We start from the raw sequence: 57,671 nt of genomic DNA on the forward strand, positions 1-57,671 counted from the left end.
ATCCTGCGACCCACGCCACGCCATGTGCAGTTCAAACGTGCGCGTCGGCAACGGTGGATCTTCCGCCCGAACGCCACCCGCAGACGTCAGCGCATCAGCCGTGTAATCCGGTACAGTCGCGACGATATCGGTCCCGGCCAGCAACGTGCTCAAGCCGTTGAACTGCGGCACGGCCAACACAACGTGGCGTTTGCGGCCGAGTTTTTCCAGTTCTTCATCGATAAAGCCACTGAGGTCGCCGGCGAACGACACCAGCGCATGGGGGCGGGCGCAGTAGTCGTCCAGGCTCAGCGGCCCCGGCACGGTGTCGGCGCGCAGCAGTTTTGGCTGGCTGCGGCGCAAGACCTTGCGCTTGGCGTTGGCCGGCAGGTCGGTGGTGTAGCTGACGCCAATGGAGATTTCGCCGGAGGCGAGCAGGCCGGGCATCAGGATGTAGTTGACGCGGCGCACCACCAGCACGATCCCCGGCGCCTCGGCACGCAGGCGCTTGAGCAGCATGGGCAGCAACGCGAATTCGACGTCGTCCGACAAGCCGATCCGGAATACCGAGGTGCTGGTGGCCGGGTCGAATTCGGCAGCACGGCTGACCGCTGTCGAAATCGAGTCCAGGGCAGGCGAGAGCAGGGCGAAGATTTCCACCGCCCGGGCGGACGGTTCCATGCTGCGCCCGGTGCGTACAAACAGCGGATCGTCGAACAGACCGCGCAGGCGCGAAAGCGCCGCGCTGATCGCCGGCTGGCCGAGAAACAGCTTTTCCGCCGCGCGGGTTACGCTGCGTTCGTGCATCAGGGTTTCGAATACGATCAACAGGTTCAGGTCGACACGACGCAGGTCATTACGATTCATCTGGAGTCCTGGCAGAGTCATCAAGCTTGACGAGAGCGACCATATGAGAACAATGGCCGGCATGAATCTTACGGGGAAAGGCTGGTACTCTGCACCGGGTAATTCAGCTTTACTGAGAAGGATGCAGCAGTTTTTTCATGGATTTGCTCAATGCTGGCCATACTGCGGAATCAATGACAGGCATGTCGACTATTAATAGCCACTGATAGTCTTGGCTGGAAAGCCCAGATAGAGTTCAGGGCATTAGAGGTTACTTTGACGAGGTTTGCGATGTCCCGCACGATCCGTTTTCACAAGTTTGGTCCGGCCGAGGTGCTCAAATGCGAAGAGCATGCGGCCGCTCAGCCAGGTCCTGGCGAAGTGCAGGTGCGTGTCGAGGCGATCGGCATCAGCTGGTATGACACGCTCTGGCGTCAGAACCTGGCGTCGTCACAGGCCCGCCTGCCTTCGGGCCTGGGCCATGAAATGGCGGGTGTGGTCACGGCCATTGGCGACGGTGTCGAAGACCTGATCGTCGGTGACAAGGTGGCCAGCTTCCCGGCCGAGAGCCCCAATGACTATCCGGTCTATGGCGAACTGATCGTTCTGCCACGTACCGCGCTCACCCGTTATCCGGACGTGCTGACCCCGATCGAGGCCAGCGTGCATTACACGCCGCTGTTGATCGCCTATTTCGGTTACGTCGATCTGGCGCGAGTCAAACCCGGGCAGTTTGCCCTGGTCACCGACGCCAGCCATTGCGCCGGTCCGTCGTTTGTCCAGTTGGGCAAGGCGCTGGGTGTGCGCGTGATTGCCGCCACGAAAACCGCTGAAGAGCGCGAATACCTGCTTTCCCTCGGTGCCGAGAAAGTGATCGTCACCGAAGAAGAAGACCTGTTGATGCGGATCAACAAGATCACCGACAACCGCGGCGTCAACGTCGTGTTCGACGGTCTCGGCGGCCCGCAGATGTCGCTGCTGGGTGATGTACTGGCACCTCGCGGCAGTCTGGTGCTGTATGGCCTGCAAGGTGGCAACCAGACGCCATTCCCGGCCTGCGCAGCGTTCCAGAAGAACATTCAGTTCTTCGTGCACTGCATCGGCAACTTCACCGGCAAGCCGGAACTGGGCATCGTCCAGGATCACGTCGCGCTGCAACGTGCCCTGCGTGACATCAACCAGTTGACGGCCGACCGCGTGCTGCTTCCGCTCAAGACCCGGGTTTTCCCGTTCAACGAGTTTGTCGAAGCACACCGCTACATGGACGAATGCCCTTGCCGTGAGCGGGTCGCCCTGCAAGTCGAACCTGCCTGACCCTTGTGATCAGAGTCCGTGGCCCCACGGACTCTTGTGCGTTCCACCCTTCAGACCATGAGAAACCCTGGGCGCGATGTCTGGGGACGTTCAGCAACTGAACTGGTTTTTACTCTTGATCTGTATCTTCTAATCGCCATCCAGACCCTGATAATTGAATGACTACTTTCATCTCAAGGAATGAGCTATGTCTGTGCATTCTGTTTACTTTGCGCAATACCGGACAATAGTGGCTGGCCGATATTTCAGATTCTGTTTAATTGCTGTAGGGCGACCTAGTAATCCCTTCTTTTTTTCTTGTGCTCATCATGTGCAAGCCATTGTAAGAATTTTCCTAGGAAAACTTCTGTGTCGAGAAAAGCCTGTAAAGACGCGGGCTTGCGGCGCGCGGTTGGTGAGTTTCAATTGTTGCGAGCTTAACTGTTTCAAATAACTACAAAAACTTAAGTGTTAGCATTTCAGCGTCTATTAATTAATGAAGAGTGATTGCGTATCCGGCGTTCGTGGCTGCGCAATATAAAACCTTTGATATCGGGTGAAGTACTGATGAGCACGATCCATGACCAGGCAATGAACTATGTCTACCAGCAAGTATTGCAACGATTGCTGAGTTTCTTTTCCCGTGCCGAACGCACGGCATTGCAGCTGTTGATTCAGCGATTGGCGGTAGCCGCCGGGGGCATGGATCGTATCGGTGAATTCAAGGTGCTGGTCACGCAATCGGGCACTCGTGATTGCTGTTACAGCCTGGCCCTGTTGCGTGCTGCGCAACTGAGTATCGCCGGACGGGCTCCGGGGACCTTTCAGTTACGGGTGGCGACCCTGCGTGGTTGCGCGACACCGGCGTCGGCATTGCACAACATGCATCGCAGCTACAGCGCCCTGTTTCTGTATGACGACCCAAGGATCGAACTGCTGATGATCGACAACCGGGAGATCCTGCCTTTCAATCATCACGAACCCCTTTCCGACGACGGGCGCGAGGCGAACCGCATCAATTTGCTGATGGTTGGCCATCGCCGCTGCTGGAGTGAGAGCCTGGAGCTTTGGGACGATGCGTACCTGGCCACGGCCGAGTTCTACGGACAGGTCGCCCGGTGGAACAATGGTGTCGATGCACTGGTCAGCAGCGACTCCGCACGCCGTCAGGCGCACTTCCTGCAAGGACTGGATCGTGCAGCGCAGAAGGCCGGCATCGGCGCGTTGCCGAAGCGGACCGGCGGGTTCGATGAGTTGTTCGATGTGCTGGACGGTATGGGAGGCGACTGTTACCGGGAACTCCGTGCACCCGACGATCTGCCGCCGTGGCGGCCGCTCGGCCAGTTCGAAGCCTGCCGGCGCACCAGTTATATCGGTATCGATGACATCGTGGTGGGCAAGATGGAGGAGCGGTGGCCCTTGCTCAGCGATTTTCTCGGGTTTCAGACTGACGAGCTGCTGTTCGAACCGGGTTCCGGTGAGTCGGCAGATCCCTTGATCGCTGCCTACCTGAGCGGTCTCCAGGCTTGCTGCATCGAGGGTCGCAATTACGAAAGCGGCGTATCCGAATACCTGCAACGCTGCCTCGCATCGATGCGCCGCCAGGACGTTCCGGAGCAAACCTGCGAGCGCTTCATGGCGACGTTCGGCACTCTGACAGATCCGGGCGAGCATCGATCGCTGGCCGCAACCGCCTTGCAAAAGAATTTCGGGCTCAATGAAGCGCAACTGGTCTGTCTGATGTTTGCGCCATTCATCGAGGGTGGCGCAGGACTCGAACGTTTTCTGCGAACCTGTCATCCAGGCATGCTGGTGGCCATGCCGGATATCCATCGTGCGATGCAGGGGTTGCACGCCCCTGAGCAGGTTTTGCAATGGATGACCGATGTCAGCGGCTTGCCCTTGCAACTGATCAGCCGGTTGTATGCCATGGCACCTGTCCGAGTGGCTGAGCAGGCGATGCACGCCCCGGACCCTGCCGACAGTGAGGTTGCCGCAGGCGACCGCTCGGCGGAAGGTTGAGTGTGAGTCTCGCGCCCGATCGCCAAAGAATGCCGGACGCCCGTTCATGAATGCCTCGCGTGAAACCGATTTCGCCTATCAGGCGGTCTATCGCTATCTCACTCAACTGATCGATGGGCCAGGCGGCGAAGGTGCGATGCGGCTGCCATCCTTGAGGCAACTGGCCGAACGGTTGAACGTGTCGATTTCGACCATCCAGTACGCCTACGCGCTGCTCGAGAAAGAAGGCCGGGTCTATTCCGTGGCCAAGTCCGGGTATTTCGCACAGCCGGCCTCCGCGGTCATGCCGCCGGGTCGAGGCAATGACTTGCTGGAAACCGTCTACGTCAACGCCAGGTGTTTCGGCATGCGCGTATTGAGCTCAGACGATCCGGCCTCGATCCAGCCGCTGGACAGCCCGCTGCTGATGCTCGAACGGGAGCTGATGCGGCAATACCCACGGCAAGCTCAGGTCCCGGCCCAGCCTTGTGGCGAGCTCGAGTTGCGCATGCTGCTGGCGGCTCGATACACCTCGTCGCCGACCCACTGCTGGCACGCCGAGGACGTCTATATCGGCGCCGATGTGAGAGGGGTGCTGGAGATCCTGATCGCTGTCCTTGAGCTGCGTAACGCAACCGTGGTGGTGGAATCGCCCTGTGACTGGATGGTGTTGCGCCTGCTCCAGTCTGCCGATGTGAGGGTCATCGAGCTGCCGGTACAACCTGGCGGGGAGCTTGATCCACGGCAATTGAAAATGTTGCTGGAAACCGAACCGGTTCGACTGATCCTGCTGTCTTCTGTGTTGAATATGCCCCGTGGCAGTCTGACACCTGAGGAAAATCGCGAAGCCATCGCGCAGTTGCTGAGGGATCATGGAACCTGGGTGCTGGAAAACGACAGCTACAGCGAGCTGGGTGACGACTGTGAACGTCGGCCTCTGCGGGATTTACTGGACCCGGATCGTCTTCTGGTGTTTTCCACCTTCGAAAAGGTGATCGGCGTTGAAGCGCCTTACGGCTTCGTGCTTGCTCGCCAGTGGCGCACCGACTTGCAACGGCACTTCCTGCTGCGCTCGTTTCGACTTTCGCCGATTCGCCAGAAGGCCATTGCCCGACTGTATGCCAGTGGTCGGGTCGATCAGCATCTCCCGGTGTTGAAGCGCCTGCTCAAGGAGCGTCGTACCCGGTTGATCGAGTTGCTGCGCGAAGGGCTGGGCGATGCGCTGCACATCGATGAGCCGCAGGGCGGCGCGACGGTCTGGGTGCGCTCGTCGCGCCGAGTGGTGATGGGGGCCGTGTTCCAGCGCCTGCTCAAACAACACGTGTTGATCGCACCGGGCGAACTCTTCAGCGCGCAAGGCATGCATGGGCAACACATGCGCCTCAGCGCGACAGCAAGCAACGGGCCTGAACTGGAAGGCGTCGTCGGTTTGATCGGCGATGCGTTGCGACTGGCGCCCGATGGCTGAGCTGTTAAAAAACATCGGGGACGCACTGGATAGATCCCATCGCACTACGGTCAAACTGCCAGTAAACTCCGCTGTAATTTCCTGAACCACTCTATTTCAGAGGTTTTGCATGACACTCAGTCCTTTTGCGGGCAAACCGGCACCGGCAGAGTTGTTGGTCGACATCCCGCGACTGGTAACGGCGTATTACACCGGTCAACCCGACGCTTCGATTTCCACCCAGCGTGTGGCGTTCGGTACTTCCGGGCATCGTGGCAGCTCCTTCGACTTGAGTTTCAACGAGTGGCACGTTCTGGCCATCAGCCAGGCAATCTGCCTGTACCGCGAAGCCCAGGGCATCACCGGCCCGCTGTTTGTCGGCATCGATACTCATGCGCTGTCCACGCCGGCCGGGGCCAGTGCCCTGGAGGTGCTGGCAGCCAACGGCGTGACCGTGATGATCGCCGAAGGCGATGAATACACCCCGACGCCGGCCGTGTCTCACGCCATTCTTTGCTACAACCGTGGCCGCACCACCGGCCTGGCTGACGGCATCGTCATCACACCGTCGCACAACCCGCCACAAAGCGGTGGCTACAAATACAACCCAACCAACGGTGGCCCGGCCGACACCCACATCACCAAGTGGATCGAAGCCAAGGCCAACGAACTACTGGCCAACAAACTGGCTGGCGTTAAACGCATCGGTTACGAACAGGCGCTCAAAGCCCCGACCACGCACCGCCACGATTACGTCAACACCTACGTTGCCGACCTGATCAACGTCATCGACTTCGATGCCATCCGTGGCGCCAAACTGCGCCTGGGTGTCGATCCATTGGGCGGAGCAGGGGTGCGCTACTGGTCGGCCATCGCCGAGCACTACCGTCTGGACCTCGATGTAGTGAACAAGGAAGTCGATTCGACGTTCCGCTTCATGACCGTCGACTGGGATGGCCAGATCCGCATGGACCCATCGTCCAGCCATGCCATGCAAGGCCTGATCGGCCTCAAGGAACGCTTCGACGTCGCGTTCGCCTGCGATCCGGATCATGACCGTCACGGCATCGTGACTCCGTCCGGCGGCCTGTTGGCGCCGAACAACTACCTGGCCGTGTCGATCGACTATCTGTTCCAGAACCGTCCGCAATGGCGCGCCGATGCGGCCGTGGGTAAAACCGTGGTCAGCAGCGGTCTGATCGATCGTGTGGCCAAGCGTCTGGGCCGTCGTCTGTACGAAGTGCCGGTCGGCTTCAAGTGGTTTGCCGACGGTCTGTTCGACGGCTCCCTCGGTTTTGGCGGTGAGGAAAGTGCTGGTGCATCGTTCCTGCGCAAGGACGGTGGTGTGTGGAGTACCGACAAGGACGGTCTGATCCCGGCCCTGCTGGCTGCTGAAATGACTGCCCGTACCGGTCGCGACCCAAGCCAGGCTTACCGTGCACTGACCGATGAGCTGGGCGAGCCGTTCTCGGTGCGCGTCGATGCCAAGGCCAACCCTGAGCAGAAAGCGCTGCTGAGCAAGTTGTCGCCGGAGCAAGTCACCTCGACCGAACTGGCGGGCGAGAAGATCCAGAGCATTCTCAGCAAGGCACCGGGCAACGATCAGGCCATCGGTGGTCTGAAAGTGATGACCGAGAACGGCTGGTTCGCCGCGCGTCCTTCGGGCACCGAGGATATCTACAAGATCTACGCCGAGAGCTTCATCGGCGACGACCACCTCAAGAAACTGGTGGCCGAAGCGCAAACCCTGGTCGATGGTGCAATTTCCACCAAGTGATCACGGCCGAATAGAAAAGGGCGACCAAGAGGTCGCCCTTTTTTTGCCCGTAATCCAGCCGATCAGGCCAGATCCACCAACACGATTTCACTGTCTTCAATGGCCGTGACGGTCAGCACCGGTTCCTGGCTCACCGCGACACCGTCTCGAGCTTGCGCACGCAAGCCGTTGACTTCAATCACACCGGTGGCCGGTACGAGATAAGCGCGACGTCCGGCATCGAGTCGGTACTCGGCGGTTTCCCCGGCCTTGATGGTGGCCGCGACCAAGCGTGCGTTGGCGCGAATTCGCAGGCTTTCATCGTCACCGTCCTTGCCGCTGGCCAGCGTCACGAAGCCTTCGCGCTCACCTTTGGGGAACGGTTTTGCGCCCCAGGATGGCGGTGCACCGGTTTCGGTCGGCAGAATCCAGATCTGGAAAATCTTGGTCGGGGTCGCTTCCAGATTGTATTCACTGTGAGCGATCCCGGTGCCGGCGCTCATCACCTGAACGTCGCCGGCTTCGGTGCGACCCTTGTTGCCCAGGTTGTCCTGGTGGGTAATCGCACCTTCACGCACGTAAGTGATGATCTCCATGTCCCGGTGCGGGTGAGTGGGGAAACCGGTGCCCGGAGCGATGATGTCATCGTTCCACACCCGCAGGTTGCCCCAGCTCATGCGCTGTGGATCGTAGTACTCGGCGAACGAAAAGTGGTGATGGGCATCCAGCCAGCCGTGATGGGCGCCGCCCAGCGAGCTGAAGGGTCTGAGTTCAAGCATGATCTTCTCCTCAAAAGGTTCGTCATGGGGCGTTTCGGCCGCAGCCACGAAGCGAGACCGGTGATTGATGGCGAGCATCATCTATCAACCAATAATCGAGAAAAAGCGTAAAAAGTGCTGCATTCCCATCGAATTGACTGATGTTATAAATCTCGAAACGCTCCCATGCAGCCTTCAGTTCATCGCCTAACTCAATGACCTGTAAGCATTTCGCTAGAACTCAACGGCAAATGCAGACACCATAGCCCTCAACAGCCTCAGCCTCTGGAGTCCGTCAGCGTGGCGCAACACACCCCCGATCTTCCTCCCGAACTTCGTCCCCTGGCCGAGATGCCATGGTTCAAACGCCTGGCGGCGCGTTTCCTCGGGCATGGTCTGACGCAATTGCGCGCCCAGCATCGGGCCTCGTGGCTGCACGGTCAGGCCGATGGCTTTCGCAGCGGGCACACCGCCGGGTTCGACTACGGCTACAAGGAAGGCAAGGCCGAGGGGCTGGAAGAGGGCCGTCAGGTCCTGTTGATCCGCGACAGCCGCAGCACCGAGCATCGCGCGCCGGGGATCGACAATCACCTGTTCGATGACTGGCGTCTGCCACTGACTGCCGAACTGAAGAAACGCATCAAGGCGGACGTTGCCCGCTTGCTGCCGGCCCACGCCCAGCCGAGCGTGGCGCAATGGAAGATGATCTTCAGTGATACGCCGTCAACGTCGGTGGTCGCCGGGGCTGGCGCCGGCAAATCGACCACGCTGGTGTTGCGCATCCTGCTGCTGACGCACTACCTGGGCTTCGAGCTGGATTCGATGACCGTGGTGACGTTCACCCGGGAGTCGCGCAAAGACTTCATCAGCAAACTGATCGAGCTGTTTGCCCTCTGGGGGCATTCCCTGAGCCAGAAGACCGCCCGGGATCTGGTGCGCACCTTCCATTCGCGGATTCTGCCGATGGTCCGCAGCCTGCCGGGGTTCGAGCGTTTGCAGGCGTTTGAAAACCTCAGTCTGCGGCCACAGGGCGGGGACGATGACGTCGACAGTAATCCGTTCGATCTGCGGATCAACGACGCCCAGCGCCAGCAGCTCAACGCCTGCTATCACCGGCTCTACACCGAGGACGAGCGTTTCCGGCAATTGATCCAGCCACTGTCCCGGCATGCCTTGCAGCTCAAGGAGCTGGAGCGCGATCACCCGGACCTGCAAAAACGCATGGCGGTGACCGAACTGGCGGCCAAGCGTGACGAAGAACTGTGCGATGTGATCGAGGATTTATGGTTTCGCGCCGGTGCCTGGCCGATCAAGGGGGTCGAGCCGAACCGTCAGACCTTCGAGATCAACGGCGCAACCTTTCACTGTCATGGCTACATCCCGAGTCTCGATGCCTGGGTCGTTTTGGGCTTCGATCCGAGAGAAAACCCTCAAGTCTGCCGTCCCAATGCCAAGCTGACGGTCCGCGCAGAATGGGCCGTGAAGCGCACGCTGTTTCAAGCTTTCTGTCGTAAGCCATTGATCTGGATAGAAAGTTACGAGTCATCAAGACGCGTTTTGGCTACGTTGGCCGGTGATGCCAGTGCGGGTCCCGGTTTCGATTACAAGGTCAAGGGAGAGCTCGCATCCGCGCCGTTGCTGGACTGCTTTGTCGCTGCCGCCGGGTTTATCGAGAACCTGGGCCTGGATGTACCGGACGCCGTTGGCCGCATGAGTTTCGCCAAGGATGATCCTGACCGGTTTTTCTTCGAGGCGCTGAGCCTGTTCTGGCGCGCACTGGAAGATCACTTGCTCGATCAGAAGCCGCCGGTCATGACCTACAACCGCATGTTCGCGCTGTTCAGCGAGCACTCGCCGGAAAACCTCAAGCTACTGAGCGATGAACTGCTGCGCCCCATGTCGCACCTGATGATCGACGAATTTCAGGACGTTTCGCCGCAGATCGTCTCGTGGATTCGCGCGAGCCTTGCAGAGATCCGCAGCCGTGGTCCGGCCATGCACGTCGGACGCGGTGCGCAACGCTCATCCTTGCTGTGCGTGGGCGATGACTGGCAGTCGATCTACGGCTGGCGCGGCAGTTCGCCGAGCTACTTCATGGAGTTCAACAAGGAGTTTTCCTCGCCGAGCACCACGCGGGTGATGCTCAGCGACAACTACCGCAGTCATCAGCACATCATTGACGCGGCCGAGCACATCGTCCGTGCCGCACCGGCAATTCCCGGCAAGAAAGCCAAGGCCAGCGGCGAGGAGAAGCCGTTGCAACCGGTCAACGTGCTAGAGCGCGATGACCAGGCACTGGGCCAACGCCTGGCAGAGCACTACAGAAACGGCGATTCGATCCTGATGCTTTATCGAAAAAGTAGCGATAAGTTATTGATAGAACAGCATATTCAGTCAGTAGTTAATGTTGATTCGAGCTTGCCGTACGAGTCACGGCGCTTGAAGCAGCTGACCTATCACAGCGCCAAAGGCTTGCAGGCCGATGCGGTGTTTCTGTTGGGCGACTGCCAGCACCTCACCAGTTCTCCCTACAAGAATCAGGTCTACCGCATGGCCGGGCTGGGCAAGGCCGGTGACAACGAGCCTTACGACACGGCGCAGAAGGACGAAATCCTGCGTCTGGCCTATGTCGGCATTACCCGGGCAGTGAGTCATTGCTATTGGTACGTCGAGCCGCAGGATGCCCAGGCGGTGAACATGCCGCGTGCGTCGGACCGGGTCGCCAAGGGCAAGCCGTTCTTCGTCGATCACCGGCCGGAAAAGAAAACCGCCTGAACCGATCGCCCATAAAAAAGCCCGCGCGCAGCGGGCTTTTTATTTTAAATCAATAACTTAGGCGTAACTCCTAAGAGACTCCGGAGGAACAAAGGCTTCCAGTTCGTCTTCGACGGCTTCGATTATTCGTTCGACATCCGCTGCGTTCATCACCGTGGCACAGGGAATGCCGGCAATGGCGATCATGGTTTCGCCGCTGGCCCGATCGAACAGGCGGGCGATCATGCTGCCCGGCGCGTCCATCGTGGCTTCGAAACCCATGGGATGAAAATGCCAGCGCATCAGCTGGCAGGCATTGGGGAACGTGACCTTGCTTGACCCTTTGTTCATGTGTTGCCCGCCTTCTTCATCGAGCGCTTCCGTTTGCTCATGGTAGGTGGGAAGAGCCTTCATTGGCTCAACCGGTGACTGTCCTTAAAAGTAGCATCTGGATGTGAAAAACCTGTGAGAATTTTCAGGCCGTTTGGCGATTGCAGGGATTTTTTTGATGTAAGTCACGGCTGATGAAATTGTCGCCAATGTGCCACTATGCGCCGCTTGGTTGATGATGAGCCCGAAGTTGGGCAAGCTCGGTTCTTTTGCCAAGAGTCCCTTATGCACGCCGATGATGACGGCCCGCAGCAGACCCCGGCCACGGCCGAAACGGTCATGCGCTATCACCTGTGCTGGAAACACCGGGACCTGGATGGCGTCATGGCGCTTTACCATCCGGACATTCAGTACAACGATTTTTTCCAGAACCGCGTGCTCGGCCTCGACGAACTGCGCGAGTACGTCCGCGTCAGCATGCCCCGTGAATCCGACGAAGCGCTGGAACATTGCGACCGGATCCGTATCGACGGCAACACGGCGTTCATTCAATACGAAGTGACCCTGCGTGGCGGCAACGGCCTGGTGTCGTTCCGTTCCAGCGAAGCGATCACCGTCAAGGACGCCAAAATCTGGCGGGTCAACGAATACGCCTCACTGGTGCGCGAGCAGGGCTCCAGTACTTCGACGCCGAGTCAGCGCCCGGCGGCGAGCCGGCTGGGCCTGTCGCCACGCCAGTTGAGTTTCATGGCCGAAGACCTGCAGCAGTATTTCCAGCGTCAACAGCCGTATCTCGATCCCGAACTGGATCTGCAACGTGTGGCGAAAGAGTGCGGTTACAGCCGCAATCAGATTTCCTACCTGCTGAACCAGGTGCTGGGGCAGAGCTTCTATCGCTACGTCAATCAGGCGCGGCTCCAGCATTTGCTGCAATCGCTGGATAACGCGACGCCGCCGCTGCGCATTGATGAACTGGCGTTCGCTGCCGGGTTCAACTCGATTTCGGCGTTTTACAGCTGTTTCCGCCAGCACACCGGCCAGTCGCCCAAGGCTTATGCCAAACAAATTTCTTTGCGGACACGCGCGCAAGACAGTCCCTGAGGTCAGCCACTAGGATCGACGCCATCGAAATCTGGATTGGCGGAGTCTTGCATGCCGGCGTGGCGCACTATCAGTTTGTGGATGGACCAACTCGACGAGCCGCTCACCGCGCGCCCGGCGCTGGAGCAGGACCTTGACGTCGACGTGGCAATCATCGGCGCCGGCTACACCGGGTTATGGACCGCGTATTACCTGAAGAAACACGCGCCAGGCCTGGACATTGCCATTGTCGAGGCGCAAACCGCCGGTTTTGGTGCGTCCGGCCGCAACGGTGGCTGGTTGATGGGCAATCTGCTGGGCGAGGATCGCCTGCTGGCGGGCCTGTCGCCACAACAACGCCGCGCCTCATTCGATCTGCTGCACAGCATTCCCGATGAAGTCGAAGTCGTCCTCGAACGCGAAGGCATCGACTGCGATTACCGCAAGGGCGGGGTGCTGTACTGCGCCGCGCGCTATCCCGAGCAGGAAGCCAGCCTGCGCGAGTATCTGAACAAGCTGCACGCCCAGGGCCTGACCGACGACGATTATCGCTGGCTCAATCCTGAGCAACTGGCGCAGCAGATTCGCGTCGCCAAACCCTACGGCGGGATTTTCGCCCCGCACGTGGCAACCATTCAGCCGGCAAAACTGGTGCGTGGCCTGGCCCGGACCGTTCAGGGCATGGGCGTGAAGATCTACGAAAACAGTCCCGTAACCCATTGGCAGTCGGGCAGTCTGCGCACCGACAAGGCCAGCGTGCGCAGTCGCTGGATCGTCCCGGCCATCGAAGGTTATTCGGTGACGCTGCCGCCGCTGGGTCGATATCAATTGCCGGTGCAGAGCCTGATTGTCGCCACCGAACCGTTGTCGGCGGCGACCTGGGACGAAATCGGCCTCAACCGTGGCCAGGCTTTCAGTGAGTTCAGCCGTCAAGTCACCTACGGCCAGCGCAGCGCCGACAACCGGCTGATCTTCGGCGCCCGTGGCGGCTATCAGTTCGCCGGCCAGTTGCGCCACAACTTTGATTTGACCCGGGACGAAGTAGAGCTGCGGCGTTATCTGTTCGGCGAGCTGTTTCCACAACTGAAAAACACCACGATCACCCACGCCTGGGGCGGCAATCTCGGCATGTCCCGGCATTTCAAGCCGCACATGCTCTGCGACCGGGCCAACGGCATCGCGCTGTCCGGCGGTTATGGCGGGGAGGGCGTCGGTGCTTCCAACCTCGGTGGTCGCACGCTGGCCGATCTGATTCTCGAGCGCGATACCGAACTGGTGCATCAGCCCTGGGTGCTGCCGGACGGCGGGATCCATGCGTTGCGCGCCTGGGAGCCGGAACCGTGCCGCTGGCTCGGCTACAACGCGATCATCAAAAGTTTCGTCCACGAAGACCAGACCCTGGCCAACCCGGCGACTGCGCCCTGGCGGCGCAAACTTGCCAGTCGGGTGGCCGGGTTCATGGAAGGTTTCATGCACTAAACGTTGTTCAATTCCAAATAGGTAACGCAATGAGCATCACCCAATTCAAGAACACCGCCACGCTGCAACTGGACGAATCCAGCCCGGTGGCCGTGCCGCTCGGCACGCCGGTCGCCATTGCCTCGACCACCAGCGTCGAGCGCGACGACGGCGTCGAAACCGGCGTCTGGGAATGCACCCCGGGGCGCTGGCGGCGGCAGATCACCGCCCAGGAGTTCTGCCACTTCATTTCCGGCCGCTGCACGTTCACCCCGGACGATGGCGGCGAAACCCTGCACATACAAGGTGGCGACGCACTGATGTTGCCGGCCAACACGCTCGGGATCTGGGACATCCAGGAGACCGTGCGCAAGACCTACGTCCTGATTTTCTGATTGCTTGATCCTTTTGATTGCCTGCCAACAACAATAGCCAATACAGGAATCGATCCATGATCCGAAAGACCCTCGCTCTCGCCCCCTTGATGCTCGCTGCTTCCCTTGCTCAGGCAGCGGAAACGGTCAAGGTCTACAACTGGTCCGACTACATTGCGCCGGACACCGCGAAAAACTTCGAAAAGGCCACCGGTCTCGGCGTCACTTACGACGTCTACGACAGCAACGAAACCCTCGACGGCAAGTTGATGACCGGCAAATCCGGTTACGACGTGGTGTTTCCGTCCAACCATTTCATGGCACGGCAGATTCAGGGCGGGGCGCTGATGAAGCTCGACAAGAGCCAGTTGCCGAACTGGAAGAACCTCAATCCGGTATTGCTCAAGGCCTTGCAGACCAATGATCCGGGCAACGAGCACGGTTTTCCTTACCTGTGGGGCAGCACCGGCATCGGTTACAACGTCGCCAAGGTCAAGGCCGTACTGGGCGATAACGCACCGGTGGATTCCTGGGATCTGATCTTCAAGCCCGAATACATGGAAAAGCTGCAGAAGTGCGGCGTGGCGATCCTCGACAACGGCCCGGAACTGCTGCCGGCAGCGCTGAACTACCTGGGTCTGCCGCATCACAGCAAGAACCCCGAGGACTACAAGAAGGCCGAAGCGCTGCTGATGAAAGTGCGGCCATATGTCAGCTACTTCCATTCCTCGAAGTACACCAGCGACCTGGCCAACGGCGACATCTGCGTCGCGGTTGGTTTCTCCGGCGACATCCTGCAGGCGGAAAACCGCGCCAAAGAGGCGAAGAATGGTGTCGATATCGGCTATGCGATTCCCAAGGAAGGCGCCGCGATCTGGTTCGACATGGTCGCCATGCCCGCCGATGCGCCTGACGCCAAGGCCGGTTACGCCTTCATGAACTACCTGCTGCAACCCGACGTCATGGCCGGCATCAGCAACTACGTGCATTACGCCAATGGCAATGAACAGGCCGACAGCCTGATCGACCCGGCCATCAAGAACGACACCAAGGTGTATCCGAGCCCGGAAATGATGGGCAAATTGTTCGCACTGGAGGCCATGCCGCTGAACATCGACCGGATCCGCACGCGGGTCTGGAACAAGATTCGTACCGGTAGCTGAAAAGATGACGGAGCGGGTTTTTCCCCGCTCCGTCAGAGGCATATGACGCTCGCTGCATATGTTTATTTGTTTGATGTCACTTCGCTGGCACCGCACTAATAAAGTGCAGGAAAGTGAGACGCGGCTAACAAAAAGCAACTTACCGATATTTAATATTTAAATAAGAAATCGTCAGACAATTAGGCAAACTCACCACACTTACAACATTCTTTCAGCGGCACGCGCTTTGTTTACGGGACTTTTCCGGAATAGTTCAATTTGATCTCGAAAAATCGCTAGACGACAGATTTCAAATTGTGTCAGGTTTCTTACGCCTTCATTGGGCGAGTGATAGGACAATCTCGCCAGAGGTTGTCGCTATCGGACAAAAACTGTTCCATTGCTAAACAAGGAAGTGTGTTTATGTCGAAAGTAAAAGCTAATGCTATTGATACCGCCGAACAGGCTTTCCAGCTGAACGCGGCACCACTGGCGGCGCCAAGCTCGGCGTTCAACCAGATCAATAGCTTCAGCCATCAGTACGATCGTGGCGGCAACCTCACGGTCAATGGCAAACCCTCCTTCTCGGTGGATCAAGCCGCAACTCAACTGCTGCGTGACGGTGCCTCCTGGCACGATCTCGACGGTAGCGGCAAGATCGAACTGACCTACACCTTTCTGACCTCCAAGACGGCCAACTTCGGCGGCCTGGGTGTGACAGGTTTCAGTCAGTTCAGTGCCCTGCAAAAAGCCCAGGCGGTGCTCGCCATGCAATCCTGGGCCGATGTCGCCAACGTGACCTTTACCGAAGCAGCCAAGGGTGGCGACGGCCACATGACCTTCGGTAACTACAGCGGCGGTCAGGAAGGCGCGGCGGCATTCGCGTTCCTGCCAGGCACCGAGCCAGGCTATGACGGTCAGTCCTGGTACCTGACCGGCAGTGGATATGACGTCAACAAGAACCCGGGCGTGAACAATTACGGGCGTCAGACGCTGACCCACGAAATCGGCCACACCCTGGGCCTGTCTCACCCTGGCGACTACAACGCCGGCGAAGGCAATCCGACGTACAAGGATGCTTCCTACGGGCAAGACACCCGCGGCTACAGCCTCATGAGTTACTGGAGTGAAAGCAACACCAGCCAGAACTTCAGCAAGGGCGGCGTAGAAGCCTATGCTTCGGGCCCGTTGATGGACGATATCGCAGCGATCCAGAAGCTCTACGGCGCGAACATGTCCACCCGTACCGGTGACACCACCTACGGCTTCAACTCCAACGCCGGTCGCGATTTCCTCAGCGCGACTTCATCGTCGGACAAGCTGGTGTTCTCGGTGTGGGACGCGGGCGGCAAGGACACCTTCGACTTCTCGGGTTTCACCCAGAACCAGAAGATCAACCTCAATGAAGCCTCGTTCTCCGACGTTGGCGGCCTGGTGGGCAACGTGTCCATCGCCAAGGGCGTCACCATCGAGAACGCCATCGGCGGTTCGGGCAACGACCTGATCATCGGCAACAGCGCAGCCAACGAGCTCAAGGGCGGTGCCGGCAACGACATCATCTGGGGCGGCGGCGGTGCCGACAAGCTGTGGGGCGGTTCGGGTTCGGACACTTTCGTGTTCGCGGCCAGTTCCGATTCCAAACCGGGTGCGATCGATCAGATCCTCGACTTTGTCAGCGGTCTGGACAAAATCGACCTGAGCGCGATCACCAATGGTGCAGGCCTGCACTTCGTCAGCGCCTTCACCGGCGCGGCGGGCGATGCCATCCTGACCTCCTCGGGCGGCAACAGCCTGCTGTCGGTGGATTTCTCCGGGCACGGCGTGGCGGACTTCCAGGTCAGCACCGTTGGCCAGGCGGCGATCAGCGACATCGTAGCGTGATGTAAAAAAGAAAGCGGCGCGTGATGCGCCGCTTTCTTTACTTGCATCGCTTTGGCCGGTAAGCAAGGCTACACGCCGGAGTGAAATTTCCTATGATCCAATTCGCTTTTACCCGCAAAGCGGCAGCGTATCTGTTGCCGGTGCTGATGATGATTTCTGGAGAAACAACCATGGCAAGCAGCCTCAGGCTCGAAGATCCATCGGTATTTGCCGGGCAGTGGCAAGCGACACTGACCGCTCGCAGCGACGCTCCCGAAGCGCAGGCGCTGCAAGACAAACCGTCGAACACCTGCCAGATCGACCTCGAATCCAACCAGACCCTGGGCAAGGGCGCCGATTGCTTGAGCGCGTGGCTGCAGGACAGCGCCATCGGCTGGTTTCCCGACCCGGACGGTCTTTCGATCACTGGCAAGGAAGGCTCAAGAATCCAGTTTTTCAGCCGACAACGTGATGGGCTTTATCTGAGCACTTTGAAGTCAGGCCTGGTGATTACACTCGAGCGAGCTGCCAAACAGCCCTGATCACCGGAAGCGACTCACAGTTTAAATATAAGGCGCCCCGTTACAGTTATAAGCGAGTCCGCAATAACGCCAACGCCGGATTTAGTCGCGAAAGTTGTTATTGAAGTGTAAGCAAATACTGGCGGTGTATGTCCCGTCTTCGGTGCGGGCAATTAATTGAAGTCTCGCCAAGTACGGCGGGGAATATCATTTCAGGAATAATCAATGAAGATGGCGAAGGCTCCGGCCACCGCTCCCTTATTCAAGGCGTTGGGTGACTATAAAAGTATTCTGATCAGCGTCGGATGCTTTACCGCACTGATTAACGTGCTGATGCTGGTGCCCTCCATTTACATGCTCCAGGTCTATGACCGAGTGCTGTCTTCGCAAAACGAAACCACGCTGGCGATGCTGTCGTTGATGGTCGTGGGGTTCTTCGCGTTCATCGGCCTGCTGGAGGTGGTGCGCAGCTTCATCGTGATCCGCATCGGCAGCCAGCTGGAGCGCCGTTTCAATCTGCGGGTCTATCAAGCCGCGTTCGAACGCAACCTGTTCAAGGGCGAGGGCAACGCCGGCCAGTCGCTGGGCGACCTGACCCATATCCGCCAGTTCGTCACCGGACCTGCGCTGTTCGCGTTCTTCGATGCACCGTGGTTCCCGGTCTATCTGTTCGTGATTTACCTGTTCAACGTCTGGCTCGGCGTCCTTGCCACGGCCGGCGCGCTGTTGCTGATCGCGCTGGCGTGCCTCAACGAATACATGACCAAGAAACCACTGGGCGAAGCCGCCGGTTTCTCGCAGAAGTCCAGCCAGTTGGCCACCAGCCACCTGCACAACGCCGAAACCATTCAGGCGATGGGCATGCTTGGCTCGCTGCGCAAGCGCTGGTTCCAGGTGCATTCACGCTTTCTCGGCCTGCAGAACCAGGCCAGTGACACCGGTGCGGTGATCAGCTCGCTGAGCAAGACCTTGCGCTTGTGCCTGCAATCGCTGGTGCTGGGTCTGGGTGCCTTGCTGGTGATCAAGGGCGACATGACCGCCGGGATGATGATCGCCGGTTCGATCCTGATGGGCCGCGTGCTCAGCCCGATCGATCAGTTGATTGCGGTGTGGAAGCAGTGGAGCGGGGCGAAACTGGCCTACCGCCGACTCGATTCCCTGCTGCAGTCGTTCCCGCCAAGCGACGACGCCATGGCATTGCCGGCGCCGAAAGGCCAGATCACGTTCGAACAGGTCAGTGCCGGCCCACCAGGGCAACGTGCCGCGACCTTGCACATGATCAATTTCAATCTGGCCGCCGGTGAAGTGCTGGGCGTGCTCGGGGCCTCGGGCTCCGGCAAGTCGACCCTGGCGCGGGTACTGGTCGGCGTGTGGCCGACCCTCGGCGGCACGGTGCGTCTGGACGGTGCCGACATCCATCGCTGGAACCGCGACGAGCTCGGTCCGTACATCGGCTACCTGCCGCAGGATATCGAACTGTTCAGCGGCACCATCGCCGAGAACATCGCGCGCTTCAGCGAGACCGATCCGCAGAAAGTCGTGGCCGCCGCGCAACAGGCCGGGGTTCACGAAATGATCCTGCGCATGCCGCAAGGCTACGACACGCAACTGGGCGAGGACGGCAGCGGTCTGTCCGGCGGCCAGAAACAGCGTGTGGCGCTGGCGCGTGCAATTTACGGCACACCTAGCCTGGTGGTGCTGGATGAGCCGAACTCCAACCTCGACACCGTCGGCGAAGCGGCATTGTCCAGCGCCATCGTGCAACTCAAGGCCCAAGGCACCACGGTGGTGCTGGTGACGCATCGTTCTTCGGTGCTGGCCCAGGCCGACAAGCTGCTGGTGCTCAACGATGGCCGACTGCAAGCCTTCGGCCCGAGCCATGACGTGCTCAAGGCACTGTCCGGCAACCCGCAGCAACAGCCGCAACAACAAACTGAAAAAACCGCGCAGGCACCGGGCGGGCTCAGCATGAGCCGGCAGTACCAGCCCACCACAAGGAATTCGGGTGTATGAGCAGCGCGAGCATGAACACAGAAAACGAAGCAACGATGGAACACGCGTACATCACCGAACGCCCTGAGCGCGACGCGAAGTTCTTCGCTCGCATGGGCTGGATTCTGGCGCTGGCCGGCGCTGGCAGTTTCTTTGCCTGGGCCGCACTGGCGCCGCTGGATCAAGGGATTCCGGTGCAAGGCACGGTGGTGGTTTCCGGCAAACGCAAAGCCGTGCAGTCGATGAGCAGCGGCGTGGTCAGCCGGATCCTGGTGCGCGAAGGCGAGATCGTGAAGCAGGGCCAGCCCTTGTTCCGCCTCGACCAGACGCAGGTCGCCGCCGACGTGCAATCGCTGCAGGCCCAGTACCGCATGGCCTGGGCCAGCCTGGCGCGCTGGCAGGCCGAGCGTGACAACCTCAAGCAGGTGACGTTTCCGCCAGAGTTGAGCGATAACGCGGACCCGCGCCTGGCGCTGGTACTGGAAGGCCAGCGCCAGCTGTTCAGCAGCCGTCGTGAAGCGTTCTCCCGCGAGCAGGCTGCATTGCGCGCCAGCATCGAGGGCGCCACTTCGCAACTGGCCGGCATGCGCCGCGCCCGTACCGATCTCAACGCTCAGGCTGACTCCCTGCAACAGCAGTTGAGTAACCTGCAACCGCTGGCAGACAACGGCTACATCCCGCGCAACCGCTTGATGGAATACCAGCGTCAGCTGTCGCAAGTGCAGCAGCAACTGGCCGAGAACACCGGCGAAAGCGGCCGGGTGGAGCAGGGCATTCTCGAGTCGCGCCTGAAACTGCAACAGCACGGTGAGGAATACCAGAAAGAAGTCCGCAGCCAACTGGCCGACGCGCAACTGAAAAGCGTCACCCTGTCCGAGCAACTGACTTCCGCCGGTTTTGACCTGCAACACAGCGAGATTCTTGCGACCTCGGACGGCATCGCCGTCAATCTCGGCGTGCACACCGAAGGCGCCGTGGTGCGTCAGGGCGAAACCCTGCTGGAGATCGTTCCGCAAGGCACGCGCCTGGAAGTGGAAGGGCACCTGCCGATCAACCTGATCGACAAGGTCGGCACGCACCTGCCGGTGGACATCCTCTTCACCGCGTTCAACCAGAGCAAGACCCCGCGCGTTCCCGGCGAAGTCAGCCTGATTTCCGCCGACCAGATGGTCGATGAGAAAACCGGTGCGCCGTATTACGTGTTGCGCAGCAGCGTCAGCGATCAGGCCATGGAGAAGCTCAACGGCCTGGTGATCAAGCCCGGCATGCCGGCGGAAATGTTCGTGCGCACGGGCGAACGTTCACTCCTCAACTACCTGTTCAAACCGCTGCTCGACCGGGCCGGCTCCGCATTGACTGAAGAATAAGGATGTTCGGCTGTATGAATAAGCTTTCCATGCTGGCGGCAGCGTTCGCGCTGCTCGCGGGCAACAGTGCGGTGGCGGCCATGGGGCCGTTCGAGATTTACGAACAGGCGTTGCGCAATGACCCGGTGTTCCTCGGCGCGATCAAGGAACGCGATGCAGGCCTTGAAAACCGGGCCATTGGCCGCGCCGGGTTGTTGCCGAAACTGGGTTACAACTACAACAAGGGCCATAACACGTCGAAGGCCACGTCCCTCGACTCCCGGGCAAGGAACAACACTGAAGAGCGTAACTACAACAGTTACGGCTCGACCCTGACCCTGCAGCAGCCGTTGCTCGACTACGAAGCCTACGCGGCCTATCGCAAAGGCGTGGCGCAGTCGCTGTTTGCCGACGAAAACTTTCGCGGCAAGAGTCAGGAGCTACTGGTACGGGTCCTGGACAACTACACCAAGGCCTTGTTCGCTCAGGATCAGATCGACATCGCCCAGGCCAAGAAAAAGGCCTACGAGCAGCAGTTCCAGCAGAACGAACACATGTTCAAGCAGGGCGAAGGCACGCGAACCGACATTCTCGAAGCCGAGTCGCGTTATGAACTGGCGACGGCCGAGGAAATCGAAGCGCGCAACGAGCAGGATGCCGCGTTGCGTGAATTGGGGGCACTGATCGGTGAGCAAGCGGTGAACATCACCGATCTGGCGCCACTGGATCAGAACTTCCAGACCTTCGCCCTGATGCCGGCCAACTATGACACCTGGCACGAACTGGCGATCAGCAACAACCCGAACCTGGCGTCCCAGCGTCAGGCCGTGGAAGTGGCGCGTTTTGAAGTGGAGCGCAACCGCGCCGGGCATCTGCCGAAAGTCAGCGCCTACGCGGCAATGCGTCAGAACGAGTCGGAAAGCGGCAACACCTACAACCAGCGCTACGAAACCAACACCATCGGCTTCGAAGTCAACGTGCCGCTGTACGCCGGTGGCGGGGTATCGGCATCGACCCGTCAGGCCAGCCGTAACATGGAGCAGGCGGAATACGAACTGGACGGCAAGACCCGCGAAACCCTGATCGAACTGCGGCGCCAGTTCAGTGCCTGCTTGTCCGGTGTCAACAAACTGCGCGCTTACCAGAAAGCCCTGACCTCGGCCGAGGCGCTGGTGGTCTCAACCAAACAAAGCATTCTCGGCGGTGAACGGACCAATCTGGACGCGCTGAACGCCGAACAACAACTGTTTACCACCCGCCGCGATCTGGCCCAGGCACGCTATGACTACCTCATGGCCTGGACCAAGCTGCATTACTACGCGGGCACCTTGAGCGAGCAGGATCTGGCTCGGGTGGATGAAGCATTCGGGCAAGGCCCACGGACGCAATAACACCGTAGTTTTTACACCAAACAACAAAAACGAGTGGTGAACATGGACGTACGCTTCAAGCCGGCATCGGTCGGCACCCTGTTGCTCGCAATTTCTGTCAGCCAGGCCCAGGCGCAATACCCGGAGTCTGGCAAACCTGGCGACGCTGCCAGTTGGCGCTCCGCCGAATTCCTGCGGGACTGGGGACTGGACCGGTTGCAGGCCGATCAGGCCTACGCCGCCGGCATCACCGGCAAGGGTGTGAAGATCGGCGCGCTGGATTCCGGTTTCGACGCCGCCCATCCCGAGTTCGCCAGCGACCGTTATCACCCGGTGTCGGCCAGCGGCAGCTATGTGGATGGTTCGCTGTTCACGGTCAACGGCACGCTCAACCCGAACAACGACTCCCACGGCACTCACGTGGTCGGCACCATGGGCGCTTCCCGCGATGGCACCGGCATGCATGGTGTGGCGTTCAACGCGCAGATCTACGTCGGCAACACCAACAAGAACGACAGCTTCCTGTTCGGCCCCAATCCCGACCCGCGCTATTTCAAAGCGGCGTACGACGCCCTGGCCGCTGCTGGCGTGCGGGCGATCAACAACAGTTGGGGCAGCCAGCCGCCGGATGTCAGCTATCGAACCCTGGCGGACCTGCATGCGGCTTACGCCCAGCACTGGAACAAGGGCACCTGGCTCGATGCCGCCGCCGATGTTTCGCGCCGCGGCGTGATCAACGTGTTCAGCGCCGGCAACAGTGGTTACCCCAACGCCAGCGTGCGCTCGGCGCTGCCGTACTTTCAGCCGGATCTGGAAGGCCACTGGCTGGCCGTGTCGGGGCTGGATCAGAGCAATCAGCAGAAATACAACCAGTGCGGCATCGCCAAATACTGGTGCATCACCACGCCGGGGGCGAAGATCGACAGCACCGTGCCCGACGGCGGCTACGGGATCAAGTCCGGCACCTCGATGGCCGCGCCCCATGCCACCGGCGCCCTGGCGCTGGTGATGGAGCGTTACCCGTACATGAACAACCAGCAGGCGCTGGAAGTGTTGCTAACTACCGCCACCCAACTCGACGGCTCCGTGACCGATGCGCCGACCGGGGTGGTCGGCTGGGGCGTGGCCAACCTGAGGCGGGCGATGGGCGGGCCGGGACAGTTGCTCGGTGCGTTCGACGCAAATCTGGCCACCGGGCAACGCGATGTGTGGAGCAACGACATCTCCGACAAGGCACTGATCCAGCGCCAGAGCGAAGACCTCGCCGAACACAGCGTCTGGCAGCAAACCCTGCAGGACAAGGGCTGGCAGAACGGCGTTCCGGTCGGTGCCAGCCAACAGGACCAGACGGATTACGCCGTCGGCACGGCCCGTGAGGCGGCGGCTGCCAACCGGGTGTATCAGGGCAGCCTGATCAAGTCCGGGGCCGGGCATTTGATCCTGACCGGTGACAGCACCTATCGCGGCCCGACCACGGTCAATGGCGGCCTGCTGAGCGTCAACGGCTCGCTGACGTCGGCGGTCACGGTCAATGACGGTGGCACCCTCGGCGGTTCCGGGCGGATCGGCGCACTGACCGCCAACAGCGGCGGTCGTGTGGCACCGGGCAACTCCATCGGCACCTTGAATGTGGCCGGCGACGTGACCTTCGCACCGGGCTCGACCTACGCGGTGGAGCTGTCCCCGACGGCCAGCGACCGCATTGTTGCCGGCGGCACCGCGACCATCAGCGGTGCCACCGTCAGCCTGTCACTGGAAAACAGCCCGACCTTGCTCAGCACCGCCGAAGCGAAAAGCCTGCTTGGTCATCAGTACGACATTCTGCAAGCAGCCGGGGGTATTCAGGGTCAGTTCGGCGCGGTGGTGCCCGACTACCTGTTCATCGGTGGCAGCCTCGCGTCCACCGGCAACGGGATCACGCTGAGTGTCGAGCGTAACGCGACGTCTTTTGCCAGTGTCGGCCAGACGCCGAACCAGCGGGCCGTGGCCAGCGCCGTCGAAGGCATGGGCGCCGGCAATTCCGTGTACGAAAGCCTGTTGTTGTCCGCCACTGCCAGTGATGCACAGCAAGCCTTCCAGCAACTGAGCGGGGAAATCTACCCGGCCCTCGGTTCGGTGCTGATCAACAACAGCCGTCAGTTGCGCGACGCCATCGGCGAACGCCTGCACGACGCGAACAGCGCGCAAGGCAACGGCTGGGTCAAGGCCCTCGACGCCTGGGGCACAACCGACTCGCGACACGACACCGCCGGCTACAGCACCTCGATTGGCGGCCTGCTGGCCGGTGTCGACGGTGCGCTGGACGAACAGACCCGCATCGGTCTGGTCACCGGTTACAGCGACAGTTCGTTGAGCATGGGTTCCGGCACGCATTCTTCGGCCAAGGTCGACAGCTACCACCTCGGCGCCTATGCCGGGCATGACATCGGCGCCTGGCGTTTGAGCACCGGCGCGGCCTACAGCTGGCATCGCGCCGACGTGAAACGGGACCTGCAATACGGCGACGTCAGCGCCAAACAGAAAGCCAAAGTCGATGCCACCACCACTCAGGTATTCGGCGAGGCGGCCTACCGGCTGAACGTGCAAGCGCTGGCTCTGGAGCCGTTCGCCAATCTGGCCTACGTGCATCTGGACAGCGACGGTTTCACCGAGAAGGGCGACGCTGCCGCGCTGAAAAGCAATGGCGACCAGCGTGACGCGGTGCTCAGCACCCTCGGCGTCAGGGCGATCAAGACGATCAACCTGTCGGGCTCGCAGAAACTCGATGTCAGTGGCCATCTCGGCTGGCAGCACAGCCTCACCGACATTGAATCCGAACAACATTTGCGCTTCGCCAGCGGCAGCGCGCCGTACAGCGTCGAAAGTTCGCCGCTGGTGCGCGACGCCGCGCTGGTGGGGGTACAGGCCAGCCTGGCCCTGAGTCGCGACGTGCGGGTGAACCTGGATTACAACGGACAACTGGCCAGCCGCGAGAAGAGTCACGGCGTAGGCCTGAGCCTGAACTGGCAGTTCTGATGGAGCGTGATTGATCGCTCCCAAGCTCCTGCGTGGGAACGATCAATCAAATGCTGAACACACGGATTTTGTGCAACATCACTAAGGAAGGTCGCTGGATGAAAAACAACAACACCCCCGCGCAATCGGGTGGATGCTTTCGCCTGAAAACCCTCAACTGCGCCTTGCTCTGCGCCATGGCCACCTGGGGCAGCGCACACGCCGCGCCCTACGTGGAAAACGGTCGGGCAGGGGACCCGGCCAGTTGGCGCAGTGCCGAGTTCAAGGCGGACTGGGGCCTTGGCGCGATCGGCGCGGATTATGCCTACGCCGCCGGCTACACCGGAAAAAACGTGAAACTGGGGATCTTCGACCAGCCGGTATACGCCGCGCACCCGGAGTTTTCCGGGCCGAACAAAGTCGTGACTCTGGTCACCAGCGGTATCCGCGAATACACCGACCCGTACATCCCGGTCAAAGCCGGGGACGCCTTCCGCTATGACGGTTCACCTTCGGTAGGCTCCAACGGCAAACTCGGCGCCCACGGCACTCACGTCGGCGGTATCGCGGCGGGCAGTCGTGACGGTGGGCCGATGCACGGTGTGGCATTCGGTGCGCAGATCATCAGCGCCGACAACGGCGACCCAGGCCCGGAAGACGGCATCGTCCGGGGCAACGACGGCGCGGTGTACAAGGCCGGCTGGGATGCCCTGATCGCCAGCGGCGCGCGAATCATCAACAACAGCTGGGGCATCGGCATCACTGACCGTTTCGACCTCGGCGGACGCAACCCGGCGTACCCGCACTTCACCGTCAACGACGCGCAATTGCAGTTCAACGAGATCCGCACGCTGCTCGGCACCAAACCCGGCGGCGCCTATGACGGTGCAATCGCTGCCGCACGCAGCGGAATCGTGACCATTTTTGCCGCCGGTAACGACTACAACCTGAACAACCCGGACGCCATCGCCGGCCTTGGCTACTTCGTGCCGGAAATCGCGCCGAACTGGATGACCGTCTCCGCTCTGCAAAGAAACCCGGATCAGACCAGCGCCAACCCGTACATCATGAGTACCTTTTCTTCGCGTTGCGGTTACACCGCGAGTTTCTGCGTCTCGGCACCGGGTACGCAGATCTACAGTTCGATCATCGGCGGCACCAACGCCAGTGATCTGACCACCGGTTATGCCAACTACAACGGCACCTCGATGGCCGCTCCGCACGCGGCAGGTGCTGTGGCAGTGCTGATGGAGCGTTTCCCGTACATGACCGGTGCCCAGGTCGCCAGCGTGTTGCGCACCACCGCCACCGACCTTGGCGCTCCGGGCATCGACGCCCTGTACGGCTGGGGCATGATCAACCTGCGCAAGGGCATTGACGGCCCGGCGATGTTCGTCACCGAGCAGGACATTCCGGCCGAGTTCCGCATCGAAGGCGCCTACGGCTCCAGCCAGTTCGTGGCGGATCTGCCAGGGATCGGCGCGATCATCGATGCCGGCAAGCCCACCGAGCGCGTGTGCACCGACATCACCTGCGGGCTCGACACCTGGCGCAACGACATTTCCGGCCACGGCGGTCTGACCAAACAAGGCATCGGCACCCTGGTGATGACCGGCGCCAACACCTACACCGGCCCGACCCTGGTGAACGGTGGCCGACTGGCAATCAATGGCTCGCTGCAATCGGCGGTCACGGTCAACGACGGCGGTATTTTGGGCGGTAACGGGCGCATCGCTGCGCTGACTGCGAAAAGCGGCGGTATCGTGGCGCCGGGCAACTCCATCGGCACTCTGAACGTGGCCGGTGACGTGACCTTCGAACCGGGCTCGACCTATGCCGTGGAAGTCTCGCCCACCAGCAGCGACCGTGTAGTTGCTGGCGGCACCGCAATCATTGACGGCGCAACGGTCGCCCTGACCCTGGAAAACAGCCCGACGCTGTTGACCACGACGGAAGTGAAATCACTGCTGGGCAGCCAGTTCAACATCCTGCAGGCGGCGGGCGGCATTCAGGGGCGCTTTGGTCAGGTCTTGCCAAACTACGCGTTCCTCGGCGGCACTCTCGATTACTCCTCGGGCGGTGTTCAACTGAATGTCGGGCGTAACGGTGCTTCGTTCGCCAGCGTTGGCCTGACTCCGAATCAGCGCGCCGTCGGTGCGGCCGCTGAACGCCTGGGCGCGGGCAATGCGTTGTTCGAAACCTTGTTGCTGTCGCCGACCGCCGCCGTTGCGCAGGACGCGTTCCAGCAACTGTCCGGCGAGATTCACCCGGCCATTGGCACATTGCTGATCAACGACAGCCGTTACCTGCGTGATGCGGTGGGCGAACGTCTGCGCGAACGGGATCTGTTCGATGCCGGTGCGCCGACCGATGACCGCAGCAATGCCTGGTTCAAAGTGCTCGGTGCCTGGGGCAAGACCGATGGCGGCCATGAAAATGCCAATTCCAACAGCTCAATTGGCGGTTTGTTGCTCGGTGTCGATGGCCTGATTACTGAAGATACTCGCTTGGGTTTCGTTACCGGTTATAGCGACAGTTCTTTGAACATGGGCAGCGGCACGCACTCGTCGGCATCGATTGACAGCTATCACCTGGGTACATACCTGGGGCACCAGATCGATGCCCTGCGCCTGACCGCCGGCGCGGCTTACAGCTGGCATCGCATCGACGTCAAACGTGACCTGCAATTCGCCGGTGTCAGCGGCAAGCAGAAAACCAAACGCGATGCGACCACCGCACAACTGTTCACAGAAGCCGCCTACGATCTCGGTCTGCAGCCGATGAACCTGGAGCCGTTCGCCAATCTGGCTTACGTGCACCTGAACAGCGACAGCTTCACCGAAAAGGGTGATGCCGCCGCACTGAAGGGCGGTGAGGACAACCGCGACGCCGTGCTGTCGACCCTCGGCGTTCGCGCCAAGCGCACGTTTGCCCTGTCCGAGAAACATCAGCTGGAACTGGGCGCAACACTGGGCTGGCAGCACAACCTGAGCAGCGTGGATTCCGACAGTCACTTGGCCTTCGTCAATGGCAACAGCGCGTTCACCGTGCAAAGTGTGTCGATGGATCGAGATGCAGCGGTGGTCGGCGTTCGTGCCGGGCTGGCGCTCAATCGCGATGTCCGGGTCAACCTGGACTACAACGGACTGATCGGTTCGAACGAGAAGGACCACGGTGTGGGCCTGACGCTGGACTGGCAGTTCTAAGGTGTAGCGGCAGTTCTGCAGAGGACTGCCGTTTTTGAAAGGAAGAGAGAGCACGACATGGGATTGTTCGATTACAAAAATGCCGACGGCAAAGCGCTGTACAGCGATGCGATCGCGCTGACGCTGTATTCCTACACGCCGACCGGGCAGCCTTTGCCCGGCACCGGGTGGGCGCCACTGGGCGCCTCGGCCCTGGGTTATCAAGGCAAGACCGACGCGAAAGGGACGTTCTTCGGCGAGAAGGACGGTTTCACCAGCGCCGAGGCGGAAGTGCTCGGCAAATACGACGCCGCCGGCAAGCTGATCGGCATCGGCGTGGCCTTTCGCGGCACGGGCGGGCTGAGTTACAGCGACACCTTCGGCGACATGAAAAACAACCTGCTGGCCGCCATCGGGCCGGTGGATTACGCCAAGAACTACGCGAAGAACGCCTTCGACAACCTGCTCAAATCCGTCGCCGCGTTTGCCACGGCTCACGGCATTGCCGCCAAGGACGTGCTGATCAGCGGCCACAGCCTCGGCGGGCTCGGGGTCAACAGCGTGGCGGAGCTGAGCGCGAGCGACTGGGGTGGTTTCTTCAAGGACGCCAACTACATTTCCTTCGCCTCGCCGACCCAGAGCAGCACCGGCACCAACGTGCTGAACATCGGCTACGAGAACGACCCGGTATTCCGTGTGCTCGACGGCACTACGTTCAGCACGGCTTCGATGGGCAAACACGACAAGCCGCACGACTCGACCACCGACAACATCGTCAACTTCAACGACAACTACGCGTCCACCGCGCAGAACCTGGTGCCGTTCAGCATCGTCAATCCGCTGAACTGGTCGGCCCACAGCTCGCTGGGCTATGCAGACGGCCTGAACCGGGTGATCGACTCGAAGTTCTACAACCTCACCAGCCAGGACTCGACCATCATCGTGTCCAATCTGGAAGCCTCGTCCCGGGGCAAGACCTGGGTCGAGGATCTGGGCCGCAGCGGCGAGCCGCACACCGGCAGCACCTTCATCATCGGCACCGACAGCAACGACTGGCTCAAGGGCGGGGCGGGCAACGACTTCCTCGAAGGCCGTGCCGGCGATGACCTGTTCCGCGATGACGGTGGCTTCAACATTCTGTTGGGCGGTCAGGGCCACAACACCTTCGACCTGCAGAAACCGTTGCAGAACTTCAGCTTCGCCAACGACGGTGACGGCACGCTGTACGTGCGCGACGCCTACGGCGGCATCAGCATGACCCGTGACATCGGCGCAATCGTGAGCAAAGAGTCCGGTTCGATGTGGAGCAGCAAGGAAATCACCTGGACCGTCACCGGCAAAGGCCTGGCCAACGGCGCCGAACTGACCCAGTACAACCATTCGCTCAACGGCGGCGCACTCGGTGACACGCTGAAAGCCACCGCTGACGGCGACTGGCTGTTCGGTCTGGGTGGCGACGATCACCTGTTCAGCGACAAGGCCCATGTGACCTTCGTCGGCGGCGCCGGCAACGACGTGATGAATGCGGTGGGTGGCAACAATACCTTCCTGTTCAGCGGCGCGTTCGGCTTCGACTCGATCAATGGCTACCAGGGCAGCGATAAACTGGTGTTCATGGGCGTGCAGGGCGCGGGGCAGGGCTACGACTACAAGCAACATGCTTCGCAGTCCGGCGCCGATACCGTGCTGAAGATTGGCGACTATGCCGTGACCCTGATCGGGGTGGGTGTGGCTAACCTGTCGGACTCGAGTTTCGTGTTCGCCTGATTCCGTGCGGGAACCACCGTGGCTTGCGGCGGTTCCCATTGGAGTTGCATGACAGAAGTGTTGTAAGGAAATGCTCCGGGGCGCCCCGAGAGGGGCGTTCTGGTTGTGAGCTATCTCTGAATAATTCCAACAAAGAGAGAGGCAACAGCAATGGGTGTGTATGACTACAAGAACTTCAGCACAGCGGATTCCAAGGCGTTGTTCAGCGATGCCATGGCCATCACGCTGTACTCCTATCACAACCTCGACAACGGTTTCGCGGTCGGCTATCAGCACAACGGCTTCGGCCTCGGCCTGCCGGCCACACTGATCAGTGCGCTGATCGGCGGCACCGATTCTCAAGGGGTGATTCCCGGACTCCCGTGGAATCCCGATTCGGAAAAACTCGCCCTCGATGTCGTGAAAAAGGCCGGCTGGACGCCTATCACTGCGTCGCAACTGGGCTACGACGGCAAGACCGACGTGCGCGGAACCTTCTTCGGCGAAAAGCCCGGCTATACCAGCGCGCAAGTGGAAATCCTCGGCAAGTACGACGCCCAGGGCCATCTCACGGAAATCGGTATTGCCTTTCGCGGCACCAGCGGCCCAAGGGAAATCCTCATCGGTGACTCCATCGCCGACGCCATCAATGACCTGCTCGCCGCATTCGGCCCCAAGGATTACGCCAAGAACTACGTCGGCGAAGCCTTCGGCAACCTGATGAACAACGTGGTGGCCTTTGCCAAGGCCAACGGCCTCAGCGGCAAGGACGTGCTGGTCAGCGGCCACAGCCTCGGCGGGCTGGCGGTGAACAGCATGGCGGATTTGAGCGGCAGCAAGTGGGGCGGGTTCTTCCAGGACTCCAACTACGTCGCCTACGCCTCGCCGACCCAGAGCAGCACCGACAAGGTGCTCAACGTCGGCTACGAAAACGATCCGGTATTCCGCGCCCTCGACGGCTCGACCTTCACCGGGGCATCGCTGGGCGTGCACGACGCATCGAAAGTCTCGGCCACCGACAACATCGTCAGCTTCAACGACCACTACGCCTCGAACGCGTGGAACGTGCTGCCGTATTCGATCGTCAACATCCCGACCTGGATCTCGCACCTGCCGACGGCTTACGGCGACGGTATGAACCGGGTCATCGAGTCGAAGTTCTACGACCTCACCAGCCGTGACTCGACGATTATCGTGGCCAACCTGTCGGACCCGGCGAGGGCCAACACCTGGGTGCAGGATCTCAACCGCAACGCCGAGCCCCACAAGGGCAGCACCTTCATCATCGGCAGCGACGGTAACGATCTGATCCAGGGCGGCAGCGGCAACGACTATCTGGAAGGCCGTGCCGGCAACGACACCTTCCGTGACAGCGGCGGCTACAACATCATCCTCGGCGGTTCGGGCAACAACACCCTTGAGCTGCAGCAGTCGGTGAACAAGTTCGACTTCGCCAACGACGGCGCCGGCAACCTGTACATCCGCGATGCCAACGGTGGAATCAGCATCACCCGTGACATCGGCAGCATCGTCACCAAGGAGCCGGGTTTCCTCTGGGGCCTGTTCAAGGACGACGTGACCCACAGCGTGACCGCCGATGGTCTGAAGGTCGGCAACAACGTCACTCAGTATGAGTCGAGCGTGAAGGGCACCAGTGGCGCCGACACCCTCAAGGCGCATGCCGGTGGCGACTGGTTGTTTGGCCTGGACGGCAACGATCACCTGATCGGCGGCGCGGGTAACGACGTGTTCGTCGGCGGCGCCGGCAATGACCTGATGGAGTCCGGCGGCGGGGCGGATACGTTCCTGTTCAGCGGCGCATTCGGCCAGGACCGGGTGGTGGGCTTCAACGGCAACGACAAACTGGTGTTCCTCGGCGTGCAGGGCGTGTTGCCCGGCGATGACTTCCGCGCCCATGCCACGTCGGTGGGGCAGGATACGGTGCTCAAGTTTGGCGCTGATTCGGTGACGCTGGTCGGGGTTTCGCTGAGCAGTCTCAGTGCCGATGGCATCGTGATCGCCTGAGGGTGACTGTGGAGAGGGAACTCTTTCCCTCTCCCTGTCAAAAGTGACTCATTGGCCACTACCTGACTCAAAGCCCTGCACCAACAGGAAATGCGGACTAAAGCCATCGCATGCGCACTCGTCATGTATGGGCAAGCCGCCATTGAGTACAGGAGATTCAAACGTGAAAGGTTTCAAGGGGTATATCGGTATTGTCGGGTTGGCGCTGCTGTCGGCCAACGTCTGGGCCGATTTGCCTCACAGCTCGATTCTGAGCCGTTACGGTGTCAGCTCCGATGAATTGCCGAAACCGGCACCCACCGAGAACAGCGAGCCGGTCGAAGAGAAAAGTCGCTTTCATATCCAGCCCGAACAACCGTTCGTGACCGTTCGCATCGGCGAGAACAATGAGCCCGAAATGACCGGCAACCTGAGCATCGACCGCATGGCGCAGCAGGAGCGTCAACGTTGCCAGCGCCTGCAGGAAGAAATGGTCCGGCGCGGTGAGCGCGCGTTGAACTGCGACGGCTCCCTTCCGGGCATGGCGTTACCCCGCTGAAAAATGCAAAAAAGGCTGCGCTCCTACAGGATTGCAGCCTTTTTTGTCGGGGTAATCGTCAGTCTTCCTTGCGCACCGTGGCCACTTCGTCGGACTTGACCCGGATCTTCGCGCCGGAAATGTCCCGGAACTCATAGAAGCCGTCCTCGGACTTGGTTTTCGGCATGTCCTGGGTCAGATACTGCGTGCCATTCTGCAAGGTCACCACGGTCGGGGTGGAGCAACCGGCCAGCGCCATCAGCGCTACGACGGTCATCGGCATAAACAACGTCTTGAAATTCATACCCGGTATTTCCTCATTCATTTCGACCGGTGTCGGTCCTCTAACGCGGTTGGTGCCAAATCCCCGGTAAAAGTTCGATGGACTGGCAAAAAAACCTCAATCGCGGATGCCACTGATCCTTTTCCGTTTGCGCCCGTCGGGGCAGAACTGGTATCTGTACGCATAACCAGTATTCGCTTGCCATGGCCCGTTATCACCGTGACTTCCAGCCCCCTCGACGACCCGTTCTATTACCTCAACAACTTCCGGCAAGTGCTTGACTGGCTTGAGCTTCGTTATGCCGACGTGATGAGCGAAACGGAGCATGCCTTCATTCGCGACTTCAAGTCACTGCCGCGCGGCTCCCAGGGTTTGCTGGTGCGGATGGTGATGCGCAAGGGCGTGCATTTTCGGGCGGGCAAACTCAACTATCCGGAAATCGGCGACATTGCATCAGCCGCGCAGCCGTTGCTCGATCATGGCTGGCTCGATGAACAGGCGCTGCTGTCGATGCCGGAGCTATTTGATCTGCTGCTGAAGGCCGAAGTCGTGCAAGCCTTCGGCCCGGCCATCGATGATCCAAAGGGGCGCAAGGTCGACTGGTTGCCGATCCTGCATGAGCAGTTTCCCTTATCACGTTGCTGGCACGACTGGTGCCCGGCGATTGCAGACCGATTGTTCAGCCTGACGTTGATGGACCTGTGCGACCGGTTTCGCCTGATGTTCTTCGGCAACCTCTACCAGGACTGGTCGGAGTTCGTCCTCGCCGATCTCGGGATCTACACCTACGAAAAAGTCGAGCTCAGCGCCGACTCCCGAGGCCTGCGCAGCCGTGCCGATGTCGATGCCTGTCTGTTCCTGCACGATTGCCAACAGCGTTTCGAGGCAGGTGAGGCGATCGAGCCGATTGCCGAAGAACTGAGCGTTTTGCAGTTCGACAACCCGTGGTTGCAGCGTCGGCTCGGCAAACTACTGTTCCAGATCGGCCAGCATTGCGAACGCATCGCGGAATTTGCCCTGGCCCTGAGCCTTTATCGCGGCTGTGCCTATCCTGGTGCGCGGTTGCGGATGATCCGGGTGCTGGAACGCTGCGGCGAATATGCCCTGGCGTTGGAGCTGGGCACGCTGGCCGAACAGGCGCCGGAAAGCGCCGCCGAACACCAGGGCCTGCAACGGGCGCTGCCACGGCTGCGGCGCAAACTCGGCGGGCCACCGCTCAAGCGCGTTGCAGCACGACCTGTTGAACGTCTGGATCTGCACCTGCTTCGGCTCGATCCGGCACTGTCAGTGGAATATCACGTGCAGGCGCACCTGCATGAGGACAACGGCCCCGTGCATTACGTCGAGAACAGCCTGATCAACTCGCTGTTCGGCCTGCTGTGCTGGCCGGCGATTTTCGCGCCGCTGCCGGGGGCGTTTTTCAATCCGTTCCAGCGCGGGCCCGCGGATTTGCTCCACGAGGATTTCCAGGGGCGGCGGGCCGCCTTGTTCGAAGTCTGCCTGGCGGAACTGGACGACGGCCGTTATGCCGAAACCATCCGCAACCGGTTTGTCGCCAAGTGGGGCATTCAGTCGCCGTTCGTATTCTGGGGCGCACTCAATGAAGAACTGCTGGAACAAGCGCTGACCTGCCTGCCGGCCGAACACCTCAAACACTGGTTCAATCGCCTGCTGCTGGACATCAAGGCCAACCGCGCCGGCATGCCCGACCTGATCCAGTTCTGGCCGCAGCACAAGACCTACCGGATGATCGAAGTCAAAGGCCCCGGCGACCGCTTGCAGGACAATCAATTGCGCTGGCTGGAGTTCTGCCACACGCACCAGATGCCGGTGGCGGTGTGTTACGTGCAATGGGCGGAGCAGGGCGCTTGAGCTACAGCATCGCGGTGCGGGCGCTGTGCGAGTTCACCGCCAAGAGCGGCGACCTCGACTTGCGCTTCACCCCGTCGCCCACCGCGCTGGAGGGCATCGCCGGTCACCGCACCGTCGCCTCGCGGCGCAATGATGCCTATCAAAGCGAAGTGGCGCTGGAAGGCGAGTTCCGCACCTTGAAGGTCAAGGGCCGGGCAGACGGCTACGACCCGACGCAGATCTGCCTGGAGGAAGTCAAAACCTACCGTGGTGACCTGAGCAAACAACCGGCCAACCACCGCGCACTGCATTGGGCGCAGGCGAAAATCTACGGCTGGCTGATGTGCTGCCGGTTGCAGCTGGAACAGATCAATCTGGCGCTGGTGTACTTCGACATCGTCAGCGAAAAGGAAACCTGTCTGGTCGAAGCCTTCAGCGCTGAAGCATTACGCGAATTCTTCGAACAACAGTGCGGCCTGTTCCTGGCATGGGCCGAACAGGAAATGGCCCACCGTGAAGCGCGTAATCAGGCGGCGCAGCAACTGGGCTTCCCCCATGACAGTTTCCGCCCCGGCCAGCGTCATCTTGCCGAGTCGGTGTTCAAGGCTGTCAGCACCGGTCGCTGCCTGATGGCCCAGGCGCCCACCGGCATCGGCAAGACCCTCGGCACGCTGTTCCCGATGCTCAAGGCGTTGGCGCCGCAGCAGCTGGACAAGGTGTATTTTCTCACCGCCAAGACACCGGGGCGCAAACTGGCGCTGGATTCGGCGCAAGTGCTGTTCGATCACAATGCAACCCTGCCGCTGCGGGTGCTGGAGATGGTCGCGCGGGACAAGGCTTGCGAGCATCCCGACAAGGCCTGTCACGGCGAATCCTGCCCGTTGGCTCAAGGCTTCTATGACCGGTTGCCGGCGGCCCGTGAAGCGGCCAGTCAATTGAAGTTGCAGGATCAGGCAGCAATCCGTGAAGTCGCCGCGCAACACTCGGTGTGTCCGTATTACCTGAGCCAGGAAATGGCGCGCTGGGCCGATGTGGTGGTGGCGGACTACAACTACTACTTCGATTTCACCGCGCTGCTGTTCGGCCTGGCCCAGCTCAATCAATGGAAAGTCGCGGTGCTGGTGGACGAAGCTCATAACCTGGTCGAGCGCGGGCGGCAGATGTACAGCGCCACCCTCGATCAGGGGATCTTCAACAGCGTGCGCAAAACCGCACCCGAGGCGTTGAAGAAGCCCCTGCAACGGGTCAACCGGGAATGGAATGCCTTGCACAACGCACAACTGGCGCCGTATCAGGCTTACGACAAGGCACCGGAAAAACTGCTGCAGGCAATCACGTCGTGCAGCGCGAGCATTGGCGATTACCTCAATGATCACCCGCAAGGGCTCGACAGCGGTTTGCAGAATGCCTGGTTCGAGATGCTGCAATTCGGCCGGGTCGCGGAGTTGTTCGACGCGAACTACCTGTTCGACATCAGCAAACGCGACCTCGAGCGCAAACGTCCGCTGTCGCAACTGTGCCTGCGCAACGTGGTGCCGGCGACACTGCTCGGCCCGCGCCTGAAAGCGGCCCGAAGCTGCGTGCTGTTTTCCGCGACCCTCAGCCCGCGCCACTATTACGCCGACCTGCTCGGCACTCCGGCGGACATCGTTTGGATCGACGTTGAGTCGCCGTTCAGCGCCGAACAGTTGCAGGTGCGGATCGTCAGCCAGATTTCCACCCGGTTCACCCATCGTCAGGCGTCGCTGGAACCGATTGTCGAATTGATCGCCCGCCAGTTCGCTGAGCGCCCGGGCAATTATCTGGCGTTCTTCAGCAGCTTCGATTACCTGCAACAGGTCGCGCAGCTGCTCGCCGAACGGCATCCGCACATACCGATCTGGCAGCAATCACGGGGCATGGCCGAAGGGCAGCGGCAGGCGTTTCTCGATCAGTTCACGGCGCACAGCCAGGGCGTCGGGTTCGCGGTACTCGGCGGTGCGTTCGGCGAGGGCATCGATTTGCCCGGCGCCCGGTTGATCGGCGCCTTCGTTGCCACGCTGGGTCTGGCACAGCTCAACCCGGTCAATGAACAGATGAAACGGCGCATGGCAGCGATCTTCGGCGCTGGTTACGACTACACCTACCTGTTTCCCGGCATGCAGAAAGTGGTGCAGGCTGCCGGGCGGGTGATCCGAACCCAGCAGGATCGCGGCGTGGTCATGCTGATCGACGATCGCTTCTCCGAGAGCCGCATCCAGCAGCTGTTGCCGCGCTGGTGGCAGCTCGATCATGCAGATGCAGCTTTCCAATCCGCCGGTTTGACGCATACTCCTGTTATTGAAAATCTGCTTTGAGCCAAGCCTGATGAGCGAGAACAAGAAGTCCGCTGCGATCGAAGAAATGCGCTTTCGCCTGCTGATCGATGCCGTGGTCGATTACGCGATCTACATGATCGACCCCGGCGGCATCATCACCAGTTGGAACTCCGGGGCCAAACGCTTCAAGGGTTATGAGGAAGCCGAGATTCTCGGCGAACACTTTTCGCGGTTCTACACCGATGAAGACCGCGCCGTCGGCATGCCGCAACGGGCACTGGATACAGCCATCCGCGAAGGCCGGTTCGAAGGCGAAGGCTGGCGGGTGCGCAAGGACGGCACGCATTTCTGGTGCCACGTGGTGATCGACCCGATCTACAGCCCGGACGGGCAACTGCTCGGTTTTGCGAAAATCACCCGTGACCTCACCGACCGCAAGATGGCCGAAGAAACCCTCAAGCAAAGCGAACAGCAATTCCGCCTGCTGGTGCAGGGCGTCACCGACTACGCGATCTACATGCTCAGCCCGGAAGGCCGTGTGACCAACTGGAACCCCGGTGCGCAACGGATCAAGGGCTATGCGCCCAACGAAGTCATCGGCAAGCATTTCTCGATGTTCTACACCCCGGAGGACCGCGAGATCGGTGAGCCGCAGCGGGCGCTGGAAACCGCCGTGCGTGAGGGTCGCTTCGAGAACAAGAGCTGGCGTCTGCGCAAGGACGGCACGCGTTTTCTGGCCCACGTGGTGGTCGATGCGATTCGCGGCGAAACCGGCACGTTGCTCGGCTTTGCCAAGATCACCCGTGACGTGACCGAAGCCCACCAGGCGCAACTGGCACTGGAGCAAACCCGCGAAGCGCTGTTCCAGGCGCAGAAGATGCAGGCCATCGGTCAGCTCAGTGGTGGTATCGCCCATGACTTCAACAATCTGCTGACAGTGATCCTCGGTAACCTCGAGATTGTGCGTAAACGCGTCGGCGACGACCCGAAAGTCAGTCGGCTACTGGAAAACGCCACCCAGGGCGCGCTGCGCGGCGTGTCACTGACCCAGCGCATGCTCGCCTTCGCCCGACGCCAGGAACTCAAGACCGAACCGGTGGACATCCCGAAACTGGTGCAGGGCATCACCGGTCTGTTGCGCAGTTCGCTGGGGCCGGGGATTCGTATCGAAACGCAGTTTTCCGACGATCTTGAAGCGGTGCTTGCCGACACCAACCAGCTCGAACTGGCGGTCCTCAACCTGGCCACCAACGCCCGCGATGCGATGCCCGAGGGCGGCAGTGTGGTCATCGGTGCCGAGCCGCGAGTGGTTTTGCAGGAGAGTCAGGCAAGCCTTGCGGCGGGACGCTATGTCTGCTTGAGCGTGACCGATACCGGTGAAGGCATGGACGACGCGACGCTGGCCTCGGCGACCGATCCGTTCTTCACCACCAAAGGCCTCGGCAAGGGCACCGGGCTGGGGTTGTCGATGGTGCATGGTTTCATCGAACAGTTGGGCGGCCGCTTTATCCTCAAAAGCGTGAAGGGACAGGGGACTTGCGCCGAGCTCTGGCTGCCGGTCGCCGTCGACGGGATGGCGGCCAAGCCTCTGAGCCCGAGGCCGTCCATGGCGTCGGTGCCGCGACTCAGCGTGCTGGTGGTGGACGACGACAGTCTGGTGCGCACCAGCACCAGCCTGTTGCTGGAGGATCTGGGGCATCGGGTCATCGGTGCGGCCTCCGGTGCGCAGGCACTGGAGTTGTTTGATCAAGGAGAAGTGATCGACTTGATGATCACCGACATGGCCATGCCGAAAATGAACGGCGCGCAGCTGGCCCATGCCGTGCGCGTGCTCAAGCCGGATCTGCCGATCATCCTGGCCACCGGTTACGCCGAGCGCCTCGAAGGGTTTGCGGCGCAACTGCCACGGCTGTCGAAACCGTTCAACCAGATGCAACTGGTGGAGATCATCGCCCAGTCGATGAAGTGAGGTCAGGCATCAGCTTGTTTACGCTGTTCGTAACGGGCTAGGAGCGGCTGGGTGCTGATGCCGTGCAGCAAAATGCTCAGAGCCACGACTGAAAGGGTGAGATCGGTACACTGCGCGGCCAGTGTCTCGCCCAGGCCGTGATTCAGGGCATAGAACAGATAGAACAGGCTGCCGATGCCGCGAATGCCGAACCAGCCGATCAACATTCGCTGACGCCACGCCAGCAATGATCCCCATGGCATCAACGCCACACAGGCTGGGCGGATGACACAGAACAGCACTGCACCGACCCATAGCGCCCGCCAGTCCCAGTGGGTGACCAGCACCACGCCGAGCAGGGTCACCAGAAACACTTCCATGGCCCGTTCCACCAGACCACCGAAAGCGAGCATGTCGCCCATCATGATCCCGGCGGCCACCTGACTGCCTTCCAGGCCTTCTGTGTCGCCATGCACGGCGTGTTGCGGTTCGACGTTCTGGTGGCCGACCACCGGTTGCACCAGATGCTCGGCCGGCGGCTGATGGGCGCCGGTGGACTTCACTTCCTCCTGCCGCAGGCCCAGTCCGGCGGCGAACACCGACAGAAAGCCATAGCCGCCCACGGACTCGGCCACCACAAAAGCGAGGGCGATCAAGGCCAGTGCCAGATAGTCGTTCGGGCTGACGGTGCTGTCTTCATTGCGCGTCTGTAATGCGAGCGTGGCCCGCCCCAGACCTCGGCCCATCCAGTAACCCGTGAGCAAACCGACAGGGACCGCCCAGAGCAGATCGCGCAATACCCAGTGGCTCCATTCGGCGGCCAAACCCTCGCCTTGCAGCAGCAACAGCCCGAGGATCACGAAGGGGAAGGCCACGCCGTCGTTCAGGCCGGCCTCGCCGGACAGTCCAAAGCGCACGCTGTCGACATCCCTCGCATCGTTCACCTGCACCAGCGCCGCCAACACCGGGTCGGTGGGGGCCAGAATCGCAGCGATCAGCAACGACGGCCCCCACGACAGTTTCAGACCGTAATGCAGCAACAGGCTGACGCCGATGATCGTCAGCACCATCACCGGCCCTGCCAGACCGAACGCTATCCGCCAGCGCTTGTCGCGCAACGGCAGCCGCAATTTCAAACCACAGACGAACAGCGAAAACAGCACCGCGACTTCAGTCAGGTGCTCCATCCACGAGGCGGCATGTTCCAGCGGCAGTTTCAGCAGATCGAGGCCGCTCGGGCCGATACCGATGCCGAGCAACAGGCACACGGCCGACGTCGTGACCGGCATCCAGCGCAGGTACGACGAGGTCAACGCCAGCATCAGCAGGACGGCGCCCAGCACAGTTACCCAGATAATGAATGTCATGGTTCGCGGCCCGCCCTGACCATCGCGACCCGACAGGGCCATGAAGTATGGAAAGGTGACTGCGGCGGCGGTTCAGTTTTTCTCGGGGAAGAGGCGGCGGGCGCTGACTTGCACGGCGCCCGCCGTGATTGACGCGATGACTCAGGCCTGGTGCTTGAGCAATGCCTGCTCCATCCGTGCAATGCCTTCTTCCAGCAACGAACGCGGGCAACCGAAGTTCAGGCGCACGAATTGCTGGCTGAAATCACCGAAATCGATGCCCGGGCTGAGTCCGACGCGAGCCTGTTCGAGGAAGAACTGCTGCGGATTGTCCAGCCCGAGCGCCGAGCAATCGAGCCACGCCAGATAAGTGCCCTGCGGCACGTTGATCGTCACGCCGGGCAGACGACTGCGAACCGCGTCCACCAGCCAGTCACGGTTGGCTTGCAGGTATTGCTTGAGTTCCTTCAGCCACGGCCCGGCCTCGCTGTAAGCCACGCGGGTGGCTTCCATGCCCAGCGGGTTGACGCTGTCGACCATGCCGCAACGGGCGTGGTTGACGCGCTCGCGCAGGGCGCTGTCCTGAATGATCATGAACGAGGTCTTGAGGCCGGCAATGTTGTAGGCCTTGCTCGCCGACATCAGGGTGATGGTGCGTTGGGCGATTTCCGGGCTCAGGGACGCGGTCGGAATGTGCACGCGACCGTCGTAGCACAGCTCTGCGTGGATTTCGTCGGAGATGATCCAGGCGTCCTGCGCCATGCAGATGTCGGCCACCGCTTGCAGTTCTTCACGGTCGAAGACCTTGCCGATCGGGTTGTGGGGGGTGCTCAGCAGCAGGGCGCCGCCACCGGTCAGGGATTCACGCAAGGCATCCAGCGGCGTGGCGTAGGTGCCGTCGGCTTGGGCGTTGAACTCCAGCTCGACCTTGTTCAGGCCCCAATGTCCCGGTGCATGGCGCAGCGGCGGGTAGTTCGGGGTTTGCACCACGACATTCTGCTGTGGCTGAACCAACGCTTTGAGTGCCATGTTGAAACCCGATTCGACGCCCGGCAGGAAGATCAGCTCCTGCGGCTTGACCCGCCAGGCGAACTTGTTCCAGAGGTCGGCAACGATGGCCTCGCGCAGGTTGTCCTGGGCGACGCTGTAGCCGACCAAGGGGTGCAGCAGACGCTGTTGCAGCGCCTCGATGACCACCGGTGGTGCCGCGAAATCCATGTCAGCGACCCACATCGGCAACACATCGGCCGCATAGCGGCTCCACTTGGTGCTGCCGGTGTCGTGGCGGTCGAATACCTGATCAAAATCGAAAGTCATGCGCGGTCTCTGAGGGCGGAGATGGGTCGTGCCGGCGATGATAAACCTCCATCCCCTGCGGGCGCGAACTTGTGACCGACGAATGGCCGACGGTCGGTTTTCACACAGACGGCGGCGACGTTGTCTACAGTGAAAAAGTCGGCACTCGCTTGCCGCCACCGTGATTGTCCAGAAAAAACCCGGCTCAAGTACCGGGTTCCACCTGATCAGGAGTGCACGATGGATCTCAGCCGTCGTCAGTTCTTCAAGGTCGCCGGTATCGGCCTTGCAGGCTCTAGCCTGGGCGCGTTGGGCATGGCCCCGACGCTGGCCTTCGCCGAGCAGGTGCGCCACTTCAAGCTTGCCCACACCCATGAAACCCGCAACACCTGCCCGTATTGCTCGGTCGGTTGCGGTCTGATCATGTACAGCCAGGGCGATGCCGCGAAGAACGTTGCGCAAAACATCATCCATATCGAGGGCGACGCTGACCACCCGGTCAACCGCGGCACCCTGTGCCCGAAAGGCGCCGGTCTGCTGGACTTCATTCACAGCCCGGGCCGCCTGCAGTACCCGCAGGTGCGCAAGCCCGGCAGCAGCGAATGGACCCGGATCACCTGGGACGAAGCCCTCGACCGCGTCGCCGACCTGATGAAGGCCGACCGCGACGCCAATTTCGTCGAGAAGAACGCTCAGGGGCAGACGGTAAACCGCTGGCTGACCACCGGGTTCCTCGCAGCGTCGGCGGCGTCCAACGAAGCGGGTTACATCACCCATAAGGTGGTGCGCAGTCTCGGCATGCTGGGGTTCGATAACCAGGCGCGTGTCTGACACGGCCCGACGGTGGCAAGTCTTGCCCCGACGTACGGCCGTGGAGCCATGACCAACACCTGGACCGATATCGCCAACGCGAATCTGATCCTGGTGATGGGCGGCAACTCCGCTGAAGCGCACCCGTGCGGCTTCAAATGGGTGACCGAAGCCAAGGCGCACAACGCCGCGCGGCTGATTGTGGTCGACCCGAGATTTACCCGGACCTCCTCCGTGGCCGATTACTACGCGCCGATTCGTACCGGCAGCGACATCGCGTTCATGGGCGGGCTCATCAATTATCTGCTGACCGAGGACAAGATCCAGCACGAATACGTGCGCAACTACACTGACGTGTCGTTCATCGTCAAAGCCGGGTTCGGCTTCGAGGACGGACTGTTCACCGGTTATGACGCGGCCAAACGCACCTATACCGACAAATCCAGCTGGGGTTACGAACTGGGCGAGGACGGCTTTGCCAAGGTCGACCCGACCCTGCAGGACCCGCGCTGCGTCTATCAGCTGATGAAGCAGCATTACAGCCGCTACAACATCGACCTGGCGAGCCAGATCTGCGGCATGCCGGTCGATGCGATGAAGAAAATCTGGGAGGAAATCGCCACTTGCTCGACGCCGGGCAAGACCATGACCATCCTTTACGCATTGGGCTGGACCCAGCACTCGATCGGCTCGCAAATCATCCGCAGCGCAGCGATGGTGCAACTGTTGCTGGGCAACGTCGGCATGCCCGGCGGCGGGGTCAACGCCTTGCGTGGGCACTCGAACATTCAGGGCCTGACCGACCTCGGGTTGCTGTCGAACTCGTTGCCGGGTTATCTGACCCTGCCCACCGACGCCGAACAGGACTACAACGGCTACATCAAGAAACGCACACAATTACCGTTGCGCCCGGGCCAGCTGTCCTACTGGCAGAACTACAGCAAGTTCCACGTCAGCCTGATGAAAGCCTGGTACGGCGCCAACGCGACAGCCGAAAACCAGTGGGCCTACGATTACCTGCCGAAACTCGACATCCCCAACTACGACATCCTCAAGGTGTTCGACCTGATGGGGCAGGGCAAGGTCAACGGCTACATGTGCCAGGGCTTCAACCCGATTGCCGCGCTGCCGGACAAGAACCGGGTGATGGCTGCGCTCGCTAAACTGAAATGGCTGGTGGTGATGGATCCGCTCGCCACCGAAACCTCGCAGTTCTGGGAAAACGTCGGGCCGTACAACGATGTGAAAAGCGCCGACATCCAGACCGAAGTCATCCGCCTGCCCACCACCTGCTTTGCCGAAGAGGACGGCTCGCTGGTCAACAGCAGCCGCTGGCTGCAATGGCACTGGAAAGGCGCCGACGGCCCCGGCGAGTCCCGCACTGACGTGCGGATCATGACCGAACTGTTCATGCGTTTGCGGCAGCGTTATCAGACCGAGGGCGGGGCTTATCCCGATCCGATCCTCAAACTCTCCTGGCCGTACAAGATCCCGGAAGAACCGTCGCCGGAAGAAATCGCCAAGGAGGTCAACGGCTACGCCACCACCGATTTCACCGACGCCACGGGCGCGGCGATCAAGGGCAATTCGCAACTGGCCGCCTTCGCCCAGCTCAAGGATGACGGCAGCACCGCCTCCGGCTGCTGGATCTTCTGCGGCAGCTGGACCGAGGCCGGCAACCAGATGGCACGGCGCGACAATGCCGACCCTTACGGCATGCATCAGCATCAGGGCTGGGCGTGGGCCTGGCCGGCCAACCGGCGGATTCTCTACAACCGCGCCTCGGCGGACATGCAGGGCAAACCCTGGGACCCGAAAAAACGCCTGGTGTGGTGGAACGGCAAGGCCTGGGGCGGCACCGACGTGCCGGACTACAAGGCCGACGTGCCGCCGGAAGCCGGGATGAACCCGTTCATCATGAACCCCGAAGGCGTGGCGCGGTTCTTCGCCGTCGACAAGATGAACGAAGGGCCATTCCCCGAGCACTACGAGCCGTTCGAAACGCCGATCGGCATCAACCCGCTGCACCCCGAAAACAAGAAAGCCACCAGCAACCCGGCGGCGCGGATCTTCGATTCGGTGTGGGACAGCCTCGGCGTGGCCAAGGATTACCCGTACGCCGCCACCAGCTATCGACTGACCGAGCATTTCCACTTCTGGAGCAAACACTGCCGGTTGAACGCGATTGCTCAACCGGAGCAGTTCGTGGAAATCGGCGAAGTGCTGGCGAAAGAGAAGGGCATCGCTGCCGGTGACCGGGTGCGGGTCAGCTGTAAACGCGGGTTCATCGAAGCGGTGGCGGTGGTGACCAAAAGGATCCGGCCGTTGCAGGTCAACGGCCAGGTCGTGCATCAGATCGGCATCCCGCTGCACTGGGGCTTCACCGGCCTGACGCGTCACGGCTACCTGACCAACACCCTGGTGCCGTTCCTCGGCGATGGCAATACACAGACCCCGGAATCCAAGTCATTCCTGGTCAACGTGGAGAAAATTTAGATGGCCAGCCAAGACATCATCGCCCGCTCGGCCACCACCACGCCGGCACCCTCGGTGCGCAATCAGGAGGAAGTCGCCAAGCTGATCGACACCACCAAATGCATCGGCTGCAAGGCCTGTCAGGTCGCGTGCTCGGAATGGAACGAGCTGCGCGACGAGGTCGGCCACAACCATGGCACCTACGACAATCCGCAGGATCTGAGCGCGGAGTCGTGGACGCTGATGCGCTTCACCGAGCACGAAACCGACGCCGGCAACCTTGAATGGCTGATCCGCAAGGACGGTTGCATGCACTGCGCCGAGCCCGGTTGTCTGGCGGCGTGCCCGAGCCCGGGGGCGATCATCAAGCACGCCAACGGCATCGTCGATTTCGATCAGGACCACTGCATTGGCTGCGGTTATTGCATCACCGGTTGCCCGTTCAACATTCCGCGCATCTCGCAGAAAGACCACAAGGCCTACAAATGCACCTTGTGTTCGGATCGCGTGGCCGTGGGGCTCGAGCCGGCCTGCGTGAAAACCTGCCCGACCGGGGCGATTGTCTTCGGCAGCAAGGAAGACATGAAAACCCACGCGGCCGAACGGATCGTCGATCTGAAGAGCCGTGGCTTCGACAACGCCGGTCTGTACGATCCCGAAGGCGTCGGCGGCACTCACGTCATGTACGTGCTGCATCATGCCGACACGCCTAAAATCTACGCCGGCCTGCCGGAAAATCCTGCGATCAGTCCGCTGGTGGGCCTGTGGAAAGGCATCAGCAAACCCTTGGGCCTGCTGGCCATGGGCGCAGCGGTGCTGGCCGGGTTCTTCCACTATGTGCGGATCGGCCCGAACCGCACCGAAGAGGATGACCATCCGGAACCGCCCGACACCTCGGTCCACGTGGTCGATCCGGCGGTGCACACCTTCGATCCACGCGGGGAGGACCGGCCATGAGCAACAAGACGATCCTGCGCTACACCGCCAACCAGCGCACCAACCACTGGCTGGTGGCGATTCTGTTCTTCATGGCCGGGCTTTCGGGACTGGCGCTGTTTCATCCGTCGATGTTCTGGCTGACCAACCTGTTCGGCGGCGGGCCGTGGACGCGGATTCTGCACCCGTTCATGGGTGTGCTGATGTTCGTGTTCTTTCTCGGCCTGGTGTTCCGTTTCTGGCGTTCGAATTTCTTTATCGACAACGACTGGAAGTGGCTGCGGCGCATCGACCGGGTGCTGGTCAACGACGAAGAGACCGTGCCGCCGGTGGGCAAGTACAACGCCGGGCAGAAGATGCTGTTCTGGACTTTACTGCTGTGCATGCTCGGGCTGTTGTTTACGGGGCTGGTGATCTGGCGCGCGTACTTCAGTCATTACTTCGGCATCACCACGATTCGCTGGGCGATGTTGCTGCATGCACTGGCCGGGTTCGTGCTGATCCTCAGCATCATCGTGCACATCTATGCCGGCATCTGGATCAAGGGCTCGGTGGACGCGATGCTGCACGGTTGGGTCAGCCGCGCCTGGGCGAAAAAACATCACGCACTCTGGTATCGCGAAGTGGAATCCCAGGATCCGCCGGAGCGACCGGTCACCAAAAAGGGCTGACACTTGCCAACCATTCTTGAACCCGGGGAAATCGAAGCGGCGGCCAGTGCGCCGCCGTTTCTGCACTTGCCGCCGCACAACCTGTTCACGCTGCGCGCCGAACGACTTGATCAATTGGCGAACGGCCACCCGCTGGCCGATTACCTGCGCCTGATCGCCGGACTGTGCCGCGTGCAGCAGCAAGTCCTCGACGATCCGCCCTCGAATGCCCCGATTGATGAGCAACGCCTTGAAGTCTGCCGCCAACACGGCATGCCGCCGTTCGCTGCTGACACCTTGATCCGCGAGGACGGCTGGCAGGCGTATCTCGATGCCTTGCTGCAACGCTACGGTGTACCGGAACAACCCGCCGTTGCCGATGCAGTCACCTCGTTGCGGGTTGCCGGTTCCGGCCAGTTGCGGGCCTGGGCGGTGGCGCTGGTCAGCGGCCAGTATTCGCTGGTGCCGGCGGCATTGGTGCCGTTTCTCGGCGCGGCGTTGCAAACGGCCTGGAGCCACTGGCTGCTCAGCGCACCGCACCTGCAACTGGCGCCCGGCAACAGCCTCGGCCAGTGCCCGGCCTGTGGTTCGCCGGCCATGGCCGGGGTGATCCGCCATCGCGGCAAACACAACGGCTTGCGTTATCTGGTGTGCTCGCTGTGCGCCTGCGAATGGCATGTGGTGCGGGTCAAGTGTGTGTATTGCGAGCAGAGCAAGGGCCTTGAATACCTGAGCCTTGAGGATGATCGTCACGCTGCAAATCAGGCGCCGTTGCGGGCCGAGGTCTGCCCAAGTTGTAACAGCTACCTGAAACTGCTGTATCTGGAAAACGATGCGGACGCCGAAGCGCTGTCGGCAGACTTGAGCAGTCTGCTGCTGGACATGCGCCTGGCCCAGGACGGCTATCAGCGGCTGGCACCGAATCTGTTGCTGGCACCCGGAGACGAATAAGCAGAGCGTCTACACTCTGGCGCAACGGCTTTTTATCCGGAGCGTCTGATGCCTGCCAGTGTTGCCCAGCGTTTGCCTTCCATCGACAGTCTGTTGCGTCACAACGCCTTCCAGCCCGTGGCCGAGCGACACGGGCGCGAGGCGCTGCTGGCGATGTTGCGCCAGTTGCTGGACGACTTGCGCGATTCGGTCGTGGCGGGGCAGCTCTCCGCGGTCGAGATCAGCCCTGAAGCCCTGGCCGGCAGGATTGCCGAACGTCTGGCGCTGCAACAGCGCAGTCAGGTGCGGCGGGTGTTCAACCTGACCGGCACGGTGCTGCACACCAATCTGGGCCGTGCGCTGTTGCCGGAAGAAGCCATAGACGCCGTGCAACTGGCGGCCCGTTATCCGTTGAATCTGGAATTCGACCTGGCCAGCGGCAAGCGTGGTGACCGTGATGACCTGATCGAAGGCCTGATCCGCGAGCTGACCGGCGCCGAAGCCGTCACCGTGGTCAACAACAATGCCGCTGCGGTGCTGCTGACCCTCAACAGCCTCGGCGCGCGCAAGGAAGGCATCATCTCGCGCGGCGAACTGATCGAAATCGGCGGCGCATTCCGCATCCCCGACATCATGGCCCGGGCCGGCGTGCGTCTGCACGAGGTCGGCACCACCAATCGCACTCATGCCCGGGATTACGAAGCGGCGATCAGCCCGCGCAGCGGCTTGATCATGCGGGTGCATGCGAGCAACTACAGCATCGAAGGTTTTACCGCCCGCGTGCCGACGGCTGAATTGGCGGAGCTGGCCCATCGTCATGGCCTGCCGCTGCTCGAAGACCTTGGCAGCGGCAGCCTGCTGGACCTGACCCGCTGGGGTCTGCCGGCGGAGCCGACGGTGCGTCAGGCGTTGCTCGATGGCGCCGACATCGTCACCTTCAGCGGCGACAAACTGCTCGGCGGACCGCAGGCCGGCGTGATCGTCGGGCGCAAGGATCTGATCGCGAAGATCAAGAAAAACCCGCTGAAACGCGCCTTGCGGGTCGACAAGATGACGCTGGCAGCGCTGGAAGCGGTGCTTGGGCTCTATCGCGATCCTGATCGTCTGGCCGAGCGGTTACCGACCTTGCGCCTGCTGACCCGCCCGCAAGACGAAATTCTGGCCCAGGCCCAACGTCTGCAACCCTTGTTGGCCAATGTTCTCGGTGAAGGCTGGACTGTCACTGCCGTGGCGACACTGGGCATGATCGGCAGCGGCAGCCAACCGGTGGCGCGGCTGCCGAGCGCGGCATTGTGCGCTCGTCCTCAAGTGTCGAAACGCCTGCGCGGACGCTCGCTGTTGAATCTGCAAAGCGCATTGCGCGAATTGCCGATCCCGGTGCTCGGACGTCTCGACGATGACGCGCTGTGGCTGGATCTGCGGCAACTCGATGACGAGCCGGCGTGGCTCGCGCAACTCGGGCCGTTGCAGACATGATCGTCGGCACCGCCGGGCACATCGACCACGGCAAGACCTCGCTGCTTCAGGCCCTGACCGGGCAATCCGGCGACCGCCGCCCGCAGGAGCGCGAGCGGGGCATGACCATTGACCTCGGTTATCTCTATGCCGAACTGGCGGCCGGAGCGGGGCTGACCGGGTTCATCGACGTGCCGGGCCACGAGAAATTCACCCACAACATGTTGGCCGGCTCCCAGGGCATCGATCTGGTGTTGCTGGTGGTCGCGGCGGATGACGGGGTGATGCCGCAGACCCGCGAGCACTTGGCGATTGTCGAGTTGCTGGGCATTCCCCGGGCGCTGGTGGCGATCACCAAGGCTGATCGGGTCGAGGCGGGCAGGGTGGTGGAGGTTCGCCGGCAAATCGAACATCTGCTGGCGCCCGGTCCGTTTGCCGGAGCGCCGATGCTGGCAGTTTCAAGCGTGACGGGTGAGGGTGTCGAGGCCCTGCGGCAAGCGTTGCTGCAGGCGCAAGGTGAAGTGTTGAAGCGGGGACGCGAGGGTGGGTTTCGTCTGGCCATCGACCGGGCATTCAGCGTCGCCGGTGCCGGGATCGTGGTGACGGGCACGGCGCTGTCGGGAATGGTCGCGGTGGGCGACAGGCTGAACCTCGGGCCGTCGGGCAAAACGGTGCGGGTGAGGGGGCTGCACGCGCAGAATCAACCCGCAGAGCTGGCGTTTTCCGGCCAACGTGTAGCCCTGAATATCAGTGCTGATCGCCTGGAACTCGGGTACATCCATCGCGGCCAATGGCTGCTCGCCGAAGCATTGTTCGCACCGACTCAACGCCTGGACATCGAATTTCAGCTGCTGCCTGATGAGACGCGCACCTTCGAACACTTTCAGCCCGTGCATCTGCACCTCGGCACGCAAGACGTGATCGCCCGCGTGGCATTGCTCGAAGGACCCCGGCTGCTTCCGGGCGAGCGCATGCTCGCGCAACTGCTGACCCATGTTCCGGTGCACGGCGTGAAGGGCGATCGGTTGATCCTGCGCGACCCCAGCGCCCAGCGCACGCTCGGCGGCGGCCAGTTGCTCGACCCGTTCGCCCCGGCCCGGCAACGGCGCAGCCCCGGGCGTCTGGCGCAATTGCGGGCGCTGGCGATCAGCTCCAGCCTCGAGCAAGCGCTGCCAACGTTGCTGGAGTACAGCGAAAGCGGCATTGATTCGCAGCGTCTGGAGCGTCAGTTCAATCGTCCGCGTGAAAGCTGGTCGCTACCGGACAACGTCCGTCTGATCGAAACCCGTCAGGGCCAGGTCCTGTTCAACGCTCAGCGCTGGGGCATTCTCAAGTTCACCTTGCTGGAACAACTGGCGCGCTTCCATGAACTGGAGCCCGACCAGATGGGCCCGGACCGTGATCGATTGCGACGCTTCAGCGGACTGAACATCGAGCACTCGACCTTCATCAGCCTGCTGGAAGAACTGCGCAGCGCCGGTTCGATCACCGCCAGCGGCCCGTGGCTGCATTTGCCGGATCATCAGGTGCGCCTGAATGCCGACGACGAAACCCTGTGGCAGGCCTTGCAGCCGCTGTTCGATCAGGCCGGATTCGATCCGCCATGGATACGCGACGTGGCCAAAGCCGTGGGCCAGGACGACGCCACTGTTCGGCTGTTGCTGCGCAAACTGGCGCGGCTGGGTGTGATGCATCAGGTGGTGCGGGACTTGTTCTTTACCGACATCACCTTGCGGCAAATGGCGGCGGTGCTCCTGCGTCTGGGTGAAGAAAATCCGCCGATTCAAGTCACGGCGTTCCGTGATGCGCTAGGCTTGGGACGCAAACGCAGTATCCAGATCCTCGAATACTTCGACCGCCTCGGCCTGACCCGGCGTCTCGGCGAGGGTCGGCAGATCCGCTCCGACAACGCGCTGGCCAACCCCGGCGCCGACTGAGTTCAAGGAAGGCAATCGCGCCCGGTGGCGCGGCCGGGCTTCAAACCCGGTTGGGGACGGCATCCGTTCCCGGGCAGGTTCGACTCCGGCTGCCTTCCGCCAATTCAAAATCAGGGTCTGGTTCGAGAGTGCCATCAATCAGTCACCGGGGTAGAATCCGCCTCGATTGAAATTGCCGGTAACCGACTGTTGAAAAAAAAGGTCGGAATCGATGCTGAGTAAGATTCGAACTTCGGAGAAAGTCGTGAACAGGGCCGTTGCGTTAAAGATCCTTAATACCAGCGTGGAAATAATTTTCAAAAAACAAATTAAACACATGACCTCTTATGTCGACGTAGTCTTTGAAACTCTGGATGAACGTCTCTCCAAAGCCACGCATCGCGTAAAGACAACATATGGTAACGAGGATCAGGAAAGTGATCACTTGATATTGGGGATACTGACCGCTCGCGAATCGACGCACCGCCATATTTTTCTTAACTCCACTGTAATGACGGTTTACAGCATGATTGAGGCCAATCTGGGGCTGCTAGTCGACTTTCTATCAGCACAGGAAATTGGAGATGTCAATTATCCAGCATTCAAAAAAAAGTTACGTCATACGCTGAAAGCGAGTAACAAAAAGCTTAAATCAACAAAGGGATACTCCGAACTCGCCGTAATGTTTCGCTATCTGATCGTGCAACACGGTTTTGATTTTTCCTCGCAACGTAAACAACTCAGGATCGTGGAGAGTTTTCGGGCGTTGCGCAATGCGGTCGCACATAACGGAGGTCGGTATACCGAAAAAAATCTGGCAAAAGTTTCCAGATTTTGTCGTGAGGACGTTAATCCAAGACCTCCTTACATGTTTCAGGCTGACATCGAGTCGCTGAAGCAATTCGTCGCTGCTGTCGAAATCGTCTTCCTTTCTATACGTAAGCAACTTGCTGGAATGGCTGAAGCGTAAAAATAAGCACACGACCTTAGGGGGACGCGTTGATAGCGTGTTCTCAAAAGCCCAGCGGGTACTGAATCACCACATAGATCCGGTCAATGTCATCCCCCGCCTGGGCACTGTTGGCCCGGTGCGAGACGTGGGACAGCTGCACCGAAAGATCCTTGGCCGCCCCGGACTGGACGATGTAGCGCAGATCGATATCGCGCTCCCAGTGTTTGCCGCCGTCCCCTTGCTGTGGCTGGAACTGGCCGCTGTCCGGGTCGAACGGGTTGTAGGCGCCGCCCTTGGGCGCGTGGGTGCCGTCGATGTGGCTGCCGGAAGCGTAGCGGGTCATGAAGTTCAGGCCGGGAATGCCGAACGCGCCGAGATCGAGGTCGTAGCGGGCTTGCCACGAGCGCTCGTGAGCCCCGTTGAAGTCGGCGTATTTGATCGAGTTGGCCAGATAGATCGAGTCGCCACCGACGAAATCGAACGGTGTGTCACCGTTGATGCGTTGCCAGCCGAGCATCACCGCATGGGGGCCGAAGGCGTATTTGCCCGAGAGGCTGAACGCGGTGTTGTCGATTTCCCCGGCCAGTGCCTGCCCGGTATCGCGGGTGTGATAGACGTTGGCGTCGAGCAGCACGCCGGACTGTTTGAAATGCAGGTTGGCGTAGTACTGATGCCAGGTTTCGCTGAGGTCTGAAGCGTACAGCGCGCCGCCGACCGGGCTTTCGGTGAACAGATCGACGCCGATGAAGGTGATTCCGCCGGCCTTGGTATTGGCGCCATAACCCTGGAAGTCGCCTTGGCCGGATGAGCTGTCCTGATTCTTGAACGCGGTGAAATGCCCGGCCACCAGATTGACGTTGTCGATTTCCCGGCTGTTGAGCAGGAATCCGGTGGCGTATTCCGGTTGCAGGCGCTTGTCCGAGGTGTCGAATACCGGCGTTTCGACGGTCATTTCGCCGAAGGCGAGGGTGGTGCGCGAGGCTTTGAATTTCAGGGCGCCGCCAGCGCTGGAATACTCGCTTTCGCTGCGACCGCCACTGTCCACCGGCAACAGACCGGTGCCCGAATGCCCCCGGCCGCCATCCAGTTTCAGACCATAAAAGGCGTGGGCGTCGAGGCCAAAACCGACAGTTCCTTCGGTGAAACCAGATGCGAAAGTGCCGATAAACCCCTGAGCCCATTCCTGTTTGTAGTTCTTGCCGCTGGGCGAGGGCGAGCGATAGTCGTTGCTCAGGAAGAAATTGCGGCTGAGCACTTCGCTTTTGCCGTCCTCGAAAAAACCACTGGCGAACGCACTCTCTGTCAGTGCGCAAAGCACCAAGGGCAAAATTGACGCCTTCATGTTTCCGTGACCCGAGACGGTGAAATGTGGGTCGATGATCAGATAAGTGCGCATTGAGTGATTGAGCGCGTGTGCTCACTTGTAGATATGCGTTGATTGGCGTTCGCTCGCCAACACGCTAATCTCGCGCCCCATTCCCATCCATGAAACGTCACAGTGAGTGACGGCGCCCAGTGAATCAGGACGATGAACGACTACTCCATCAAACTCGCCAACTACTGGCGTAACTCCCTCGCAGATGCTGAAAACGGCAATGGAAGCCTGTCTGTGCTTCAAGCCGCCAAACTGACAGTCGTGGCCCAGGACTCGTTACTCGCCGGCTGTGTGCCGGCAGAGCAGACTGACGTGCTGTTTGCAGACGAACCTGCCAGGGCATCCTCTGTGGAAGTGACTCTGCGTCCCTTCGTTTACAAGTCGAGGCTGGAGCATCGCAAGACGCGCAACGGTCTTCCGGTGTTCGTTACCCCGGTCATTTGTCGAGTGCTCGTCACCCGGGATGGTCGTATCTATCCCACAGCGAACACGTTGATTCCCCGTGACATTCTCGAGCCGCTGGATCGCGACAACTTTGCAATCGGGGCACAGACGGAACTGGACGGTTTTCTATCCAGAGAGAAAGTTCCGCATATCGATCCTCCAGCGCAGGGAGAAGAGTTTGCCTCGGCGCCATATCTTGAACGATGGAATAGCTATCTGCAGTTTTGCGAAAACATGGTCGATCAGATCTGCAATGGCTGGGACGGGACGGAAGACGGCTTTGATCTGACCAACTTCGGCTATTTGTTCAAGGAAACCAAAGCTGACGGGTTCAGCCGTCATATCGTCGCGCTTTACGATTACCTGCGCGACAGCAAGCCCAAAGCGCCGTTGTTTGAACGTTTCGCTCAGAGAGAGCCCAGTCCGGACCAGGACTGCCTGCCTGCCAATAGCCAGTTTTCCGCACGGCTGGGGCACTCGGGCGATCAATTTGCCCTGGCGCCTGCTCAACGCGATGGCCTGGCACATCTGCTGGTTGCCGAGCCAGGTGATGTATTGGCAATCAACGGGCCGCCGGGGACGGGTAAAACTACGTTACTTCTGTCGGTCGTTGCTTCGCTCTGGGCCAAGGCAGCCCTGGAGGGAGGCGAACCGCCGGTAATCGTCGCAAGCTCTACCAACAACCAGGCTGTGACGAACATCATCAATGCATTCGGCAAGGATTTTGCCCACGGAAGTGGTCCATTTGCGGGGCGTTGGCTTCCAGACATAAAAAGCTTTGGCGCCTATTTTCCCAAGGTTTCAGCCGAAGCGGAAATGGCCCGTACCTACCAGACCAAAAGCTTCTATACCGAACTTGAATCGCAGGATTACCTGCAAAAGGCCCGACAGACCTACATGGCCAAGGCTGCGATTGCCTTTGCAGATGAGCCGGAGCCAGACCTGCAACGCGTCGTCGACCGGCTCCAGGATGCGATCCGGGTACGCCAGCAACATCTCTCCGACGTCGAGCAGGCATGGGGCAGGCTGGTCACCGTTCGTGAGGCAGTTCGGGCGCAGCTCGGTGATAGCCCCCAGTCAGCAGTCGAGCGAATCCAGGCACAGCATCTGGAGCGGACGCAACAAGCAGCAACAGCACAAGGCTGGCTGAAAACGTTCAAACGGTACCTGGCTCATGAACCGTTGATCTACACGCTGTTTGGCTGGATCGGGCCGATCGCCAGCAAACGTCTGCGGCTGGCGAAACTACAGCTCGAGGATGCCTGCATCGAAGTAGAAAGTGCACGTACTGTCAGCGAAATCGAATCTCGTCTGGCGAGCTCCGTGACTGACGCCGAGCAGGCCTGCGCTACGATCATGGCGCGGCTGCATGAAGTGCAGAAATTGCTGGCGAGCGAGCAACGCGAGGTCATGAACTGGCAAGCCGTGATCGGTGTTTTACCCGTGCCGGATGACAAACCTGCTGGCGAAGTAACTCTGGACGATTGCGATAATTGGGCTGACACCTCGCTACGCTTCGAAATCTTTCTGCTGACGACCCACTATTGGGAGGGCCGCTGGCTGTTGGAAGTTACGCGAACGTTGCCGGACATTTTGAAAAGTCGCACAAAGACAGGGCGCAAGACCCTTGAGAAAAACTGGCGCCGATGGATGAAGCTTACGCCCTGTGTCGTGGCCACTTTCTTCAGGCTACCCACAGAAATGTCCTGCTCGCGACATGATGGCAATGGGTACGTCGACGATTACGCACTCAATTTCATTGATCTGCTGATTGTCGATGAGGCCGGCCAGGTGCTGCCTGAAGTCGCTGCGCCCTCATTTGCACTGGCCAGACGAGCCCTCGTGATTGGCGACACCCGGCAGATTGAACCGATCTGGTCGATTCCGGCGGCCGTCGATATCGGAAACCTGCTGAGTGCCGGTTTGCTCGCTCGGGATCAAGTCGATGACGACTATGCTGATTTTTGCGAGGGCGGTCGTAGTGCGGCCAATGGCAGCGTCATGGCGGTCGCTCAGTCGACCAGCCGTTATCACTACGATCGAGAACTTGACCGGGGTATCTACCTATACGAACACCGACGCTGTTACGACTCGATCATCGATTACTGCAATGCCCTTTGTTACAAGGGCAAGCTGCAACCAAGACGAGGACCAAAACCGCACGGTGGCTTGCCGGGGCTGGGCTATCTGCATATTGACGGTTTGTGTCAGCAGCATAATGGTGGCAGTCGCCGCAACCTGCTGGAGGCGCAGACGATCGCGAAATGGATTCAGGCCAACGCTACTGAGCTGACAACCCGCTACAACAAACCGTTGTGGGAAATACTCGGGGTGATCACGCCTTTCGGAGCTCAAACCCAGGCAATTGTCCAGGCTTGCGCCGCGCTAGGCATAAGAACCGGAAAAGGCGAGGGCGAGTTGACCGTTGGCACGGTGCACTCGTTTCAAGGCGCGGAACGTGCAGTGGTCATTTTTTCCGCTGTTTATTCAAAACATGCTGATGGGGAATTTATCGACCGCAGGGACAGCATGCTCAATGTTGCGGTTTCCCGTGCCAAGGACAGTTTCCTGGTATTTGGCGACATGGACCTGTTTAGCCAGGTTCCGATCAGCAAACCACGCGGGCGACTGGCCCGGTTTCTGCTGGCGGATCCGGCGAACGAGCTTTCGTTCGTTTACCAGCCCCGTGAAGATCTGCAGACCATGCGAACCGGTTTGAGCCACCTGCATGAAGTGGATGAGCACGATCGATTTCTGATGCAAACACTGGGAACGGCGCGTCAACAGGTGCAAATTGTGACGCCCTGGGTGAAGTTACGCTGGATGCAGGAAAGCGGGGCACTGGACTTGATGGGCAGCACCGTGGAGCGGGGCGTGCAGGTCGTGGTTTACACCGACCTGCGATTCAATACCGATATCAGACACGCCACGGATCCAGGTGACTCGACCAAGATCGCGCAATTCAAAGAGGCGATCAGTACGCTGCAAGCCCGGGATATTCAGGTGCGGATGGTTAACAAGGTGCACAGCAAAATCGTGATGGCTGACGAAGAACTGCTCTGCGTCGGCTCGTTCAACTGGTTGAGCGCGCAGCGCTATGGCGATTATGTGCACCATGAAACATCCATGGTTTATCGAGGCCCGGACGTGAGTGGCGAGCTGACGATCAATCGAGCGAGTCTGGCGCGACGAACTACCGCTGTCGAACTGTAGATTCTGCGGAGCGAGCTGCCTCAATCCATCAAAGGCAATTGGACCCTCGCCACCAGTCCCGAGCCCTTGCGATTGCTCAAGGTCAGTTCGCCGCCCTGTTCTCGCACGATCGCCCGGGCCGCCGAGAGGCCAAGCCCGACGCCGCCGGTTTCGCGGTTGCGCGAGGTTTCGAGGCGGAAGAACGGGTCGAACACCCGTTGCAGCGCGTCTTCGGGAATACCCGGGCCTTCGTCGCAGATTTCGATGCAGATCGAGTGCGCGTTGCGGCTGAGTGCGATGCGCGGGCGTTCGCCGTATTTCACGGCGTTTTCCAGCAGGTTGACGATCACCCGCTTCAGGCTCAGCGGTCGGCCGTCGTAGACCAGGTGGGCCGGGCCGTTGAAGTCGATGAGGACGTGCTGGTCGCGATAGTCGTCGAGGATGGTTTGCAGCAATTCGGACAGATCGAACGCCGTGGGTTGCTCGAGCTGTGTACCTTCGCGGAAAAACGCCAGGGCGGCGTTGATCATCGATTGCATCTCTTCGATGTCGCGAATCAGTTTCTGCTGATGATCCAGGTCTTCCATGAATTCGCTGCGCAGGCGCATCCGGGTCAGAGGCGCGCGCAAATCATGGGAGATGGACGCGAGCATATGCGTGCGCTCACCGATGAAATGCTGGATCTGCGCCTGCATCGCGTTGAAGGCGATGATGGCCTGGCGGATTTCATGGGGCCCTTCG

Annotated in this window: 38 protein-coding genes and 1 tRNA gene (2 of these 39 only partly in view); 31 read left to right on the forward strand and 8 right to left on the reverse strand. The window is 60.7% G+C overall.

The annotated features are described in order from the left end of the window. On the reverse strand, positions 1–846 hold the 5' portion of the coding sequence (locus AC07NR_RS06595) for a LysR family transcriptional regulator (RefSeq protein WP_085709803.1). 69 nt of this gene lie to the left of the window's left edge; only the first 846 of its 915 coding nucleotides appear in the window; its start codon is at positions 844–846; its stop codon lies off the left edge, out of view. Positions 847–1,116: 270 nt separating this feature from the next. Here AC07NR_RS06595 and AC07NR_RS06600 point away from each other — a divergent pair, with 270 nt between their 5' ends. The 4 genes from AC07NR_RS06600 to pgm all read left to right on the forward strand — a co-directional run bounded on the left by AC07NR_RS06600 (position 1,117) and on the right by pgm (position 7,343). Then, positions 1,117–2,139 (forward strand): zinc-dependent alcohol dehydrogenase family protein, encoded by a 1,023-nt coding sequence (locus AC07NR_RS06600; protein ID WP_119426356.1) that lies wholly within the window; start codon positions 1,117–1,119, stop codon positions 2,137–2,139. A gap of 546 nt (positions 2,140–2,685) precedes the next feature. Continuing rightward, positions 2,686–4,140 carry a hypothetical protein gene (locus AC07NR_RS06605; RefSeq protein WP_495078114.1) on the forward strand — a complete coding sequence of 485 codons (1,455 nt, stop codon included), beginning with the start codon at positions 2,686–2,688 and terminating at the stop codon, positions 4,138–4,140. A 46-nt stretch (positions 4,141–4,186) separates the two neighbouring features. Continuing rightward, the gene (locus AC07NR_RS06610; protein WP_495078115.1) at positions 4,187–5,587 is read left to right on the forward strand and encodes an aminotransferase-like domain-containing protein; all 1,401 of its coding nucleotides are present in this window, start codon (positions 4,187–4,189) and stop codon (positions 5,585–5,587) included. 109 nt (positions 5,588–5,696) lie between these two features. Further along, positions 5,697–7,343 (forward strand): phosphoglucomutase (alpha-D-glucose-1,6-bisphosphate-dependent), encoded by a 1,647-nt coding sequence (gene pgm, locus AC07NR_RS06615; RefSeq protein WP_495078116.1) that lies wholly within the window; start codon positions 5,697–5,699, stop codon positions 7,341–7,343. Between the two features lie 62 nt (positions 7,344–7,405). On the opposite strand, the gene AC07NR_RS06620 is transcribed toward pgm, so the two are convergent. Then, positions 7,406–8,101 carry a pirin family protein gene (locus tag AC07NR_RS06620; RefSeq protein WP_134826788.1) on the reverse strand — a complete coding sequence of 232 codons (696 nt, stop codon included), beginning with the start codon at positions 8,099–8,101 and terminating at the stop codon, positions 7,406–7,408. Between the two features lie 279 nt (positions 8,102–8,380). Between AC07NR_RS06620 and AC07NR_RS06625 the strand changes: the two genes are divergently transcribed. After that, on the forward strand, positions 8,381–10,855 hold the full coding sequence (locus tag AC07NR_RS06625) for a UvrD-helicase domain-containing protein (RefSeq protein ID WP_495078117.1): 2,475 nt from the start codon (positions 8,381–8,383) through the stop codon (positions 10,853–10,855). Between the two features lie 57 nt (positions 10,856–10,912). Here the strand turns inward: AC07NR_RS06625 and AC07NR_RS06630 are convergent, their stop codons facing one another. Beyond that, positions 10,913–11,185, reverse strand: coding sequence for a DUF1652 domain-containing protein (locus AC07NR_RS06630; RefSeq protein ID WP_038367758.1), 273 nt, complete (start codon positions 11,183–11,185; stop codon positions 10,913–10,915). 264 nt (positions 11,186–11,449) lie between these two features. Between AC07NR_RS06630 and AC07NR_RS06635 the strand changes: the two genes are divergently transcribed. The 14 genes from AC07NR_RS06635 (at position 11,450) to AC07NR_RS06700 (ending at position 32,795) form a co-directional block, all read left to right on the forward strand. Beyond that, positions 11,450–12,265 carry a helix-turn-helix domain-containing protein gene (locus AC07NR_RS06635; protein ID WP_114882900.1) on the forward strand — a complete coding sequence of 272 codons (816 nt, stop codon included), beginning with the start codon at positions 11,450–11,452 and terminating at the stop codon, positions 12,263–12,265. Positions 12,266–12,316: 51 nt separating this feature from the next. Next, a complete protein-coding gene (locus AC07NR_RS06640) occupies positions 12,317–13,723 on the forward strand; it encodes an NAD(P)/FAD-dependent oxidoreductase (protein WP_495078118.1) in 1,407 nt (468 codons plus the stop codon). A 29-nt stretch (positions 13,724–13,752) separates the two neighbouring features. Then, complete coding sequence (locus tag AC07NR_RS06645) at positions 13,753–14,097, forward strand: cupin domain-containing protein (protein WP_495078119.1); 345 nt, start codon at positions 13,753–13,755, stop codon at positions 14,095–14,097. Between the two features lie 56 nt (positions 14,098–14,153). Further along, the gene (locus tag AC07NR_RS06650; protein WP_114882904.1) at positions 14,154–15,239 is read left to right on the forward strand and encodes a polyamine ABC transporter substrate-binding protein; all 1,086 of its coding nucleotides are present in this window, start codon (positions 14,154–14,156) and stop codon (positions 15,237–15,239) included. Positions 15,240–15,641: 402 nt separating this feature from the next. Then, positions 15,642–17,099 carry a serralysin family metalloprotease gene (locus AC07NR_RS06655; protein ID WP_495078120.1) on the forward strand — a complete coding sequence of 486 codons (1,458 nt, stop codon included), beginning with the start codon at positions 15,642–15,644 and terminating at the stop codon, positions 17,097–17,099. Positions 17,100–17,191: 92 nt separating this feature from the next. Then, entirely contained in the window at positions 17,192–17,620 is a 429-nt protein-coding gene (locus AC07NR_RS06660) for an AprI/Inh family metalloprotease inhibitor (RefSeq protein WP_248739643.1), read from the forward strand. A gap of 204 nt (positions 17,621–17,824) precedes the next feature. Beyond that, positions 17,825–19,612 (forward strand): type I secretion system permease/ATPase, encoded by a 1,788-nt coding sequence (locus AC07NR_RS06665; protein WP_248739644.1) that lies wholly within the window; start codon positions 17,825–17,827, stop codon positions 19,610–19,612. Then, complete coding sequence (locus AC07NR_RS06670) at positions 19,609–20,958, forward strand: HlyD family type I secretion periplasmic adaptor subunit (protein WP_248739645.1); 1,350 nt, start codon at positions 19,609–19,611, stop codon at positions 20,956–20,958. Before AC07NR_RS06665 ends, AC07NR_RS06670 begins: the two co-directional genes overlap by 4 nt. A 2-nt stretch (positions 20,959–20,960) precedes the next feature. Beyond that, a complete protein-coding gene (locus AC07NR_RS06675; protein WP_305832990.1) occupies positions 20,961–22,328 on the forward strand; it encodes a TolC family outer membrane protein in 1,368 nt (455 codons plus the stop codon). A gap of 42 nt (positions 22,329–22,370) precedes the next feature. After that, positions 22,371–25,322 carry an autotransporter serine peptidase EprS gene (gene eprS, locus AC07NR_RS06680; RefSeq protein ID WP_495078121.1) on the forward strand — a complete coding sequence of 984 codons (2,952 nt, stop codon included), beginning with the start codon at positions 22,371–22,373 and terminating at the stop codon, positions 25,320–25,322. Between the two features lie 98 nt (positions 25,323–25,420). Continuing rightward, positions 25,421–28,507: an autotransporter domain-containing protein gene (locus AC07NR_RS06685; RefSeq protein ID WP_495078122.1), complete on the forward strand. Its 3,087-nt coding sequence runs from the start codon at positions 25,421–25,423 to the stop codon at positions 28,505–28,507. Between the two features lie 57 nt (positions 28,508–28,564). Then, complete coding sequence (locus AC07NR_RS06690; protein ID WP_495078123.1) at positions 28,565–30,253, forward strand: polyurethane esterase; 1,689 nt, start codon at positions 28,565–28,567, stop codon at positions 30,251–30,253. 150 nt (positions 30,254–30,403) lie between these two features. Continuing rightward, entirely contained in the window at positions 30,404–32,257 is a 1,854-nt protein-coding gene (locus tag AC07NR_RS06695; RefSeq protein WP_495078124.1) for a polyurethane esterase, read from the forward strand. Between the two features lie 163 nt (positions 32,258–32,420). Continuing rightward, positions 32,421–32,795, forward strand: coding sequence for a hypothetical protein (locus tag AC07NR_RS06700; RefSeq protein ID WP_085709820.1), 375 nt, complete (start codon positions 32,421–32,423; stop codon positions 32,793–32,795). A gap of 58 nt (positions 32,796–32,853) precedes the next feature. On the opposite strand, the gene AC07NR_RS06705 is transcribed toward AC07NR_RS06700, so the two are convergent. After that, positions 32,854–33,078 (reverse strand): YgdI/YgdR family lipoprotein, encoded by a 225-nt coding sequence (locus AC07NR_RS06705; protein WP_495078125.1) that lies wholly within the window; start codon positions 33,076–33,078, stop codon positions 32,854–32,856. A gap of 198 nt (positions 33,079–33,276) precedes the next feature. Between AC07NR_RS06705 and AC07NR_RS06710 the strand changes: the two genes are divergently transcribed. The 3 genes from AC07NR_RS06710 to AC07NR_RS06720 are packed head-to-tail and all read left to right on the forward strand — an operon-like array spanning position 33,277 to position 39,174. Further along, entirely contained in the window at positions 33,277–34,929 is a 1,653-nt protein-coding gene (locus AC07NR_RS06710; protein WP_495078126.1) for a VRR-NUC domain-containing protein, read from the forward strand. Then, positions 34,926–37,244, forward strand: coding sequence for an ATP-dependent DNA helicase (locus tag AC07NR_RS06715; protein ID WP_495078127.1), 2,319 nt, complete (start codon positions 34,926–34,928; stop codon positions 37,242–37,244). The genes AC07NR_RS06710 and AC07NR_RS06715 overlap by 4 nt, the downstream gene beginning before the upstream one ends. A 10-nt stretch (positions 37,245–37,254) precedes the next feature. Then, positions 37,255–39,174, forward strand: coding sequence for a hybrid sensor histidine kinase/response regulator (locus AC07NR_RS06720; protein WP_495078128.1), 1,920 nt, complete (start codon positions 37,255–37,257; stop codon positions 39,172–39,174). Between the two features lie 2 nt (positions 39,175–39,176). On the opposite strand, the gene AC07NR_RS06725 is transcribed toward AC07NR_RS06720, so the two are convergent. Next, positions 39,177–40,520 carry a cation:proton antiporter gene (locus AC07NR_RS06725; RefSeq protein ID WP_495078129.1) on the reverse strand — a complete coding sequence of 448 codons (1,344 nt, stop codon included), beginning with the start codon at positions 40,518–40,520 and terminating at the stop codon, positions 39,177–39,179. Between the two features lie 141 nt (positions 40,521–40,661). Continuing rightward, positions 40,662–41,816 (reverse strand): MalY/PatB family protein, encoded by a 1,155-nt coding sequence (locus tag AC07NR_RS06730; RefSeq protein WP_495078130.1) that lies wholly within the window; start codon positions 41,814–41,816, stop codon positions 40,662–40,664. A gap of 219 nt (positions 41,817–42,035) precedes the next feature. Between AC07NR_RS06730 and fdnG the strand changes: the two genes are divergently transcribed. From fdnG to AC07NR_RS06770, 8 genes are all read left to right on the forward strand, one after another. Continuing rightward, complete coding sequence (gene fdnG / locus AC07NR_RS06735) at positions 42,036–45,101, forward strand: formate dehydrogenase-N subunit alpha (RefSeq protein WP_495078131.1); 3,066 nt, start codon at positions 42,036–42,038, stop codon at positions 45,099–45,101. Then, entirely contained in the window at positions 45,102–46,037 is a 936-nt protein-coding gene (gene fdxH, locus AC07NR_RS06740) for a formate dehydrogenase subunit beta (RefSeq protein WP_114882929.1), read from the forward strand. Beyond that, positions 46,034–46,687, forward strand: a complete 654-nt coding sequence (locus AC07NR_RS06745; RefSeq protein ID WP_114882931.1) for a formate dehydrogenase subunit gamma — start codon at positions 46,034–46,036, stop codon at positions 46,685–46,687. Before fdxH ends, AC07NR_RS06745 begins: the two co-directional genes overlap by 4 nt. Before the next feature lie 3 nt (positions 46,688–46,690). Then, entirely contained in the window at positions 46,691–47,617 is a 927-nt protein-coding gene (gene fdhE / locus AC07NR_RS06750; RefSeq protein ID WP_495078132.1) for a formate dehydrogenase accessory protein FdhE, read from the forward strand. Positions 47,618–47,665: 48 nt separating this feature from the next. Beyond that, on the forward strand, positions 47,666–49,072 hold the full coding sequence (gene selA / locus AC07NR_RS06755; RefSeq protein ID WP_423205676.1) for an L-seryl-tRNA(Sec) selenium transferase: 1,407 nt from the start codon (positions 47,666–47,668) through the stop codon (positions 49,070–49,072). Continuing rightward, on the forward strand, positions 49,069–50,988 hold the full coding sequence (gene selB / locus AC07NR_RS06760; RefSeq protein WP_495078468.1) for a selenocysteine-specific translation elongation factor: 1,920 nt from the start codon (positions 49,069–49,071) through the stop codon (positions 50,986–50,988). Before selA ends, selB begins: the two co-directional genes overlap by 4 nt. Before the next feature lie 6 nt (positions 50,989–50,994). Continuing rightward, positions 50,995–51,090 (forward strand) — tRNA-Sec (locus tag AC07NR_RS06765). Positions 51,091–51,199: 109 nt separating this feature from the next. After that, on the forward strand, positions 51,200–51,937 hold the full coding sequence (locus AC07NR_RS06770) for a hypothetical protein (protein ID WP_495078133.1): 738 nt from the start codon (positions 51,200–51,202) through the stop codon (positions 51,935–51,937). Between the two features lie 43 nt (positions 51,938–51,980). Here AC07NR_RS06770 and AC07NR_RS06775 read toward each other — a convergent pair whose 3' ends face one another. Then, entirely contained in the window at positions 51,981–53,261 is a 1,281-nt protein-coding gene (locus AC07NR_RS06775; protein ID WP_495078134.1) for an OprD family porin, read from the reverse strand. A 186-nt stretch (positions 53,262–53,447) separates the two neighbouring features. Between AC07NR_RS06775 and AC07NR_RS06780 the strand changes: the two genes are divergently transcribed. Beyond that, complete coding sequence (locus tag AC07NR_RS06780; protein WP_495078135.1) at positions 53,448–56,951, forward strand: AAA domain-containing protein; 3,504 nt, start codon at positions 53,448–53,450, stop codon at positions 56,949–56,951. Between the two features lie 20 nt (positions 56,952–56,971). On the opposite strand, the gene AC07NR_RS06785 is transcribed toward AC07NR_RS06780, so the two are convergent. Continuing rightward, a protein-coding gene (locus tag AC07NR_RS06785; RefSeq protein ID WP_495078136.1) for an ATP-binding protein crosses the window boundary here: on the reverse strand, positions 56,972–57,671 show its 3' portion. The gene runs 635 nt beyond the window's last position; only the last 700 of its 1,335 coding nucleotides appear in the window; its start codon lies off the right edge, out of view — the gene reads right to left on this strand; its stop codon occupies positions 56,972–56,974.

It is taken from the genome of Pseudomonas sp. GW821-FHT09C09, from assembly GCF_059418105.1.

Bases quoted from the DNA above. Each gene is read 5' to 3' on its own strand.
- AC07NR_RS06695 (WP_495078124.1), top strand. From the start codon at position 30,404: ATGGGTGTGTATGACTACAAGAACTTCAGCACAGCGGATTCCAAGGCG.
- AC07NR_RS06780 (WP_495078135.1), top strand. From the start codon at position 53,448: ATGAACGACTACTCCATCAAACTCGCCAACTACTGGCGTAACTCCCTC.
- AC07NR_RS06705 (WP_495078125.1), bottom strand. From the start codon at position 33,078: ATGAATTTCAAGACGTTGTTTATGCCGATGACCGTCGTAGCGCTGATG.
- AC07NR_RS06645 (WP_495078119.1), top strand. From the start codon at position 13,753: ATGAGCATCACCCAATTCAAGAACACCGCCACGCTGCAACTGGACGAA.
- AC07NR_RS06600 (WP_119426356.1), top strand. From the start codon at position 1,117: ATGTCCCGCACGATCCGTTTTCACAAGTTTGGTCCGGCCGAGGTGCTC.
- AC07NR_RS06770 (WP_495078133.1), top strand. From the start codon at position 51,200: ATGCTGAGTAAGATTCGAACTTCGGAGAAAGTCGTGAACAGGGCCGTT.
- AC07NR_RS06635 (WP_114882900.1), top strand. From the start codon at position 11,450: ATGCACGCCGATGATGACGGCCCGCAGCAGACCCCGGCCACGGCCGAA.
- pgm (WP_495078116.1), top strand. From the start codon at position 5,697: ATGACACTCAGTCCTTTTGCGGGCAAACCGGCACCGGCAGAGTTGTTG.
- AC07NR_RS06720 (WP_495078128.1), top strand. From the start codon at position 37,255: ATGAGCGAGAACAAGAAGTCCGCTGCGATCGAAGAAATGCGCTTTCGC.
- AC07NR_RS06665 (WP_248739644.1), top strand. From the start codon at position 17,825: ATGAAGATGGCGAAGGCTCCGGCCACCGCTCCCTTATTCAAGGCGTTG.
- AC07NR_RS06675 (WP_305832990.1), top strand. From the start codon at position 20,961: ATGTTCGGCTGTATGAATAAGCTTTCCATGCTGGCGGCAGCGTTCGCG.
- fdxH (WP_114882929.1), top strand. From the start codon at position 45,102: ATGGCCAGCCAAGACATCATCGCCCGCTCGGCCACCACCACGCCGGCA.
- AC07NR_RS06605 (WP_495078114.1), top strand. From the start codon at position 2,686: ATGAGCACGATCCATGACCAGGCAATGAACTATGTCTACCAGCAAGTA.
- selB (WP_495078468.1), top strand. From the start codon at position 49,069: ATGATCGTCGGCACCGCCGGGCACATCGACCACGGCAAGACCTCGCTG.
- AC07NR_RS06685 (WP_495078122.1), top strand. From the start codon at position 25,421: ATGAAAAACAACAACACCCCCGCGCAATCGGGTGGATGCTTTCGCCTG.
- AC07NR_RS06660 (WP_248739643.1), top strand. From the start codon at position 17,192: ATGATCCAATTCGCTTTTACCCGCAAAGCGGCAGCGTATCTGTTGCCG.
- AC07NR_RS06725 (WP_495078129.1), bottom strand. From the start codon at position 40,520: ATGACATTCATTATCTGGGTAACTGTGCTGGGCGCCGTCCTGCTGATG.
- AC07NR_RS06670 (WP_248739645.1), top strand. From the start codon at position 19,609: ATGAGCAGCGCGAGCATGAACACAGAAAACGAAGCAACGATGGAACAC.
- AC07NR_RS06690 (WP_495078123.1), top strand. From the start codon at position 28,565: ATGGGATTGTTCGATTACAAAAATGCCGACGGCAAAGCGCTGTACAGC.
- selA (WP_423205676.1), top strand. From the start codon at position 47,666: ATGCCTGCCAGTGTTGCCCAGCGTTTGCCTTCCATCGACAGTCTGTTG.
- AC07NR_RS06630 (WP_038367758.1), bottom strand. From the start codon at position 11,185: ATGAACAAAGGGTCAAGCAAGGTCACGTTCCCCAATGCCTGCCAGCTG.
- AC07NR_RS06640 (WP_495078118.1), top strand. From the start codon at position 12,317: ATGCCGGCGTGGCGCACTATCAGTTTGTGGATGGACCAACTCGACGAG.
- AC07NR_RS06745 (WP_114882931.1), top strand. From the start codon at position 46,034: ATGAGCAACAAGACGATCCTGCGCTACACCGCCAACCAGCGCACCAAC.
- AC07NR_RS06655 (WP_495078120.1), top strand. From the start codon at position 15,642: ATGTCGAAAGTAAAAGCTAATGCTATTGATACCGCCGAACAGGCTTTC.
- AC07NR_RS06730 (WP_495078130.1), bottom strand. From the start codon at position 41,816: ATGACTTTCGATTTTGATCAGGTATTCGACCGCCACGACACCGGCAGC.
- eprS (WP_495078121.1), top strand. From the start codon at position 22,371: ATGGACGTACGCTTCAAGCCGGCATCGGTCGGCACCCTGTTGCTCGCA.
- AC07NR_RS06620 (WP_134826788.1), bottom strand. From the start codon at position 8,101: ATGCTTGAACTCAGACCCTTCAGCTCGCTGGGCGGCGCCCATCACGGC.
- AC07NR_RS06775 (WP_495078134.1), bottom strand. From the start codon at position 53,261: ATGAAGGCGTCAATTTTGCCCTTGGTGCTTTGCGCACTGACAGAGAGT.
- AC07NR_RS06650 (WP_114882904.1), top strand. From the start codon at position 14,154: ATGATCCGAAAGACCCTCGCTCTCGCCCCCTTGATGCTCGCTGCTTCC.
- AC07NR_RS06610 (WP_495078115.1), top strand. From the start codon at position 4,187: ATGAATGCCTCGCGTGAAACCGATTTCGCCTATCAGGCGGTCTATCGC.